This is a genomic window from Methylobacterium sp. WL64 (assembly GCF_008039945.1).
In the GTDB taxonomy this organism is placed as follows: Bacteria; Pseudomonadota; Alphaproteobacteria; order Rhizobiales; family Beijerinckiaceae; genus Methylobacterium.
Genome location: NZ_VRVA01000014.1, coordinates 56,505 through 102,244 on the forward strand (window position 1 = coordinate 56,505; position 45,740 = coordinate 102,244).

A 45,740-nucleotide genomic window follows, 5' to 3' on the forward strand; every position below is an offset into this window, starting at 1 on the left:
TTGCAGGCGTTCAGTTGGGGCGCGACTTCCGTCGAGGCCGCCATCTGCGATCACGGCTCATGCATCCGTCCCGGACGGAGGGTCTCCTGAGGCGGGCGACGCGTCATGCCCCGCTGGCGGCACCCGCGATGCCTGGACGACGCGTTCTACGAGCCGCCTTCGCCCGGCTCGACCTCGATCGGCCTCATCGGGGGCGGCATCCCGTCCCCCAATCGATCCCCATGCGGTCACAGACGCCACTCTTGACGTCGTCATCGAACACCGATTGCAATTGGATCGGTGTCGATACACGTTGTAATTGCGGGAATGGTACTGCCTCTTTAAGTCGTGCCGCCCGCCGGGATACGTTTGTCGTCGACAATCGATTTTCGAGACAGCCGCAGGTAGCAGGTGCCGAAGCTAAAGACCTCCGATGACCGAATCTGTGCGACGGCGCTTCAGTACGCGCTGGATACCTTAGAGATTGCCGGGCCCTGGGATTGGGATATTGGTTCGGACGTGGTTCGTTCCAACACGTTTGTCGCGTTGCTGTTCGGCGTCGACCCTGATGAGGCCGCTGCCGGACTTCCGTTGTCCGCTTACATTCGCGGCGTGCATCGAGACGACCAGGAACACGTCCACACCCTGATTCGCCGCAGCGTCGACGAGGATGTGCCTTTCGTCGCCGAATACCGGGTGCATTCGGCCGATGGCGTCACACGCTGGGTGCTCGACCGAGGGTACATCATGCGCGACTCGTTGGGACGCCCTGCGCGCGGACGCGGCATCATCGTCGACCTGACGCGCTCGCGCACGGGCAAGTTCACCGCCACAGTAGATGATCCTGCACCTGTGGTGTCACCTCTGGAGCAGGCGGCAGACCACGCGGTGGCCGCGCAGCGCATCATCGCCGAACTCCAAGACCCGGACCTGAAGGCACGCGCAGACGCCCTGCTATTCGAAGTGGGGCGGCGGCTGGCTCAGCACGAAGTTCGAGCGCGACGCAGGTACATGAACTAAACGCGCGCTGCACTTCGGCCTACAAGCCAATCGTGTTGATCCGGAAGCGCTCTGAATTTTTATCTTAGGGCGGTTTAATTTAGGGCTTGCATGCGCCGCCCTTAATTGAATGGCGTGGCGACGCTGTGGTGACATTGAATGTCCGCTACGGAGGAGCGTTCCAGTCTGTTACAATGACCGGGAAGGGCGCAGAGCCGAACGACCGCTTTGGCGCGGGTCGGCGATCCGGCATGGCGTAGTCTGGCCGATAGCAGCACGTCCGCTTTAGGCATCTGAACCTAAGGAACCGGACGTTCCATGTGTCTGAGTCCAAAGACTCGGCGCGGTGTGTGCCAAATACTGATAGCTACCTTCTTGAAGATACCTTAAATTCTTAAACTTGAAACACGCTAGGCGTTGACGCAAATTCTTGTCCGAAGCAATCGAAAATGTTCCAAAACAAGCTATCAATATTGTTCCACCGGCGATTTGATATTCAATTTCTGCAGGATATTATAAATTTGGAGCGTTGATTGTGTTTTAGCACCCAACGCTTTTCTGGAATGCGTAATAAAAATATCGGATGGCATGTTTCGGCGGGGCCGCCGCAGGGGTCGATCCCACCATATCAGCGGGGTGATCCCGTCAACATACTGGTCGTTTGCACGACGATGACGACAAGTATTGATAATGCCGCGACCACTACCGCATAGGTTACGGTCTTGGTGAACTTGGTCATGGTTGCATCTCCCTCAGCCGCGCTTCCCGTTCTGCACGGCATCGATGGCGTCCTCGCTCGGCAGCACGAAGACTTGGCCGGGATAGATCAGGTCCGGGTCGCGGATCTGATCCAGGTTCGCGTCGTAGATCGCCGTGTAACGGTCGCCTTCGCCATACGTCCGCCGGCTGATCGCCCAAAGGCTGTCGCCGCGCTCGATCCGGGCTGTCCTCACCTCCGGGACGAAGACGATGGCGGCCTCAGGCACGGATCCGAGTGGATCGCGCGCGGGCCCCGAGGATGTCAGCTCCTGGGGTGGGCCGGGGATGGCATTTCGCGGCCCGTCCGCGGCACCCGCGCCCTGGCTCTGGCTCAACGCCGTCGCCGGCGAGGGAGGTGTCGGATGCTGCGCGTTCGATGCCATCGTCCCGCCGTCCTCCTTGTCGGCGGCCGTCGCGGATGGTGCCACGCGCGAACCGTTCGTACCGGCGCTCCGAGCGACCTCCGGAACGGAGAAAGGCACCTCCACGCGGCTGCGGACCTTGCCCGACGCAGTATCGACCTGATCGAGACGGACCTTGTAGGCTCCCGGCTTGACGCCTCTGCCGATGGTGAAGGTCACGGTGCCGTCGCGGCCGACCCTGGCGGGGGCGATCAGGGTGTCGTTGAGGTAGAAGCGCACGGTCGCTCCGGCCCCGGCCTGACCGCTGACGTAAAGCCGTCCGCCTTCCTGCACATCGACGCTGACGATCTTGATCGCGGCATCCCCCGATCCTTCCGCGACCGCCTTCCCCGACGGCGGAGACACTGGTGTATCCGAGGAGGCGGGCTTGGCCCCGTCGGACGAGGCTTGCCCCGTGCCCCCCAAACCGGCATCGCCGCCGTCCCCCGTTCGGCTGGATCGGGAGGCATCCTTGGCGACGGCGGCGGTCGAAGCGCCAGCGGCCGAAGGGGCCTCGCGGGAGCCCAGGACGTGTGGGGACGCTGTGCCCGTCATCGTCCGTGGTGGGGACTTGGCGTCGGGAACCGCGCGGGTCGCCGCCTGCGACGAGCCTGGCTGCGACAGCACCACGGTCGGCTTGTCGGGCGATGTCAGGGCCACCAGCGGCTTGGCATCGTGCGACGGGGAAACCGCCACCGCGACGCTGTCCCGCGATTGGCGAACGAAGCCTCTTCCATCGGTCACCCGGAGACCAATTTCGCTGTTGCCGGCCGGGAGCGCCGGGGGGACGACGGCAAACCAACCGTTCGCATCGGCGACCACCTTCGCCGTGGCCTTGCCATCGACCAGCAGTTCTATGGTGGTGTTCGTTGGCGCCTGTCCGGCTACGACGAGTTCCCCGTTGGGCTCGACGCGCACGGTGTCGAAGGTTGGCTCGCCCTGACCCGACGTTCCGGGATCCGTCGCGAAGCCCTGGCCAACGGAACCAACCGGAGCGACCGCATCCGAAGTGTTTCCTCGGCCGATGCCGACATCCGTCGGCGAGAGGGCCGCCACCGGTCGCGGGCCCTCGCCGAGCGACGCCTGAAGCCGCGACACGATCCGCCTGAGGGCGCCGTCGCCATCGCTCACGGCCAGGACCAGCCCGATCCCGAGGACGAGGGCAAGGAGCGCGATCGCCGCTCCGCGACGTCGTACCGGCGGCATCGCCGGCTTCGTAGAAGCCGGAATGGGCGTCGTCGCGCTCGCTCGGGGCACGCCACGCCGACGGAACAGGGCGGCGAGCAGCCCCACGACGACCAAAACGAGGGCGGGGAATACCCGAAGGAAGGCGCGGCTCAGGCGGGTCAGCATACCGTTCTCGTTTTCCTATGCCGCTGCGCCGCCTGTCCCGTTTTTCCGGGCATCGGGCCTTCGTTCGGTCGGAGCGGGTGCCCGGGCACCAGGTTCAGGCGCGAGGAAAACAGGCCTCGGCAACGCCGAAGCGCCCGTTTTCCTCGTCCCGTCGGTCAGTCGTCGGCCTCACCCGACGCCCCGCTCCGGGAGTGCTCGTAGGCGGCGATGGCCTGCGAACAGCCCTTCGACAGGTTCTGGCGATTGCGCTTGAAGCAGGCCTTCACCTCGGGGCCGCCCGGCTTCATGCCGGCGCACAGGCGCAGGTAGTCGCCCCCACAACTGGCTCGCATTGCCTCCATCTCAGGTCCGACCTGCGCCACGGAGGGCCTGGAAACGAAGACGGGGCCCGCGAGGGCGAGTGCCGTCAAGGCAAGGATACGGATGTTCATGATGCGATCTTTACGTGCGATGGCCCCGGGATGGTCGATCCACGCGGGTGGTTGCCCGCGTGGATCGCCGTCGTCTCAGCGAGCCGGCTGGCTCGGCACCGCGGCCGGCGGGGTGGCGAGCTGCTGGCGGGTTTCTGCGAGCTTCGCCTGGGCGGCGGACAAGTCCTGCCGAGCCGCGGCCAGCCGCTCGTCGAGGGCCGCCGCCTCTTTGTTGCGGGTGGCCAGCGTCTCGCTCAGCGTGGCCAGCTCGGCCTGAGCGTCTGTCTGGCGCTTGCGCAGGGCGCCGAGGGCCGCCGTGTCGGCATCGCGGTCGGCGGAGAGCTTCTGTAGCGCCTGCTCTGCCTGGCCTCGCTCGGACACGACGCGGTCGCGTTGCGCCTGGGCCTCGGCGAGTTCCTTGCGGACGTTCGCCAGGGCGTCGCGGGCCTGCTGGGCATCGCGGTTCGCCTGCTCGACCTCGGCGGCGAGCTTGTCCTTGTTGGCGGTCAGAGCTGCGACGGCCTGCTCGGTGTCCGTGCGCTGCTTGGTGGCTTGTTCGGTCGCGGTCCGGGCATCGGCCAGTTCCTTCTGGGCGGCGGCGGCGGCCTCGCGGGCGTTCTGCTGGCGCTCCTCGGCCTTGGCGAGGTCGGCCGTCTTGGCCGTGGCCTCCTGGGTCATGGTCGCGAGATCGGCGCGCAGCTTGGCCTCCTGCACCCGGGCTTCCTCGAGGCGGCGTCCGACCTCGGCGAGATCTTGGGTCCGGTCGACGGCGGCCTTCTCGGCGGTGGCGATGGCCTCGCGCAACGGGGACAGCTTCCCCTCGGCTTGCGTGATCTGGGATTGTAGATCGGTAAGCTTCTGCGTCTCGGCCTCGGCCGCCTTCTTCGCCTCGCTCGCCTTGGCTTCGGCCGCCTGCTGCTCCTGGTTCAGGGTCGCGGCGCGGGACTTCGCCGCCTCGGCCGCCTTGCTCGCCTGTTGGTCCTGCTGTTGGGCGGTGGCGATCTTGGCCTGCAACGCGCTCAAAGTGCCGGCGGTCGAGATCTGCCGGTCCAAGTCGGTCCGGAGCGCCGTCTGTTGGCCCTGCAGGTCCTCGATGCGATGGTCGCGGGCGCTACGCTGGCGCGAGCCGGCGATGGACGCGACGATGAGCCAGATCAGCAGGACGGTGGCCACGACCGCGAGGCTGAACGGCAAGGGTCTGCGCAGTTCGGAGCGATAGTCGATGGCCATGGGGTTCTCGCAAGGTCGGGGAAAGGCGGTGGATCGAACCCCGGCGCGGCGTCGCCCGGCGTCTCGTGCGGCCGGCGCCCTGAGGCACCGGCCGCGTCGTGGCCTCAAGCCGGGCGGCGGCCGTCGGTGGCGTAGCGGTCGATGGCCGAGGGCAGCTCGCGCGAGAGGCGCGACAGGAGCGCGCTGCGGCTCAGGCCGGTCTGCTGGGTGAGGTGGTCGAGGGTGTCTGGGCCGATGGCGCGTTCGAGGTCGGCCTCGGGGATGTCGCGGTTGACACCCTGGTTGACCCACGAGTTCGCCGTCTCGCCGTGGCCACCCTTGGTGAAGTGGTCGACGAGTTCGCTCAAGCCGCTGGCGATCAGACCGCCGACGCCTGCCATGCCCAGACCACCAAACAGGTTGCCAAGATTGCCGATGCCACCCGTGGCGCTGGTGTGGGATGCGGTGTTCGGGATCGGCGGGACAGTGCCGTGGCCCGGGTTGAGCGAGGGGGACAATGGGGCGTCAGGGGCCCTCAGCAGCTCGGCGAGCTTGTCGCGGTTCTGGTAGCCGGCCACGGCCAACAGGCCCAGCAGCGCGGTCATCGAGGGATAGCCTTTGCTCATCGGTTTTCCTTGTCGGTTAAGAGGATCGAACGGAGGTCCGCCCGCGGGGACTCAGCCACCGTGCCGGCGACCGGGATCTGACCCGGCATGGGGCCAGGCTGGTTTGGGAGGGAGGGGCTAGAACTCGGTCGGCTTGATACCGGCCTTCTCCATCCGCTGTTCGGTCTCGCCTGCCAGCGCCTGCAGACCTTGCCGCTCGGGCATCTGGAGAACCGGATCGAGGGCGCGCATCGAGCCGTAGAGGCCGGCGGCTATGGTCGGCCGCGAGCACCGCGCTGCCGCAGCCGCAGAAGACAAGGACGAAGGTGCCGATGAACTCGGCAAGGTACGGGCGCATGGATGGCGAGCTTTCGGATCGAGGTCGGGGATGTCCGCGGGGTGTCGGCAACACGAGACATCCACGGATCCGCGCGGGCGTCCGGGAGCTATGCCGTCATGGACCCGGGCCCGCCGCGCTGGCGGACCCGGTGGTTCGGGTGATCACGGGCAGGGGTGACGGTCGCCATCGTTGCCAAGATAGGTGCCGCTGGCGGCATCGTAGGAGCGGAAGCGACGGGCGCAGGCGGCGACCGCTTCCGGATCGGGTCCGCCCTGCACCACCACCGGGGCGGCCTGAGCCTGCGAATTCGCGATGGCGCCACCGATAATGGCGCCGGCCGCCAGTCCGGCGACGCCGGCGCCGACGGCTGCGCCGACCCCGGGTCCGCGACGGTAGCCGTAGCCCCGACCATAGCCGTAGCCCCGCCCGTAGCCGCGCCCGCCATGCCAGCCGTGACGATGACCGATCCGCCTGTACTGGACGAAGTGGGTCGGCAGATCACCGCGAACCAGCGCTTCGACGGGCGCGGCGGAGGGCGGTGCCGCATAGGCCGGCAGGCCGACCAAGGTGGCGGCGACGGTGGCGGCGAGGGCGAGGGTCAGCTTCATCGTGGATGGTATCCTGGAGGGGGTTCGACAGCGACGGGAAGGTCAGTAGCCCCGACGATTCGTCGGCGGAGGACCAACGACCGAGCCGGCGGCTGACGTAGGCGATGACCTTCGGGAGCACGAAGGCGGTGATCAGCTTGCGGATCATGGGACGGGCTCCAGGATTGCGGGTTCAGCGCCGGCGACGGGACAGCCAACCGACCGCGAAGGCGACGGCGGCGAGGCCGAGCAGGGTGGAGGTGCGGTTGTCGTCGGCGTAGCGCACGGCCTGCCGGCCATAGGTGGTGCCGCGCTTACGGGCGTGGCGGGCGAGATCATGGCCGTCCGAGATGAGGTTGCCGGCCCGGTCGCGCGCGTCGTCGACGAGATGACGCCCGTCCTCGATCAGGTCACCGGCGCGATCCCGAACCTCATGCGCGATTGGCCTGCCCCCATTTGGTGACCCAGGTTCGAAGTTAGTGCATCGTAGGCCGGGTGACGATGGCAGGGCGAGCGGACGGCACTGAGCCGCTCGGTTCCGTTGGCCATATGACGACCTCTGGCGCGGGCGGGCAGTAGCCGAGTGACGAGTGCGGCCGGATGCTGTTGTAGTGCCTCCGCCATTGCTCGATCACGACGCTGGCTTCCTTGAGGGTGTAGAACACCTCGCCGTTGAGGAGTTCATCCCAAAGCTTCGCGTTGAAGCTCTCGCAGTACCCGTTCTCCCACGGACTGCCTGGCTCGATGTAGGCGGTCTCTGAGCCGACCGCGGCAATCCAGTCTCGGACAGATCGAGCGATGAACTCAGGTCCATTGTCCGAGCGGATATGGCCTGGCGCACCGCGCAGGCTGAATAGATCCGAGAGGACATCGATCACGTCGTGCGCCTTCAGCTCACGAGATACGCGGATGGCTAGGCACTCACGGGTAAACTCATCGAGGACATTCAGCATCCGGTACTTGCGACCGTTATGCGTCCGGTGCTCGACGAAGTCATAGGACCAGACATGGTCGGGCCGCTCTGGCCGCAGGCGCACGCACGAGCCGTCGTTGAGCCAGAGGCGGGCCCGCTTCGGCTGTCGGGCTGGGACCTTGAGACCCTCCCGCCGCCAGATCCGTTCGACCCGCTTCACGTTGATCGTCCAGCCGTCGCGCCGGAGCAGCGCGGTGATCCGACGGTACCCATAGCGCCCATACTGGAGAGCCAGCGCGACGATGGCGGCGGTCAGTGCGGCCTCGTCCTCGACCACCACGGCGCACTTGCGTTGTGTCGAGCGGTGCTGACCCAGAACGCGGCAAGCGAACCGTTCCGACACGCCATGCTCGGCCACGACGTAGTCGACGCAAGCCCGGCGGCGAGCCGGGCTCAGAAGTTTCCCGAAGCCGCCTCCTTCAGGATGAGCTTCTCCAGGGTCAGCTCCGAGATCGCCCGACGAAGACGCTGGTTCTCCGTCTCCAAAGATTTCAATCTCTTGACTTGATCACCTTTGAGGCCGCCGTACTCGGAGCGCCAGCGGTAATACGTGACCTCCGTCACCTCAATGGACCGGATTGCTTCGGCAACCTTGCGTCCCTGCGAGACCAGAACATCAACCTGCCGCAGCTTGGCGACGATCTCCTCAGCCGTATGCTTCTTCCGTCCCATGAAAACATCCTCCACATGGCGCAAAGCCATACCTCAGGGAGGACCACTTTGGCTCTTCGCCAAGTTTGGTGGATCAGGCTGCGAGGAGGAACCGTCGTTTTAGGAGGTCGAGGTTGGCGCGGCCGTACATGGCGCGCTTCAAGAGCTTGAGACGCGTGATCTGGCCTTCGGCTTGTCCACTGCTCCAAGGCAGTGTCAGTGCGGACCGAACAGCATCTCTATCCTGGCCGAGGCTAGCAGCGAAGCTCTCGACGATCCGGACACCGCAGGTTTGCGCTTCGCCCAGCCATTGATCGAACGCCGGGACATCTGATTTTCCTGACGGCTGCTGGCCACAGTGGCTCCGGACGATCCGGCAGAACCGGCGGCCGAGATCGACCACCTTGGCCGCCTCGGTATCCTGCAGGACACGCGAGACGACCGCAGCCGCCTCAGGGCCGAGGTCTTCGGGCTCCCGCAGGAGATACCAGGACAGCTGCTTGGATGAGGCGAGGGGTGATGCGGTGGAGATCGCAACACGGGTGTCGGTCGGTGCTGGCGACGACCGGATAGTCGTTCCGGCCAAGCCTGCGCGCCGCTCGGACAACCAGCGATGCACCTGCTTCGAGGTGCCGGCAAAGCCGATCCCCTGAAGTTCGCGCCAGAGCTGCTCCGCATTCTCGCAGCCCTCATTGAGGCGGCCATGCAGATGCCAGAGATAAGGATCGAGCATGCTCGGCTTCGGCTCGCGCATGCCGTTCCGGGGAAAGCTCGCGGCGAAGGCGTACTTGCGCACCGTCGCCCGGGCCAAGCCTGTCTCGCGATTGATGCGCCGAAGCGAGTGTCCTTCCGCATGGCGGCGACGCACGTCGTCATAGGCGGCTTCCCATCGACCGCGGGCCGCGGCCCGCGCGAGCATCTCGGACGGTGCGCGCGGGTAGGGCGTGACGCGCCGAATCGATGGCGATGACGGGGCCACGGCCGGCAACAGCTTCAGACGCGGATGGACGCGGGCGAGCCAGCGCTCGACCATCTGTCGGGTATTGAGCAGGAGATGCCACCGGTCTGCGACCTGAACGGCATCGGGCGCACCCATGGCGGTCCCACGCGCATATTCGGTCGAGCGGTCCCGTGCCACGACCTGGATCTGTGGGTCACGCCGGAGCCGGGCCGCCAGCGTCGAGGCCGAACGATCCGGCAGCAGGTCGACGGCATGGCGGCGTTCGAGGTCGACCAGGATGGTGCCGTAGGTTCGGCCCTTGCGCAGGGCCCAGTCGTCGACACCGACGATGATCGGTTTGGATCCGGTCGGCAGCGGACATTGGCGGATACCCCGCAGCAGCGTCGTGGCACTGGTGGGCATCGCCAGGTGCGGCAGCAGCCGGGCGGCGGGTGTGGCACCGAGCGCCAGCGCGGTCCGAACCTGAGCATCGACCAGCCGGCAGGTTCTCTGAGCGTAGCGGTCGAGGAGGCCCGGCAGACGCTCGGCAAAGGTTCGGCGGGCGCAAGCAGGGTCGTGGCAGTAAAAACGTCGGATCGTCAGGGTCAGACGCACTTCCTGACCGCTCGTCGGCAGGTCGGCGGGACGCCGGTGATAGCGACTATGCACCGACCGGCTGACCGTACGACAACCTGGGCAACGGGCATGATCGCGCTTCGCTTGAGCGGAAATGCGAAGGGTAGTGCTCTCCTCACGCGTGACGTGGAGAAAGCGACAACCGGGGATGTAACAGAGAAGGGTCATACCCTGATCTGAGAATCCCCGCCCGGTTCAGCCAGGAGCTACCTTCCGGCATCCCTTCCACCAACCCAATCCACCAAACTTGGCGAAGAGCCACTTTTCAGGGGGCAGGCCACCCCGGACGCAGCGCATGCGCCCCATCACATCGGGCGCTCGAAGCTGGAGTTGTGGGTGCGCTTCGAAGCACACGACCTCGTCGACGCGGGTCGCATGATCCGTTCCATCAAGATGCTCAATTTCCCGGTTCCGGAGGACGACGAGAACCGCGAGACCGTTACCTAGGCTGGCTTGATCAGGGAGGCGGATCTGATCACGCGGCTCGGCGATTCGCACTACCCCCGTAAACTGATCGTACTGTTCTGCGAACTTGCGGAGGTCGGCCTCGGTGGCCAGCTCGGTTATGCCCGTCCGGCTCACTTCGCGAAGCGGAGGCGAGCGTCTTTCTGGGGCAAGATCGAACCGGTAATCGGTGACGCGATTCGCTCTTTCGACCTCCCAGTTGAGGGGCAGAGCTGGGTTGCCGACCTCTGCAGTCATAAGTTCGCCATCGAGCATGACCGCCGCCGCATGGGGTCGCACCCTGGCTGAGCCGCAGACGTGGTTCTTGGGGCCTCAGTCCCAGTAGTGCCTTGTAGCGAGTTTCGCCCTCGCGCGCGTGAGGCCATTGTCCAACTACGTCCGGTAAAAGCCGTTATGAAATGTGGGGCATAAAGTGGGCTGGCTACCTCAGCCGTTCCATATTTGAGAGCTATAACAGTAACTTAAGCCACATGAGTGGCGGTGGACGCAGTCAGGCTCGAACCGGTCTCTGCTGAGCGCGTGCGAAATGCGAATTTGATGCAGCGCGAAATGGGAGTCGAAACGGAGTTCCGGCGACAGAGATGCGACTCCGACCACGTACCAATTCCAATCGCATCATTTTTTGATTGACCGCGGCAAGCGATCCGGCGAATTCTATCGTACGCAGAAGCACGACGCGTCGCGGATCATCCGCATCGGGTTCGAGCATTGGCTGCCTTCGGTTCTCTACGCCTCGCCGCACCAAGATCGTGCGTGGGGAAAGGTGACTGTTGGCCCATGCTGACTCGATTGGACCGGCGTCATGTCTCCAGCTACGCCTACCGAACCGCACCTCATCCCCTCGGTCGAACCGCCGCCGACCCGGATCCGCAGGCGAACGCCGGTTCAGCAGAGCTCGGCCCAGCGATCTCACGCCATCGTCAATATGCCGCCAGGCGAGCTCGTCGTCGCACGGGCGCAACTGCGCAAGTACCAGCCTCGCCACCGCGAGCACCTGCTCCAGAGCATGAAGCGCTGGGGCATCGTCCAGCCGATCCTGATCGACGCCGATCGCCGCGTCATCGCCGGTCATCAGATCCTCGCCGCAGCCCTAGAGCTCGGCCTCGCAACGGTCCCGACCATCGCGTTGGCCGACCTCTCGGACGCGCAAGCCCGCGCCCTGCGCATCGCCCTCAACAAGCTGCCGGAGCTGTCGAGCTGGGATCCGAGCGCGCTGAAGGACGAGCTCGCCTTCCTCGCCGACTTCGACATCGACCTCGTCAGCTTCACCGCGTTCAGCTCGGCCGAGCTCGATGTGATCCTCAACGCCCCCGAGGACAATCCTGACGATGCTTTGCCGGAGCCGCTGAAGCAGGCGATTTCTCAGCTCGGCGATATCTGGACCTTCGACGGCGGTCACCGGCTCGGCTGCCTCGACGTCCTGAGCGAGGTGAGCCTTCCCGCGCTCATGGCCGGCGTGCTCGCGAACCTAGTCCTGTGCGATCCGCCCTACAACGTCCCGGTCGCCGGACATGTCACCGGTCGCGTCGGCGCCCGCGAGTTCGCCATGGCCTCCGGCGAGATGAGTGTCCCAGAGTTCACGGCGTTCCTGCACGCCGTGTTCGAGCTGCTCTGGAAGCATGCCGAGGACGGCTCGCTCTCGCTCCAGTTCATGGACTGGCGGCACATGCAGGAGATGCTGGCGGCCGGTCATGCAATCTACCAGCAGCTCCTCAATCTCGCGGTCTGGGCCAAGACCAATCCCGGTATGGGCTCCCTCTGGCGCTCCGGCCACGAGTTGTGTTTCATCTGGAAGAAGGGCACGGCACCGCACATCAACAACGTCGAGCTCGGCCGTTACGGCCGCAATCGCTCGAATGTGTGGAGCTATCCCGGTGCGAACGGCTTCGCCCGGGCAGGCGACCCTGATGGCCTGGAGCATGTGACGCCGAAGAACGTGGCGATGATCCAGGACGCGATCTTGGACGTATCCCGGCGTGGCGACATCGTGCTCGACGCCTTTTCCGGTAGCGGCACCACCCTGGTCGCGGCGCATCGCGCGAAGCGGCGCGGCTACGGTCTCGACATCGATCCGTTCTACGTCGATCTCGCTGTGCGCAGGATGGAGCGCTGCACGCGCGTACCGGCGCGCCATGCTGAGACTGGTCTGACGTTTGCCGAGATGGCCGAGCAGCGGGGCATCGTGCTGCCGCCGCGCTCGCGGCGCACGTGAGGCTGTCCCATGCCCAGGGATCGCAAGCGCGGGGAGCCGCCCCCCGTTGAGGCCACACGTGTCGGCTACGGTTGTCCGCCGCAGCGGCATCGCTTCAAACCGAACCAAGTCGGCAATCCGTGGGGCCGCAAGGGCAAACCCAAGCCGAAGGGCGACTTTCTAGACGAGATCGTCGTCGTGCAGGTCGCTGGCAAGCGGCAGCGGCTGACCCGTGACGAGACCGTCGATCTCGCGCTGTACAAGGAGGTCCTGGCGGGCAACGTCTCCGCGGCCAAAGAACTGGACAGGCGCCGGCGGGAGCGGCGGGCGAGCCGACCTGACTCAGCGATAGACGATACGCTCAGTCTCGAGGATCAGGCGGCGTTAGATCGTCTGATCGCGCGGCGTGCGCATGGGCGCTCGTCTCCAGACGAGGCGGCGGATTTAGGGATCGCACCGGACGACGAAGCTGATGCCGATCTCTCGGACGAGGGCGCGGCATGACCCAGGTTCAGCGCCTCTATCGCCATGCCCTGCGCACCGACTTCATGGTGTTCTACGAGCGCTGCTTTGCCACGCTCGAGCCAGGCACCTCGTTCGTCGACAATTGGCACCTCCATGCCATCGCTCACGCCCTGCGCGGGATTGAGACCGGCGAACGCAAGCGGTTGATCATCAACGTGCCGCCGCGATCGGGCAAGTCGCTCATCGTCACGGTCGCGTTCACCGCCTGGCGGCTCGGCCGCGATCCGCGGCTGCGCATCATCTGCACCTCGTATTCCGCCGACCTCGCCCAGACACATGCGGCGGCCTTCCGGGCGATCGTCGCCAGCACATGGTTCCAGGAAGCGTTCCCAGCGTTCCGGATCAAGCGGGGCGGGGATCGTAAGCTCGAGACGATCACGACCGAGCGTGGCTACCGCTTCGGGGTGTCGATCTCGGGGCCGGTGCTCGGACGCGGCGCGGATCTCATCATCGGCGACGACGCGATGAGCCCGGATGCGACCTTCTCGGAAGCCGTCCGGCGCAGAGAGATGGGGCTTTGGAACACTGCGCATCGCACCCGCCTCAACGACAAACGCAAGGGTGCGATCGTCTTGATCTCGCAGCGGCTGCACGAAGACGACCTCATCGGTCAGGTGCAGCGGAGCGGTGACTGGGACCGGCTGGTCTTGCCGGCGATCGCGTCAGAAGCGGCGCGTTATCGGATCGGATCGCACGAGCACGACATCTATCATCGCCGGGCCGGCGAGGTGCTGGATGCCAAGCGTGAACCGCGTGAGGCGCTGGAGGAGATGCGGCGCGCCGTCGGCTCGATGACCTTCGCGGCGATGTACCTCCAGGACCCCGTGCCCCCGGACGGCAACGTCATCCGCCGCGAATGGCTGAAGTACTTCGATCGCGAGCCCGACGCTGCGGTTCTCAAGTACTTCGTTGCGAGCTGGGACACGGCCTCGACGCTGGACGCGACCAGCAGCTACTCGGTCGGCATGCTCTGGGGCTGGGACGGGGAGAACTACTATCTGCTGGAGTTGGTCCGAGGCCGGTGGGAAACGCCGGAGCTGCGCAGCAAGATCCTCGAGACCGTCCGCGCCTGGCGTCCTGATGAGACCCTGATCGAGGACACGGAACTGGGCCGCAGCCTGCAGCAGGACATCCGGCGCACGAGCAGCGTACGGGTTCACCTGCGGCGGCCCCGCTACGACAAACGTGCCCGGCTTCTTGCGCAGAGCGCACGGTTCGAGGCTGGGCAGGTGTGGATACCCGCGTCGGAGCCTTGGACCCACGACTACGTCAGCGAGCTGTTAGCGTTTCCGTTCGGTCGGAGCGACGATCAGGTCGACGCGACTTCCCAGGCCCTCGATTATCTGGTCACGAAAACCGCGAGCCTCCAGCCGATGCAGCGCCGCAACCCGACGCGGAGAACGATCGAACGCCGCGCCTTGGCGGAGGACGAAGCGGCGCCCGATCGGCATCTTGGCCGGTCTGGATCCAGGGCGTTCGATGGGCCGCCGCAGCTGGGCTGATCGCACCAGGATCGCTCAGCGGCCCGGAAGGGCAGTCCCGGGCGTATTCCTCGCGAGCAGGTGCGGGCGTATGCTCAGTCCCCCGCCGGGCTAGATCCGGCGCGGAGAGTGTCCACGAACCAGTCCATCGCCGCGAGGAACGCCGCGATCGCGTCGGTGGACAAACCGGCGAGCGGGATCGTCTTGCGCTTCGACACGGCGTCCGGCGGCAGCCGAATGCCCGGGATGGCGTTCAGCCTGTCGAGGAGCGCCTGACGCAAGGGGAGGGCGTCGAACACCGGCTTTCCCAGCATGTATTCGAAGTAAACCGCCATGGTCCCGTCGGTGAAGACCCGCAGCGCAGAGATCTCGACGCCGTTAACCTCGAACACCGCCCCGAGCGCGCCGAAGCTCGGGTTCGTGTTGAAGGCGATGCGGTCGGCGCGGCGATGGATCCAGGCCAGGATCGCGCGAGCGGCTTCCAGGACCGCATCGTCACCGAGGGCTGCGATCTCCCCCATGATAGTTACCTCGTCCCAGGTTCGCTTCGGCTGCGCGGCGCGGCTCGAGGAGCCCTTGCGATCCTTCGTGATCTCCGACCGACCGAGCACAATCGGCACAAGCGTCTTCAGCCCCTGTCCCTCGTACTGGCGAAGCTCGACCGCCAGCACCTCGGCCGGCTGCATCTGCCGGTTGAGGAACTCCACGACGCGCCGGAGCTCCGGTGGCACGCGGTCGGCGACGAATAGAAGCCGCACCCGACCGGCCTGAAGGTTGGTTCGCACGGCCTCCCAAAAAGCCTCCGGTTCGGCATCCGGTCCGATAAGGTCCCGCAGCACCTCGCCGGCATCTCGGCTCTCCGCCTCGCATCGCGCCCCGAATTGGGCTCTCAAGGTGTCCAGCGGCCAGTGCAGGACCGAGTTCGCGGCGTAATCGAGCATCTGGCCGACGACCTCGCGTCGGATTCGGGTGTCGGTGCCGCGTTTGACCTCCACGAGCGTCGGTATGCCGTCCTGGTCGAGGAACAGGTGGTCGAGCGACCAGCGGTCCGCCCCGCCTTCCTCGGCCGCGATGCCCTTCTCGCGCGCTACCAGCATGAAGCGGCGCGGCACCTCGGTGTCGATCTGGTCGCCCGCGAGAAGCTCCGGGAAGGACGCCAGCAGCCGCTGAAAGTCGTCCTCTGTCGCGAAGCTCGCCGCCTGCATGGCGACGAGCGTCTGTGCATCGCGCAGTACGAAGACGCCGGTTCCGGTGTTCATCGCTCGATCCTACTGCTGGCTACGCTCTCTTGCGGCCGGTGTCGCTCCAGTCGGCGGGGTAGTCCAGCGAAATATCCCGAACTGGGATTATCCGAAAATCGTCAGATGCCCGCAGCGCTCCGGACCGGGCGCATGCGCAAGACACTCCACACATCCGAGCACGCTCATATGGTTGCGTTGCTCAAGCAGGAACGCCATCGTGTCGGCCTGACCCAGCAGGAGGTGGCTCACCGCCTCGGCGCACCGCAATCCTTTGTGGCGAAGTACGAGGGCGGCGAGCGGCGGCTCGATCTTATCGAGTTCCTCGCGATCGCTCGGGCCGTCGAGGCCGATCCGATCGCGTTGTTCGCGCGGATGCTCGAAGGCTTCGACGCGCAGCCATAGTCCGCTGGCATCGCGCGATGTTCCGACTGCCGCTCACGTCCAGAGTTGGCCGAAAGCAGCCGGTCTGCATCGGAGCAGTGCGCGGGAGAAGCGGACGCTGCTGCTCCAGCCGCCCTCGATCCAGAGCGGACCTTACCTCATGCTCCCTAAGATGCAGCTTAGTCTTGCAGCTACGATGAGATAGCTACCAATTGACAGGACGCACATTACCGCGGACGTCCGAACGACATTGGAGGTGGTATCCTCCTCGGGACAGTAGAAATCGGCCAGCCCTTATTGCCGAGAGAATGCCTTCGTTGTCAATTTGTGCCAAAAAATCAAATACATAGATTATACGTCTGAGCCTCCTCAGCGAGCCAGCTTCGAAAACGGTTCAACCGCACGTCGTTAGCTTTGCTATCTGGGTAAACGAGGCAATAGTTCTGATCACTAACATATTCGGTCTCGAATGGAACAACGAGTTGACCGGCTTCGATATCGTCCGCTGCTATTACACGAGGAACTAGGCCAATCCCGAGGCCGGCGATGGCCGCCTGAATGATCATGTAGAAGTGTTCGAAGCGCGGACCGGCCCAAGCATTTACATGCTGCGCGGCGATCGCCTCCAGCAAGAGGCGCCAACTATCAGGCTTGCGAATGTGCTGAAGCAGGGTAGCGCGCGCTAGATCAGAAGGGTCATCAATTCCACCGATACTATACAGGTACCGTGGAGCCGCGATGAGGACAACTTGAGAGCCGACCAAAGGCTCGGATGTCACACCAGGCCAGTCATTGTGTCCGTAATGGATCGCCGCATCTAGCCTCTCTTGAGCGAAATCGAAGATGCTGCTCCGTGTCACGAGCGTGATGAGGATGTCGGAATTGGCACGGCGGAAGCGGTCGAGCCGCGGGATCAGCCATCTCATCCCGAAGGCTGGGGGCGTGGCGACATTCAGCATGCCGCCCATCGGCTCCGTCAGCAGCTTGAGCGTCGCCTCTTGGATGCGGTTTAGGGAACCGCGGATGTCCCTGAGGTAGGCTTCGCCGGCGAGCGTGAGCGCGATACCGCGCGCGGAACGCTCGAACAGATGCACGCCGAGGTGATCTTCGAGCGTGCGGATCTGCCGGCTCACCGCGCTTTGGGTGATGTGGAGCTCCATCGCGGCGCGCGTGAAACTCATGTGGCGTCCCGCGGCTTCGAACACGCGCAGCGCGGAGAGAGAGGGCAGTGTCCAGGTCATCCCCACCGTAGCCATGAGCAGAAGTCATGAGCACATAAGATAGTATCGTTTGCCCTCCGTCGGTAGCTGCTTCAGGCTGAAACGGACGACGCGGGAACCGCGCGGAGGGGGGCGCCACGTTGATGGACGAGGACATCGATCAGATCGAGACAGACGTCCTCGTCCTCGGTGGCGGAATGGCCGGCCATCGGGCCGCGCTGGCCGCGCACAAACAGGGTGCCGCGGTCACGATTGCCTACCCAGCCCGGGGCGCGTCCCCCTACGTGATCGGCTGCAACGTGCCGCTCGATTCCGACGCGGGCGATACGCCGGCCATCTACGCCGAGGACATGGTCAGGGGTGGGTGCGGACTGAACGATCGCCGCTTGGTGAGTCTCGTCGCCGAGGAGGCGACGAGCGGGTTTCGCGAGCTTTGCGAACTCGGTGTGTCCTTCGCGCGTGATGGGGATCGCGTGCAACTGCGGCACCTCTCGGGGAATCGAGTCGCCCGCTCGGTGTATGTCGCCGAGGGTACCGGCCGAGCGATCATCGACGCGCTGGCTCGTCAGGTACAGCGCGACGGAATCCGGACGCTCTCGGGATGGAAGGCGCTAACGCTGCTCCGGCACGGGGCGACCGTGACAGGCGCACTGCTGTGGCATCCACAGAAGCAGAATCTGACGGCCGTGCACGCGCGGGCCGTGGTCCTGGCCGCGGGCGGCATAGGTCGCCTATTCGACGACAGCACCTATCCAGCGGACGTTTCGGCGGGCGCCTACGGCCTGGCCTTGCAGGCGGGCGCACGGTTGATCGATATGGAGTTCGTCCAGTTCGAGCCGGTCGTCACGGTGCACCCCGTCGGGTGTGCGGGCATGGAGATGCCGACCGCGATGCTGGGGGCGGGCGCGCACCTGCTGAACGCGCAGGGCGAGCGCTTCATGTTCAGGTACAACCCCGAGCACGGCGAGCGCCACATCGAGAAGGCGCGCATGTCGCTGTGCATCCAGACCGAAATCGACGCCGGCCGCGGCTTCCCGGACGGCACGGTTCTGTTCGACACCCGCCCAGTGCCGCCGGCGCAGCTCGAGAGCTACGTCTCGCATTGCCGCCGCCTACGCGCCGCCGGCCTTGACCCGCGCGAGCAGGGTCCGCGGGTCCGCCCCGCGGCCCACAGCCAGATGGGTGGGATCTTCATCGACGAGACTGGGTCGTGCGGGGTGCCGGGCCTCTACGCGGGCGGCGAGGCGGTCGGCGGATTGCACGGGGCGAGCCGCATCGCCGGCAACGGCTGCTCCGACACCATCGTCCTCGGCGCCGTCGCCGGGCGCGGCGCGGCGGCGGGTCTCCTGCCCGCTGAGCGGTCGAGCCGCGCGCTGGCCCTGCGCGGGGCGATCGAACAGCTTCGCGCCTTGAGCGGACAGCGTGGCGACATTGATCCCGTCGAGGCGAAAGCCGCGGTGTGCCGGTCGGTCTCGTCCGCCGCCGCGATCTGGCGCCGGGAGGCGACCCTCGCGGCCGGCCTCACGGCCCTGCGCGGGTTCGCGCGCGATATCGAGGGGCCCCTCGCGATACCAGATCTCACCGCTGCCGTCCGGGCCATCGAGGCGCGCGACATGATCCAGACCGCCCAGACCATCGTCGAGGCCGCTCTGCTGCGCACCGAAAGCCGCGGGGCCCATCAGCGGACCGATCATCCCGAGCAGAACGACGCAGTCTGGCTGCGCCACATCGGCTTTCGCGCTGGGCCGCATCTTGTGCCGGAGGTCGAGTACATTCCGCTCCACTGAGAGAGGCGGTCCGTGTGACGAGGCCATGCAATCGTTTGAACTCTACTTTCTCTTAAGATCGCGACATCAGCATGTTCGACGTAAACTTCTGCAATCCCCGGTACGCGGGAGGTCAACCCGATGGATTTTGAGCTGAGTGAAGAGCAGCGTCTGGGCCTCGACGCGTGGCGGCGTTTCCTAGAGCGCGACCTAGCCCCCCTCGCGCGGCGCAATCACGATGCGGCGTACTCGAACGAGGTCGCGCGCGAGCTGCTCGCTCTGACCACGCGGTTCGGCGTCGGCAACGGATGGGTGTCCGAGGACGAGGGCGGGGCGGGCCTCGACTTCGTCTCGAGCGGCCTGCTCTTTGAGGAGTTGGCGCGTTGGTCCCCGGACGTGGCGGGGCTCGCGTGGGTCACCGAGGGCGCGTCACTGAAGTTGCAACAGGTCGGGTCACCCACGTTAAAGGCGCGCTACCTGCCAGGGCTGACGTCCGGAACGCTCATCGGCTGCTCGGCAATCAGTGAGCCGGGCTGCGGATCGAACGCGCGCGGCGTGCGGACCAAGGCGGTCCGCGACGGCCGCCACTTCCGGATCAGCGGCGAGAAGATCTGGACGTCGAACGCGACGGTCGCCGATCTCGTGCTCCTGCTCGCGCGGACCAGCGAGGACGAGCTGACCCTGTTTTTGCTCGACCGCAGGGAGCACGTCTTCACCACCCGCGAGATCCCCAAGCTCGGCCTCAACGGGTGGTCGATGGGCCAGGTCGTCCTCGAGGATACCGTCGTTAGCGAAGACTACGTGCTCGGTCGGATCGGGGGCGGGCTCGCCGAGACCATGAAGGGCTTCGAGCGCTCGCGCTGCTTCGTGTCCACGCTGGCGCTCGGCATCGCGCGGGCGGCGCTGGATGCGAGCCTCAGCTACGCGGGCGAGCGCGAGCAGTTCGGCCGGAAGATCGGTGGCTTCCAGCTCGTCCAGGACATGCTAGCGAAGATGGCGACGGACCTCGACGCGGCCCGCCTCCTCGTTTACCGCGCGCTGGCGCTGATGGCCGCAGGACGGCGGTGCGACACCGAGGCCGCGATGGCGAAGGTCTTCGCGACCGAGGCGGCGCAGCGGATCACCTCCGACGCCATCCAGGTTCATGGCGCCTTCGGCCTCACCAAGGAATTCCCACTAGAACGGCATTTCCGGAACGCGCGGATGCTGACCATCCCAGACGGCACCACGCAGATCAATCGGCTGATCATCGGACGGGCTTTGACCGGCTTGAATGCATTCGTTTGATCCGCCGGGTGTGTAGGCTCGGGCGATGAATGACCCGGGCCAGCACCTTAGACGAGCAGGGAGGATAGGTTCGATGCGCTTCAGCGTGCGGCGACCAGCCGCGTTCAATCCTGACAGGCGAGGTCTGCTTGCAGGGCTCGCGGCGGCCGGACTCGCGGCACCGTTCGTCGCGAGTGCGCCGGCAGAAGCGGCCGACGCCCCCCCCGATCTGGCTCAGGCCAGGAAGGAGGGCACACTCGTGGTGATGCACAGCGACCAGGAGAACGACGTCGTCAATTTCCTGCGCGCGTTCACTGAAAAGTCTGGCATTCAAGCGCTCCAGCAGCGCGCGCTCCCGGGCTCGGCGATGCCGAAGCTTCAGGCTGAACTGCGCACTGGTGCCAGCGAGGTCGACGCGTACATGTGCTCCGATCCCGGACTCATGGATGTGCTACGGCAGCGCAAGCAATTACTTGCCTACGTCTCGCCGGAGATGGACGCTTACGCACCCAATCTCAGGAGCGATCCGGTCGGTTACTGGACGACGTACTTCATCAACGTCGGATCGATTTTGTACGATCCCCGGTACGTCGATCCGGCCATCGCGCCGAAGACGTGGATGGACCTCCTCGATCCGCGTTGGTCGCAACAGGTCGGCTTTCAGAACTCGTCGGCTGGCACTCAGTACACGTGGTGGTATCTGCTTAAGGATGTCCTGCCGAAGGATTACTGGACAAAACTCGCTCAAATCAAACCCCGGGCGTACGCCTCTTCCACGCAGATCCTCTCGGATATCCAGAACGGCAATCTCAAAATCGGAGGTAAAGTCAGCAACTACCAGTACGTGAAGGCCAAGCGGCTAGGTCAAACCATCGAGATCGTCTATCCCCCGGAGGGTTCGCCGGCCCAGAGTGAGGTAGTCGGCATCATCGTTGCGACTCAGCGGCCGAACGCTTCGAAAGTCTTCATCGACTACTTTCTGTCCCGAGAGGGTCAGACGACCTGGAACCGCATCCAAGGCTCGTCCTCGACCCGCAGGGACGTCATGATCCCCGACGTGCCGACGCTCGAGGGAGTCAAGATCCTGCTGCCGACAGACTTCAAGGACTATGCGTCGCCTGCGCGGCACGCCGAGTTCGTGAAGCTCTGGAACAGCGTCACGGGGATGTGAATGCGCACTTCCGCTCTGGCTCAACCCGTCGTGACGGCGCCCGTCGCACGCCCCGGACTGTCCCTCGAGATCGCAGTCCCGCTTCTCGTGCTGGCTAGCCTACTCGGCGTGCCGAGCGCGCTGATCATAACGAACGCTTTCAACGTCGGCGATCCCGAGGCGCTGCCGGTTACGGAATACGGGTTCGGGCCCATCCTCGAGATCTTCGAGCACCTCGACTGGATCTGGCATTCGCTAGCGATGTCGGCCTGTGCCACGGTGCTGTGCGTGGCGATCGGCGTGACGCTCGCATGGATCGTGAACCGGACCCGGCTGCCGGCAGCCGGGCTCTTTCGAATCCTGATCACGATCCCCTACCCGCTCGGACCCCTCGTCGGTGCCTTGGCCTGGGTCGAGCTCGCCGCGCCGGACGGTGGCCTGATCAATAAAGCCTACGTGAGCCTCACGGGCATGTCGGGACCGCTCATCGATATCACGTCGCTCGGCGGGATCGTGTTCGTGCTGGCTCTCGTCGAGGCGCCCGTCGTCTTCCTGATGGTCGGCGCCGCGATGGACCGGATGAACCCAGCCCTGGAGGAATGCGCGTCTGTGATCGGGGCGAACCACTGGCGCACGGCACTCAGCATCAGCTTGCCCCTGATGATGCCAGCTATCCTGAGCGCTGCGGTCTTCGTGTTCTCTGCCACCATGGCGGCGTTCGCGATCCCCGCGATCCTAGGTGCCAAATCGCGCTTCTACGTGGTGACGACCGCGATCTACGTCCTGTTCCAGGGCTATCCGCCCAACCTGCCGTTGGCGAGCGCCCTGGGGCTGCTGCTCATCGCCTTCACGGCCCTCTCGGTCTGGCTCTACGCCCGAGTTCTGCGCGGCCGGTCATACGTCGTCGTCACGGGCAAGACCTACCGGCCGCAGCCGATCGACGTGCGGGGATGGACGCCTCTACTAACCGGCATCGTCTGCCTCTACGTGTTCCTGTCGCTGGTCCTCCCCCTCGGCACTCTGCTGATCGCCTCTTTGCAGACCACTTCCGACCTGCGCTTCGATTCGTCCAACTGGACGCTCGCCAACTACGCGTACGTTATCCTCGACCTACCGACGACACGTCAGGCGATCGTCAACAGCATCATTCTTGGTGTCGCCACTGGGACGATCGGCGTATTCCTATCCACGATGCTCGCCATCATCGTCCACCGCGCCAACAACCGCGCCGGGCGCATCCTCGAGCAGGTGATTATGCTGCCGCAGGCCTTTCCGCGGCTGATCTTCGCGTTCGGATTTCTATGGATGATCCTACTCCTGCCATTCAAGATCTACGGAACTCTATTCGCGCTGCTGCTCGGCTACCTCGTTATCTTCTTACCGCTCGGATATCGGGCGATGAGCGGCGTCGTCGTGCAAGTGGACAAGGCACTCGACGAGGCCGCCCAGGTCTTCGGCGCAGGCCGCGTTCGCGTACTGTGGTCGATCACGCTGCCGCTGCTGCGCCCGGGGATGATCAGCACGTGGGCGTTGCTGTTCATGGTCTCAATCGGCGAGGTCAGCGCATCGATCTTCCTCGTGTCGGGCGGCATCCAGGTGCTCGGACCGGCAGTCCTCAATTTCTGGGAATCCGGGGGGCTACCGCAAGTGAGCGCGCTGATCCTCGTCCAGAGTTGCATCGTGCTGCTGACGATGATGCTCGTCGGGCGCGGGACCGCCGCCCTCGCCCGGGGTTAGCCGATGAGAGGGGCCGAAGACATGGCATACGAAGACGTGGTGGCGGACGCTTCGACGCAATGGACAGCTGCGGAAGGGCGACGCGGCGCCGCGAGCTTCATCGAGGTCCGAAACCTCGTCGCCGGCTACGAGGGTCGGACCGTCGTGCACGACCTCTCTCTCGCCGTCCCCACAAGCTCACACCTGTCACTTCTCGGGCCGTCGGGATGCGGGAAGTCGACGGTGCTGCGCTGCATCGCCGGATTGGAGACTCCGCAGGCAGGCGAAATCGTCGTCGACGGGCGCACGGTCTTCTCGTCCACCCAGCGCATCAACGTCCCGCCCAACAAGCGACGGCTCTCAATGGTGTTCCAGTCCTACGCGATCTGGCCGCACATGAGCGTCATGGAGAACGTGGCGTTCGGTCTGAAGCTTAGGGGCGTGCGGGGCGAGGAGTTGCGCCGCCGCGTGCGCCACGCCCTCGCGATGGTCGGGATGGACGCCATGATCGATCGGCCGGCCACCGCGCTGAGCGGCGGCCAGCAGCAGCGCGTGGCGCTGGCCCGCGCCTACGCGTTCGAGCCAAAGGCCATCCTCCTGGACGAGCCGCTCTCGAACCTCGACGCCGTCCTGCGCGTCCAGATGCGCGATGAGATCAAGGAACTGCAGCGCAAGACATCAGTGACGACGACCTACGTGACGCACGACCAGGAGGAGGCCATGGCAATCTCCGATCGCATCATCGTGATGCGCGAGGGGCGCATTGAGCAGGAGGGAGCACCCCTCGACGTCTATGATCGGCCGCGCACGCGCTTCGTGGCCGACTTTATCGGCGCTGCCAACATCCTGCCAGTGCACGTGGTGGCGCATAACGAGGACGGCTCACTCCAGTGCCGGGCCGGCGAGGCGGATCTCACCTGCGAGAGGCCCCTAACCGACGCGGCGCTCTCCAACGAGCGGCTCGCGGCGGTGCACGCGGTGTATCCGCAACTCACGCGCGAGCATCGACCCGGACCGAACCGGTGGCCGGCCCGGGTGACGCGCCGCGCCCTTCTGGGCGACACGGTGGACTACACGCTTGCCTGGCCGGGCGGGGCGTTGCGCGTGCACGCGCTGCCCAATGAGTTGTTCGAGGAAGGCCAGGACGTCGGCATGCACATCCCGGCCGATCGCGTGCGGCTCCTCGAGACTTGACGCGTAGATGCCCCAGACGGGCCCGCGCGTCCGTCCGTCGTGGCCGCCGGGCACGTGAGATCGGATGGTCCGTCGGTGCGGGGAGCGGACACGATTGCAGAGGGTATCGTGGTATGCCGGACTGGACATGCCGAGGATCGACGGGAGGGGCGGTATGACGGTGCTCGACGCCGAGCGGCATGGCAGCGCCCTCGTCCTGACGATGAATCGGCCCGAGGTACGCAACGCCCTCTCCAACGAGCTCGTCGCCGCCCTGCGCGAGGCGGTGCGCACCGCCGAGAACATCCGCGACGTCCGCGGCATCGTCATCACAGGTGCGGGCGACCAAGCGTTCTCGGCTGGAACCGATCTGAAGGAGCGCACCAAGCTCTCGCAGACGGGTAAAGGGGCACAAAGCCAGGCTCTGCTTGCCCTCGGCGAGGAGATCTGGCGGTCCTCGAAACCAGTTGTTGCTGCGGTCTTCGGCTGGTGCCTCGGTGGGGGGCTCGAACTCGCGCTGGCCTGCGACCTGCGCATCGCCGCTGAGGATGCGCGCTTCGGGTTTCCGGAGATGCGACTCGGTGCCTATCCCGGCAGCGGCGGTCCCGTGACGCTCACGCGGCTCGTTGGGGCTGCACGCGCCAAGGACCTCCTCTTCACGGCGCGTAACTTCGATGCGCAGGAGGCGGAGCGGCTGGGTATCGTGCAGCGCGTCGTGCCGCGCGAGCGGCTGAGCGGCACCGCGCTCGCTTGGATCGCCGAGATGGAGGCGACGAGCCCCCTCGCGCTAGCGGCGCTCAAGCGGTCGATCAACGACGGCCTCTCCCTGTCGCTGCCCGACGCGGCCGCGCTCGATCAAACTCTGCGCCGTCCGCTCGATGCGACGCAGGACTACGCCGAGGGCATGCGAGCGCACTTCGAGAAGCGCCGGGCGGTCTTCACCGGACGCTGAAGACCGCGCCTACGGACCACCTGCCGATCCCGCTACGACGGACGGCCGCACGGATACGGATCGATCATGACGCAGCCCAGCACCAAGCCCCTCAGCGGCATCAGGATCGTCGATTTCACGCGCTTCTTCGCGGGACCGTACTGCGCGCAACTCCTCGGCGATCTGGGCGCGGACGTCGTCAAGGTGGAGTTGCCGGTGACCGGTGATCCACTGCGCACCCAGGGGCCACCCTTCTTCGCGGACAACGGCATCACGTGGTACGCGACGAACAGGAACAAGCGGTCGATCACGCTCGATCTGCAGGCGGAGTCCGGCCGCGCGGTCGCCCGCGACCTCTGCCTCAAAGCCGACGTCGTGCTCGAGAACTTCCGTCCGAGCGTGATGACACGCCTCGGCCTCGACTACGCCAGTCTCAGCGCGCAGGCCCCACGCCTCGTCTATGCCTCGATCTCGGGCTTCGGCCCCGACGGCCCCGACGCGGAGCAGGGTGCGTTCGATCTGACAATCCAGGCGCTCGGCGGATACATGAGCATAACGGGCGAGAGCACCGGTGCGCCGATCAAGCTCGGCACATCGGCTTTCGACATGTTGGCCGGGATGAACTGCCAGACTGCGATCATCGCCGCCCTGCTGCAGCGCGCGACCACCGGGCGCGGCCAGCACGTCACCACCAGCCTGCTCGAGAGCGAGGTGGCGTTCCTCGCCAACGCGGCGCTGGAATACCTGATCACCGGGACGGAGCCACTCAAGTGGGGTTCAGAGCACGCCCAACAGGTCCCGTACAAGGCGTTCCGAACGGCTGACGGCTGGGCGGTCATCGGTGCGGGCTTCCAGAAGTTCTATGCCGCGTTCTGCGCGATCCTGAGTCGAGACGATCTCGTCACCGACCCCCGGTACAGCACGATGGCCGTGCGCGTCACGAACCGGGATGAACTGTACGCGATCCTCGACGCCGAGGTGCTCAAGTTCACGACCATCGACATCATCGCTTCTCTCGAGCGTGCCCGCGTGCCCTGCGCGCGGGTCAACAACATGCGCGAAGTCTTCGATCTTGCGCAGGTCAAGCACCGCGGTCTGCGAATCGAGCTCGATCACCCGAGCTACGGGACCGTGCCGACGCTGGGCCCTGCCGCCCGCTACTCGCAGTTCGACATCACCGCCGGCTGGACCGCGCCGCCGCAGCTCGGCGAGCACACCACGGAGATCCTGAGTGAGTGGCTCGGCTATCCCTCCGAGCGGATCGAGGCACTCCGTTCCGCACAGATCGTGTAGCCCCGAGTCCAGTACGAAGCCGGAATCCGAAATCTCGGCGCGATGAAATACGGGGGAAAGTGCTGCGATGGAACAGGAATACTTTCAGTCGACGAGCGGTCGCATTGAGGACGTGGAGATCGGCGCCAGCGTCGTCTTCACCAAGACGGTGTCCGAGTCCGATGTGTATGCCTACGCGGGCATCACCGGCGATTTTTCGCCGAACCATATCGATCACGAGTACATGAAGGCTGGCCGGTACGGAGAGCGCATCGCGCACGGGACCCTGCTGATGGGTTTCATGTCGGCCGCGTCCGCCAAGGTGCGGATCGGTCGGACCGTCTCGCTCGGATACGATCGTATCCGGTTCGTCGGCCCTGTACGCTTCGGCGATACGATTAAGACGCGCTACACCATCTCTTCAATCGATCCAGCGCGGCGGCGCATCATGGCCGAGGTCGTGTGCCTCAATCAACGAGGCGAGACCGTCGCATCTGCCACGAACATACGTGTTTATGTAGACTGATGTGTTTTAAGATAGTAAATATCGAAGACGTAAAGAATAAAACTTTAATAATGGTTAGAAGTGGATACCTTCATGACTAATTATGGCATGACCCGCACGGGTGCCCGGGTCCTGGTCGACCAGTTGCTCATCCAGGGCGTCGACCGGCTGACCTGCGTGCCGGGGGAGAGCTACCTCGCCGTCCTAGACGCCCTGCACGACGCGACCGTCGACGTCCTCGTCTGCCGCCAGGAGGGCGGGGCCGCGATCATGGCGGAGGCTGCCGGCAAGCTCACCGGGCGGCCGGGCATCTGCTTCGTCACCCGCGGGCCCGGCGCCACCAACGCTTCGGCGGGCGTGCACATCGCGCGGCAGGACTCGACGCCAATGATCCTGTTCGTCGGGCAGATCGCCCGCCGCATGCGCGGGCGCGAGGCCTTCCAGGAGGTCGACTACCGCCAGACCTTCGGCGACCTCGCCAAGTGGGTGGTCGAGATCGACGACGCCGCACGCATCCCCGAGATCGTAGCCCGCGCCTTCCGCGTCGCGATGCAGGGCCGGCCTGGCCCGGTGGTCGTCGCGCTGCCCGAGGACATGCTGGACGACGTCGTGACGGTGGCCGACGCGCCCCGGATCGAGCCGAGCGAGCCCGCCCCCCCGCCGGCCGACATGGAGCGCCTCGCCGCGAGGCTGGCCCGCGCGGAATCACCCGTGGTGCTGGTGGGCGGCTCGCGCTGGCGCGAGGCCGACCGCGACCGGCTCGCCGCGGTCGCCCGCCGCTTCGACCTACCGGTGGCGAACTCGTTCCGGCGGGCTGGGCTGTTCTCCTCCGACCACCCGAACTACGCGGGCGAGCTCGGCATCGGCCCGAACCCGGCTTTGCTGGAGCGCGTGCGCGGCTCGGACCTGCTCATCCTGATCGGCGGGCGGCTGTCCGAGATGCCGTCGCAATCCTACGGGCTGCTCGGCATCCCGGAGCCCGGCGTGCCGCTGGTGCACGTCCACCCCGATGCGGACGAGTTGGGCCGGGTCTACCAGCCGGCGCTGGCGATCCACTCCGCGCCAGGACCGTTCTGCGCCGCCCTCGACGTGCTGGAGACCGCGGCCCCCACCGGGACGGCGCGCGCGGCCGAGGCGCACGCCTCCTACCGCGCGTGGTCCGAGAGGCCGGCCGTGCTGCCGGGCGCGTTCCAGTACGGCGATGCGATGGTCTGGCTGCGCGAGCGGCTGCCGGCGAACGCGGTGATCTGCAACGGGGCGGGCAACTTCGCCACGTGGGTGCACCGTTACTACCGCTTCCGCGGCTTCGGCACGCAGCTCGCCCCGACCTCGGGCTCGATGGGCTACGGCCTGCCCGCCGCGGTGCTGGCCAAGCGCGCGCAACCGGACCGGATCGTCGTCGCGCTGGCGGGGGACGGCGACGTGATGATGTGCGTGCAGGAGTTCGCCACCGCGGTTCAGTACGGGATCGCCATCGTCGTGGTCGTGCTCGACAATCGCATGTACGGCACGATCCGCATGCACCAAGAGCGCGAGTATCCGGGCCGGGTCTCGGCCACGTCCCTACGCAACCCGGATTTCGCGGCGCTGGCGCGCGCCTTCGGCGGCCATGGCGAGCGGGTCGATCGGACCGAAGAGTTCTCCTCCGCCTTCGAGCGGGCGCTGGCATCGGGCCTGCCGGCGATGCTGCACTGCTTGGTCGATCCGCAGGCGCTCACGCCCACCCGCACGCTGGACGCCATCCGAGACGACGCCCTTGCGCGGGCACGGGGCTAGTTTCTTAGCATCAACTCTCCCTCTCGCTCCGCACCGGTGATGGTAGAGTCGGAGGCGGCGTTATAAGGGCCTGCCTTCGACACCCTTGATCTCGTAAGCTGTGCTTCAGAGAGCAGGTGACGCCGACCTATGGCTTCTGACTTCGTAAGTGCGCCTTATACCAACGGCGTCGTCGTCGGACTCGTTTTTGGTGACGCGGTGGGTTTGGGGTGATTCCATGCGTCCTGCTGACGGGCGGGAGGCGGTTGATGACCCTTGGGATCACGCGGACGGATCTGACGGCCGCGGATCTTCGGCGCGCGGCGCGGTCGAGCCGGGATGTCGCCCAGGCCCGCCGCTGTCTGGCGATTGCCCTGGCTCTGGACGGTTGCACGCGCACGGTCGCGGCCGAGAGCGCGGGGATGCAGCGGCAGACGCTGCGCGACTGGGTCCACCGCTACAATGCGGACGGGATCGCGGGGCTGCTGGATCGGCCGCCCCCGGCGCGTCCCGGCCTGTTGAGCGCGGCGCAGCGGGCGGCGTTCGATCGGATCGTGGAGGCAGGTCCGGACGTGGCGGTGGACGGGGTGGTGCGCTGGCGCCGGGGCGATCTGAAGCGGGTGATCGAGGCCCGCTTTGGCGTGGTGATGGCCGAGCGCACGGTGGGGGACCTTCTGCGCGCCCGTGGCTTCCGCCACGTCTCGGTGCGGCCGCGTCACCCCAACTGCGATGAGGCCGCCCAGGAGGCTTTTAAAAAAGCTTCGCCGCGCAGGCCGCGCAGCTGATCACCGAGGAAGCCCGCGGCAAGCCGGTCGAGGTCTGGTTCCAGGACGAGGCCCGCATCGGCCAGAAGGGCACGCTGGCCTACGTCTGGGCGCGCCAGGGGACGCGCCCGCGCGCCGTGCAGGACACGCGTTATGTGTCGGCCTACCTGCCTCATCCTGAGCTTGTCGAAGGACGGGGCCGTCTGCCCGGCGCGTGGCGTGGGGGCGGGGCTGGTGATGCCGCGCGCCAACGCCGGGAGCCTGAACGCCCACTTGGCCGAGATCGACTGCACCGTGACGCCGGGGGCTCATGCCGTCCTGGTGCTGGACGGTGCTGGCTGGCACAAGAGCACCAATCTCGTCGTGCCCGGCAACATCTCGCTCCTGATGCTGCCGCCCTATGCGCCCGAACTCAATCCGGTCGAGAACATTTGGCAATACTTGCGCGGCAACAAGCTCGCTCACCGGCTCTACGACACCTACAACGACATCGTCGATGCCTGCTGCGAGGCCTGCAACTAGCTGATCGCCGCGCCAGACGTCATCACATCCATAACATCGCGCACTTGGACAAACGTGTCAGCGTAAGCCGCCGTTGGTATTATACGACGGGCCGACGGCGTTTTAGGCGTGTCCGCTTACAGGATGACGGTTTCACGCTTTGAACGACCAGGCTGGGCGCGAAGCGGCCGACCAAACTTGGCAGGAGGTCGATCTTCCGCTCCCCAACGGTTCGGCTGTCGAAGTGTACGTTTTGATGGCTGACGTCGACCAGGGGCGAGGACGACCGCTACGAGGTATCCTACTAACCTGCGGGGAGCCGCCGGACGGCTGGTGCCAGATGACGGTTTGACCAGGATGCCAAAGCGGATCGCCTTTCGTCACTTGGAAGCGTTCCTGATCCTGGCACGTGAAGGCAATGTCAGCCGCGCGGCAGAGTTGATGGGCATCGCGCAACCAGCTTTGAGTCAACAAATCCAGCTGATCGAAACCCGGATCGGTACGCCGCTTTTCGAGCGAAACACGCGGCCATTGCGGCTCACGGACGCCGGCCGATACCTGCACGCGGAGGCGGCCAGCTTGGTCGACCGCTTCGAGGCTGTGGTCGCAGAGGTGCGCCAGATCGGACAGGGCAAACGGGGTTGGCTCGGCATAGGGTTCACGCGCTCCGCCATGTACGAATTTCTGCCGCCCGTCGTGCGCGAGTTCAGTCTGAACCACCCGGATGTGGAACTTCGCTTGCACGAGATCCTGACGGAGGATCAGCCGGACGCGCTGCGTGCGGGGACGATCCATCTCGGATTGTCCCGTGATCCAGGTGAGACACCGGGTTTGCTGCAGGAGGCTCTGCTGCGTGAGGATCTGGTCGTAGCACTGCCGCGTCGGCACCCCTTCGCCTCACGACGAAGCCTAATCTTAGCGGAACTCGCCGAGGAGCCGTTCATCTTATTCCCGAAGAACCCGGTCGCGCGCTTTCCATCGCGCATTTTAGCCCTCTGTCGCGAGGCAGGCTTCACCCCGGTGGTGGCGCAGGAGGCATTCGAAATTCAGACGGCGCTCGGCCTCGTCGCGGCAGGCCTCGGTTTGACACTCGTCACCGCCGGCGTGGCGCGACACATCCGCTCCGACCTGACCTTCAAACGCCTGGAAGGCGAGCGCTCAGCCTTCGAAACTCTTCTGGTCGCACTCTATCGACCAGGACCACGAGACCTGCCGCTCGAAGCCATGCTTAATCTGATGCGGTCGACCAAAGGCAGCAATGCTCGGCCTAGTTCGATATGACTTCGATCGCAGACGCCCAAGCTTCAGTATAAGGTAAGCCTTATAGTAACAATCAAAATTGGTCTTGGACCGCATCGATGGACTCTGAGAAAACGGTGGTCAGAAGCAGGCACCACAAGGATGTCAATGCTGCAGGTGCCGGGTAGGCGAGCGACGCGCGGATCGCCGATTTTGCCACCGGGCTCCACCTCTGATCCGGACGAAGACCACAGCGCGATCAACTACAGCCGCCCTGTATCGTATCGCCCGGCCCGAACGCCACGGGTCCGAACAAGAAAATAGAAACCGTTCTGGGAGGGACGCATGAGCGACGACATTGAGACCCGTACGATGCGCCGCGTCTACTGGCGTCTGATCCCATTCCTGTTTCTGCTCCTGATCGTCAACTACCTCGACAGGGTCAATATTGGTTTCGCGGCCTTGCGCATGAACGCCGACCTCGGTCTCAGCGCCAGCGCCTTCGGGTTCGGTGCCAGCATCTTCTTCGTCGGGTATGCCCTATTCGAGGTGCCCTCGAACCTCATCCTGCACAAGGTCGGCGCGCCGGTCTGGATCGCTCGTATCCTCGTCAGCTGGGGACTGGTCTCGGGGTGCATGGCCTTCGTTCAGGGCGAGACGAGCTTCTACGTTCTCCGCTTCCTTCTGGGCGTCGCGGAGGGCGGCTTCCTGCCCGGCGTGGTATACTACCTCACGCAATGGTTCCCGATCGAGCACCGGTCGAAAGCCAATTCGGGCGTGGTCGCGGCCACGGCGCTGGCCTCGGTGGTTGGGTCACCGCTATCGGGTGCGATCCTGACCTACATGCCTGAGGCCCTCGGCCTGCGCAGTTGGCAATGGATGTTCCTATTTGAGGCTGTTCCGGCCGTGCTGCTGGGGATCGTTGTCCTATTTTGGCTCACGGAGCGACCGGAGGCGGCGGTATGGCTGCCGGCCGACGAGAAGGCGTGGCTGACACGGCGCTTGCGCGATGAGCAACGTGGCCCGGCAACCCACGGCGACCTTGCATTCTGGCAGGTCGTGCGACTGGGACGGGTCTGGGCGCTTGCCGCCCTGTTCACCTGCTTTCTGACGGCACTCTACGGCGTATTGCTATGGCTTCCGCAGATCATCAAAGGGTTCGGAGGCTTGTCCGATGTCGAGGTCGGCCTGATTTCGGCCCTTCCGTTCCTGTGTGGCGGCGTCGCGATGCTGCTCTGGGCACGCCACTCTGACCGCACACGGGAGCGGAAATGGCATCTCGCCGCCTCGCTGACCTTGGGGGGCGTTGCCCTCCTTGGCAGTGCCTACGCGCCGAACAACACGATCAGCTTCGTATGTCTGTGCTTCGCCGCTGTAGGCATCTGGGGTGGCCTCGGCATCTTCTGGAGCCTCACCGGCGACTTCCTCTCGGGCGGAGCGCGGGCCGCGGGCATCGCCCTCATCAACACGCTGGCTCAGCTTGGTGGCCTGATCGGACCTTGGATGACTGGCGTCATCCGCGACTGGGCCGGAAGCTTCTCGGTAGCACTTGCTGCCATGGCGGGCGCAGCGTTCATCGCCGCATTGATCGCGGCGCTCCTCAACGACCGCCTGGCTCGTTCTGCGCCAGCCGCGACGACCGTGGCCGTCTGACGTGGACGCCGTGACAAGTGCGCAGACAAGGCCATGCACGAAGGGTCGAACGTTCCGGAGCCCGATCCTCAGACGCTGCCAGGGCATGTGCATCGGAGCTGATGGCCGGTCCTGTCGGGTACGTGCTTGCCCCAGCACCATCGCCGGACGATGCAACCATGCTGCGTCAGGTATCCGGGTTTTCGTTGGTATCGATTCCCCGTGACAGCTTAGGCGCATCCGAAGAGATCCGGCTCCGAGATAACGTAAGGCGGCCAAGCCTCGCGTGATCGGCTGAAGAAGCTGAAGGGAAACTTAGATATGTCCAATATCGATCACAACCCGATACCACCTGCGGTAGATCCGGCGATAATCGAGGCGTTCCGGGCTGCCACGACGCCATCAATCAGCGACAACCTCGATCGACTGCCCGGCATAATCGGACTGCGACCCTTCCATCGCGGCGGCAAGCTCGTCGGCACTGCACTCACGGTGCGGGTTCGGGCGGGCGACAATTTAGCAATCCATCAGGCTCTGAACTTGGTCCGCCCCGGCGACGTGGTCGTGGTCGACGGTGGCGGCGATATCAGCCGAGCCCTCGTCGGCGACATCATGAAGGCCATCGCCGAGAGCCGTGGTGCGGCAGGCTTCGTCATCGACGGGGCCGTCCGCGACGCTGGCGCCTTCGCAACGTCGGACTTTCCTTGCTACGCGCGGGCCGCAATCCATCGAGGCCCTTACAAGACAGGTCCTGGTGCGATCAACATCCCGGTCTCGATCGGTGGCTGGACGGTCAATCCAGGCGATGTGGTGGTGGGCGATGAGGATGGCCTGGTGACCTTCTCGCCGGCCATCGCATTGAGCCTCATCAAGGCGGTGCGGGCCCAGGAGCAGCGCGAAGCTGACGTCCTGCAGATGATCCGCGAGGGCCGCTACGACGGCCGCTATGGCAAGGTGACTGCGGCCTGAAGTTCACGCCGGATTGTGGAAAGTCCGAATGCGGCAAAACTGACGAAAAGGTGCCAGTGAAGACCTGCAGCCTGAGCGGGTAGTCTGAGCCAATCGACCGGGGCGTGTCTCTTTCTGGAACCAGTAACCCCAATGTTACGTCGATCGGAGGCGGAACGCGTCATCTGCACTTGGCCAAACAGCCATCTTCAAGCTTTCACTCGCGCTATCTCTGCGTGACTTTCACTGAAAGGCAACGTTCATGCGCCAATCCGACGAATTCCATAACCTCGACAACCCAACGGACGGGCTGCTCCGTGAACTTGCGCCTGGTCTGACCACCCGCATCTTCGCGGGTGATCAGGCGATGCTGTCGATCGTATCACTCGAACCAAACTGTGTTGGCACGATGCACCATCACCCGGAGGAGCAGTGGGGTGTTCTACTCGAAGGCACGGCGGTCCGCGTCCAAGGTGATGAGGAGATCACCGTGAAAAAGGGTGACTTCTGGCGAACGCCGGGCGGCGTTCCGCACACGATGAGGGCGGGGCCGGAGGGTGCACGGGTCCTCGACATCTTCGCGCCACCGCGGCCTGAGTACAGGAAGTCTGGCAAGGGTTTTGAGGGCTAAAAAGCCGACACGCCGAACGTCAGAGGCTGACCGGAACTATGCGATTAGCGTGCTGCAACTGAATGTCTGCTAGCGGGCGCCGTGCAAGCTGATACTCATAGCGCGTTCCAGATCTGAAATCCCTGGTAACGCAGCGTCCGCTTCCGGGGTGCGGTCGGCGACGGCTGTATGGCGGTGATGGGCGCAAAGCGGCCGACCGGAGTTGGCCGAAAGCTACCCGTCCGGTTTCTGGCAAACCCTGGTTTGAAGAAGACATGCACGCCTGACCGAACGTTTTACCAGCGTTTGGAAGCCCGACATATTTTCTCGATAAAATATAAGCTGTTTTCGTGGGGCTCCTAACGGCCAAAATACGCCATGTCGGATCGCCGATAGGCGCAAAACCGGCCGTTCGGCTTTGCGCCCATCCCGGGCATTCAAGAAATGTTTCAGGCTTCCGGAAAGCAGACATCGGACCGTGAAAATTTTCATCTGTCTTTGGATGATCGCTGTCTAGTGTCACGCTTTCCAACGTGTGGATTTAGTAGTTCCAGAATGCAGCTATCTTGATTGCAGATGCGTGTTCATCGACAGCGCTCGCCCAGGCCCTCGTTGCGGCCACAGATCGTAAGGTCGAGGGGCTGCCATCGGCGGCGATCTGAAGGATTTAGCATTCACTTAGATCAGGATTGAGATAAACTGTCAGATGGCACACGTGCCGCCCGACACACTCAGATTGATGCCCCCGCATTCTCGCGTATCCTACGAATCGACAGGCTCCATCCAAGAAGGGGCTTCACGGAGGCGGCGGGCATGCATTCCAAATGGTCGCGCAGATCATTGTTGGCGTCCGGCTTTGGAGTCGGTGTGGCCAACGCGCTGACAGGTCGATCCGCCCTCGCGCAGACTTACCCCACGCGCCCAATTCGGTTCGTCGTCGGCTATGCCCCGGGGGGCGCGACCGACGTGCTCGGTCGGCTCATCGCCGAACCGCTGGGTCGGCGCCTTGGCCAGCAGGTTCTTGTTGAGAACCGCCCAGGGGCAGGCAACAATATCGGCACCGACGTGGTCGTCCGGGCCGAGCCGGACGGCCATACGATCCTGCTTGTCAATCCGGCCAACGGTATCAACGACAGTCTGTACAAAAAGCTGAGCTTCAACTTCCAGCGCGACATTGCCCCAGTGGCGGGAATCATGCTATCGCCTAATATTATGGAGATCAGCCCAAAACTACCTATCAAGACCGTGAAAGAGTTCACCGATTACTGCAAAGCTAACCCAGACAAGGTGAACATGGCCTCGAGCGGCATCGGCACGTCGCTACACATGTCCGGTGAGCTGTTCAAAGCGATGACCGGCGTCCCGATGGTACATGTGCCCTACCGCGGGGCGGGCCCGGCGATCATCGATATCATCGCGGGCCACGCCGACGTCATATTCGACAACCTGCCGTCTTCGATCGGCCACGTACGCGGGGGCACCCTGCGCGCCCTCGCCGTGACGACGGCCGAACGCTCGCCGGCTCTGCCCGATGTGCCGACTGTGTCCGAAACGGTGCCGGGTTACGAGGCAAGCGCGTGGTTCGGGATCGGTGCTCCGCACAAAACCCCGCCGGATCTGATCGCTCGCCTCAACAAGGAAGTTAATGACATCCTGGCCGATCCGGTCATGGAGAAGAAACTCACCGATCTAGGCGGGACGCCATTGCGTGTATCGCCGGAGGCGTTCGGCGCGTTGATCGCCGGGGAGATCAAGAAGTGGCGCAAGGTCGTCGAGTTTTCTGGCGCCACGGTAGACTGACAGGGCGCCCTCCGAGGCATACCATCAAGGCAGCCTACCCTCCGGACGTCTTGATCATCTCGGCGGGCGATGCATCCCGGTCCGCGCTTCCGTCCTGACCGGCGGGCGAGAAGCCACCCGAGCGCATCCGCACGACCGCGGAGGCGATCTGGACGAGGATCAATATGGCTATAGCGCCAAGCAGCGTCGCGCTGATCGGCTGCGTGACAAAGACCTTGAAGCTGCCCCGGCCGAGCAGCATGGCGCGGCGGAAGTTCTCCTCCAGCATTGGACCGAGGATGAAGCCTAGCATGAGCGGGGCCGGGTCGAGGCTCAGGCGCATCAGTATGTAGCCGAGCAAGCCAAAGGCCGCGGTGATGAACACGTCGTCGAGGTTGTTGTTCACGCTGTAGGTCCCGACACAGCAGAAGAACAGGATCGACGGGAACAGGACGCTGTAGGGAATCTTGAAGATCGACAGCCAGAACCGGACCAGGGGCACGTTCAGGACCAGCAGGAAGCAGTTCCCGATCCACATGCTGGCGACGAGACCCCAGAACAGGTCCGGGTGCTTGGCGATCATGTTGGGGCCGGGCTGGATACCCTTGATGATGAAAGCAGACATCATCAGCGCCATGACGGCGTTCTCAGGGATGCCGATGCTCATGAGCGGGATGAAGCTCGTGCGGGCGGCCGCCTCGTCGGCTGCCGCTTGGCCGGCGACGCCCTCGATCGACCCGGAGCCGATCTCGTGGCGGTACTTCGAGACCTTCTTGTCGATGGCGTAGGCGGCGAACTGCGCGATGGTGGGACCGCCCCCCGGCAGAATCCCGAGAAGCGAACCCACCACGCTGCCACGCAGCGCGCTCGGGATGATACGCTTGAATTCCGGCCAGCTCGGCATCAGCCGGATCTTGCCGTTGAACGGCGACCGCTCCTCGCGCGCGTCGAGGTTCCGGCAGATCTCGGCGATGCCGAAGCAGCCTAGTGCGACGCTCACGACGCTGACGCCGTCGACGAGCGGCGTCAGGCCGAGGGTGAAGCGCAGCGTGCCTGATTCCAAATCCGTCCCGATCTGGCCGAGCAGCACGCCGAGGAGGCACATAGCGAGGCCGTTCAGCAGGCTCCCGGTCGTCACGAGGCTCACACAGACGAACCCGAGCAGCATGAGCGCGAAGTAGTCGGCCGGTCCGAACAGAAAGGCGACCTGCCCGAGGAGCGGCGCTAGGAAGGCCAGGACCACGATGGCGACTGTGCCGCCGATGAAGCTCGACACCCCCGCGGTGAACAACGCGAGGCCGGTGCGCCCCTTCAGCGTCATCTGGTAGCCGTCGATGCAGGCCACGATGCTCGACGCGTGCGGGATCTTCATCGTGATCGCGCTGACGCTGTCGCCGTATTGGGCGCCGTAATAGATCCCCGCCAGCATGATCAGCGCGCCGTCGACTGGGATCGAATAGGTTAGCGGCAGCAGCAGGCTGATCGTGGCGAGCGGGCCGAGCCCGGGCAGCAGCCCGATCATGGTGCCGATGACGCAGCCGATCGCGCAGTACAGCAGGTTGCTCCAGGTGAGCGCGTGCTCGAACCCGAAGGCGAGGTTCGTGATCACATCCATCAGATCACCTGCAGGTTGAGGCCGAGCACCTTCTGGAACGCGAGCGCGACGGCGATGAGGGCGACCGAGACGGCCAGCACCCGCTTCCACGAGTACGACGTGGCCGCCAGAGACGAGACCATGACGAGGAGCACGATGCCGAGGACGATGCTGGCAACCTTGGCGGCCACCACGAAGACGAAGAGGCCGAGCAGGATGATGCCGATGTTTCGCCAAGCGAAGCTGAACGGCTTGGCGGGCTCGAACCGTGACTTGACCAGTGTGACGAGGCCGATGAGCAGCAGCAGGGTGCTGACCAACAGCGGGAACAGACCGGCGCCTGCATGGGCGAAGCTGCCGATCGGATAGCGGAGCGCCGTCAGCCCGAAACAAAGGGCGATGCCGCTGATGACCGCCCCCCGGACGGCATTCTGGTTGGCCATGTCGGTGCTCCGGGCTTGACGGCGGCGCTGGCGCCGCAGGGACGCGCAGGAGGGGTGCTGGGCCCGCCCGGCGGATGCGGGGTCCGATCAGCCGGGGGCCGGACCCCGTGCTGTCGCGGCGAGGCCTCCGTCGACCAAGAGCTCGGTGCCGGTCACGTAGGACGCCCGGTCCGAGGCCAGGAACAGGGCGGCCTCCGCGACGTCGAAGGCGGTGCCCATTCGGCCGAGGGGGCACTGTGACGCCCGGACAGCTTTCATGCGCTCGAGCCCACCAGCGTAGGAGCCTGCGACAGTCTTCTCGATGCGCGGTGTGTCGATGAGACCCGGGACGATGGTGTTGGCCCGAATGCCGTAGGGCGCGTTCTCGACGGCCAGCAGGCGCAGATATTGGATCAGCGCAGCCTTAGTCGCGCCGTAGGCGAGGTGCGGATAGCCGACGTCGCGCATGCCCGCGATCGAGGACGTTGCGAGGATCACGCCGCGTCGGCGGGCGCGCATGCCCGGGATGACGGTTGTGGCCGCCAAGTGGAGCGCGGTCAGGTTCGCGTCCGAGATCCGGCGCCAATCGGCTGCCGAGGTCTCCGTTGACGGGCCGGCCTTCCCGATGCCGACGTTGAAGTAGAGGACGTCGATCCCGCCTTGCGCCGCGCCTACCGCCGCGAGGCATGCAACGAGTCCGTCGTCGTCCGAGACGTCGACGGCCACGGCCTCGGCGCTGCCGCCTTCCTGCCGGATGAGCTCCCGGGTCTCCTGCGCGGCGGACGGCTCGCGGTCGACGGCGACGACATGCGCGCCGGCTCGTGCGTAGAGAAGGCTGATCGCCTTGCCGATGCCCCAGCCGGCGCCGATCGAACCTGCGCCGAGAACCACGGCGACGCGTCCTTCGAGGTCGCGATCGAGGCTCGTCGCCTTCGCGGCAGTCGTCATCGCATTGTCCCTTCCTCCGAGGGGTCGTCGGTCCTGCGCGGCATGGGTCCGGGCGAAACCCCGCCGTGGACTGGCGGAACCGCCCCTACGCCGCGCTACATCTTCGGCACGCCGGCCTGCTCGATCACGGTCTTCCACTTCTTCAGCTCGGTCTCCCCGAACCGGCCGAGATCCTCCGGCGTCCCGCCCTCGGGGACGCCTCCGTTGTCGACGATGAACTTCGCGAAGCCGGGCTCCTTCAGCATCGCGTTCACGGCCGCGTTGACGCGGTCCACGATTGGCCGCGGGGTGTTGGTTGGGGCGTACAACCCGAACCAGGCGCTGACGTCGTAGCGCGACAGGTCGGCGCTCTTGGTCGCCTCGGCGATGGTCGGGACGTCGGGGGCCTGGGGCGACCGCTTCAACGTCGTCACCGCCAGCGCCTTCAGGTTGCCCGCCGTAACGTAGGGATAGACCGACGGCATGTTGTCGAAGCTCATCTGCGTCTGGCCGCCCATGACCGAGACGAGCGCCTGGGCGCTGCCGTGGAACGGCACGTGGGTCATGCTGATGCCGGTCAACGCCTTGAACATCTCCCCCGACAGGTGCGTCGAGGCGCCTGTGCCCGACGAGGCGAAGTTCAGGGCGTCGGGATGGGCCTTCGCGTAGGCGATGAGCTCATCGACCGAGTTCACCGGAAGGTCCTTGTTCACGGCCAGGATGTTGGGGATCGTCTCGATGAAGACGATGGGCACGAAGCTTTTGACCGGGTCGTAGCGCAGCTGCGTGTAGAGGTTCGGCGCGATGCCGTGGGACGACACCTGACCCAGGAACAGGGTGTAACCGTCCGGTTTCGCGTTAGCGGCGAGGGCCGTGCCGAGCGTGCCGCCGGCCCCGGGCCGGTTGTCGACCACAACCGTCTTCCCGAGGGCGGCGGAGAGGCCTTCGGCGACCTTGCGGGCCAACACGTCGGTGGCGCCGCCCGCGGAGTAGGGGACGATGATCGACACGGTCCGGATGGGCCATGCCGGCTGCGCCTGTGCGGCGCCGGCCGCCAATGCGGCTCCGAATGTCAGGATACCCAGGCCTCGCCGAGTCAGAGATGCCACGTTGTCCTCCCGGTTGGCTCGCGGACTTCGTCCGCGTTTCTTGTGTCGCTTCGGTCGCGACGGGCGATCAGGCGGAGCCGATCGTCATCCCGCCGCACACGTAGAGAACCTGTCCGGTCACGAAGCCCGCCCGATCGGACAGGAAGAAGCTGACGGCGTCGGCGACGTCGTCGGGGGTGCCCAGGCGCGCCACCGGCACCGCACGGATGATCGCATCGGTGCGCGGGTCGCTCGGCGGATTGACCGCGTCGAACAGGCTCGTCCGGATCGGTCCGGGCCCGACGGCATTCACCGTGATGCCGTGCCTCCCGAGTTCCAGCGCCCAGGTCTTGGTCATCCCGTGCAGGCCGGCCTTCGTCGCCGCGTAGACAGTGCGCAGCTCCTTGCCGAGGGCGACGCGGCTGGAGATGTTGACGATGCGGCCCCGGCCCGCCGCCTTCATGCCCGGAAGGAGCGCCTGCGCGCAGAGGATCGGCGCCTTCAGGTTCACGGCCGAGACCGCGTCGAGACTCGCCGGATCGGTGTCCTCCAGGGAAGCGGGGGCGACGATGCCGGCGTTGTTGACGAGGCGGGTCACCGTCCGCCCCGCGATGGCGTCGGCGAGCGTCCGGGGCAGCGCCGCCGCGTCGGACAGGTCGACCTCGACGAAGTCGTCCAGGGCGTCGTGCTCCGGCTTCACCACGTCGAGGACGATGACCTTGAATCCGTCCGCGGTGAGGCGCTGCGCGATCGCCCCGCCGATGTTGCGGCTGCCGCCGGTGACGAGGGCATGATCGCGCATCGTCAGGCCTCGTACGGGATCGACTTGTCGACGAGATCCCAGATGAACCGGCCGCTCGGGCGCTGCCGCTCCTCGGCGATATGGGCCACGAGCCCGGCCGTGCGGCCGATCAGCGAGAAACCGCGCATCAGCTCGACCGGCACGCCCATCTCGCCCAGCAGGGCGGCGGTGGCGCCCGTGGCGTTGATGGTGATGTGTCGGCCCGCTCGCTGGTCGACCACCGTCGACAGGAGGCGCAGGGCGGCGACGTGGCCGCCCTTGAGACCGTTCTCCGCCCCGATCTCCAGCAGGCGGACCGCGCGCGGATCCTCTGGGCGGTGCAGGTGGTGGCCGAAGCCCGGCATGTGGACCTTGCGGGCCTTGTGGTCGTCCACGACGCGCTCCGCCAGTGAACGCTGCGCTTCCTCCTCCAGGGCGACGAGCTGGTTCAGGATCCGGGCGTTGTTCTCGACCGTGCCGACGAACTGGCTGCCGACCGCCAGCAGGCCGGCGGCCACCGCGCCTTGCATGTTCTCCGGCGCGCTCATGTAGATGGAGCGGGTCGCGATGGCGCTCGGGGTGAAGCCGTGCTCCATCATGGTGATCATGATGGCGTTGAGGACGCGCCGCTCGCCGTCGGAGACGTCCCGTCCAAGGATGTGGGCGGCGGCCTCCGCGACGAAGTCGGGCGCGGCGCCGGGCTTCAGGATGTCGGTGACGAGGTTCTTCTCGCGATAGAAAATCGCGTCCTTGGTGTGGTGGCTCAAGGCGGTGGTCGGCGTCTTGGCGTTGCTCATGGCTGCTGCCTCTCCCGGGCGGTGCGCTCGACATGGTCTTGGACCAGGACCTGCTTCTGCAGCTTCCCGTAATTGTTGCGCGGCAGAGCCTCGTAGAAGGCGATCGACTTCGGCGCCTTCACCGAGCCCAGCCGGTCCTTGACGAAGCGGATAATCTCCTCGGGATCCGCCGCCATGCCGGCCCGCAGCTCGATTGCGCCATGGACGGCTTCGCCCCACTTGTCGTCGGGGACGCCGAAGACCGCGCAGTCCGAGACCGCGGCGTGCTGGGCGAGCACTGGCTCGACGTCGGCCGGGTAGACGTTGAAGCCACCCGTGATGATCAGGTCCTTCGCCCGACCCTTGATCGACAGGAAGCCGTCCGCGTCGAAGCTTCCGAGATCACCGGTCAGAAGCCAGCCGTCGCGGATCGTCTCAGCGGTCTTGTCCAGCTGCTTCCAGTAACCCGTCATGACCAGGTCGCCGCGGATGGCGATCTCGCCGTAGGCGCCGGTCGGCAGGATGGTGCCCTCGGGATCGAGAATCGCGACCCGGGTCAGCATGGTCTCGCGGCCGACGGTGGCGCGCTTGTCCGGGATCATGAGCTCTTCGGCCGAGATCATGGTGGCGATCTGTGGCGCCTCCGTTTGGCCGTAGGTCGAAGCGATGCAGGGGCCGAACACGGACTGCGCCTGCGCGATCGCGTCGGGGCGCATCGCGGCCGAGCCGTAGACGAGGTTGCGCAGATGCGGGTAGGCGCCGCGCCGCGCCGCCGGCAGCTCCATCATCATGTAGATCACGGTCGGCGGCAGGAAGGTCGTGGCGATGCGCTCCTCGGCGAAGCAGCGCAGGATCTCCTCCGGCCGCGGCTGGTCGCGCAGGACGAGCGTCCCGCCGGTGCCCAGCGTCGGCAGGATGTAGGTCGAGGTGCCGTGGGTGATCGGCGCCGCCGCCAGCAGCCGCTCGCCCGGCTTCAGGCCCCAGGCGGCGATCTGGGTCGCGATGTTGGTGTTCCATGCCCGGTAGGGCTGCATCACACCCTTGGGCTTGCCCGTGGTCCCACCGGTGAACTTGATCGCCTGCGTCGCGTGGAGCGGCAGCGCATGGAAGCACGGCGCTGCTCCAGCATGTGCCCGGGCGAGGCCGCCCGTGGTTCCCGCGCCCCCGTTCGGGTCCGCCACCAGGATCGCGGCTCCGGTACCCTCGACCAGGGAGCGCGCCGCCTCATCGGCGATTACGATCGAAGCCTCGGTGAAGGTTATGCCCGACCCGATCTCGGCCGACTTGTTCTTTGGGTAGAGCGGGACCCAGACCTTTCCGGCGGCCAGCACGGCGAGCCACGCCACCACGTGCTCGACGTGGTTGAAGCAGCAGATGCCGACGCGCGACTGCGGCTCCTGGTCGAGGGCCTGCAGGCCGGCCGCGAGCGCCCCGGCGCGCGCGACGAGATCGGCGTAGGTGACCCGGTGGTCGCCGAACTCCAGGGCGATCGCCTCGGGGGTCCGGGCCGCCTGACGGAAGAAGAGGTCGATCGGATACATCGGTCAGGCGGCCTCGGCTTGGAAGCCCGCATCCACGACGGCGCGGCGCAGGGTCTCGGCGAGCCCGGCCCGGGCATCAGGGTGCAGGTACGAGATCGTGTTGGTGACCGAAACGGCGCAGACCAGGGCGCCGTCCTTGAAGACCGGAATCGCCAGAGCACCGATGTCGGGGATGATCAGCGCCTCGTTCACGACGTAGCCGTCGATCGGAAAACGCTCGCAGGCCTCCGTCGCGATCGCCGCCGTCAGCCGTCCGTACTTGAGGTACCTCTCGGCCTCGCGTCCGATGATCGCCGCCCGAGCCCCGGCGGGATGCGCCGCCAGAAGGGCGAGGCTCGCCGCGCCGACGCCGAGCGGGCGCCGGGCTCCCACCTTCAGCGTGCTGACGAGGATCTGGGCGCGTCCTTCGATGACCGCGATGCAGAGGGACTCCCCCTGGGACGGTACCGACAGATTGATGATGCCGCCGATTGACTGCTGCGCGATGTCGAGGAAGGGGCGAAGCGTCTTGCGGAGCTGAAGAAACTCCAGATCGGGACCTGCCCGGTTGACGATCTCGTAGGGCATCAGCCCGAGGAAGTACCGCTTCGTATAAGGATCGAAGTTCAGGAAGTTCTCGTCGACGAGAGCCGTAAGCAGGCGGTGGGCGGTCGCAACGTGAAGACCGGTGCGCGTGGCGGCGGAGCTCAGACTGACGCCCTTCTGGCTGCGCTCGGCGACGACGACCAGCAATGCTAGCGCCTTCGACAGAGACGAGCGCGGTTCCTCCACGCGGGGCGCGGCTGTCTCCAGCAGCATCCTTCCTCCCGGAAATCTTGTTCGTTGGCTCCAGTGTGCAGTCCCGAATCCAAGACTGTCCAGGCCAATATCTCGGATCCCGAAAAATTCTTCTCGCTAGGCGAGAAAGTTTATGATGATGACAGTTCTCGGCTGCTAGGCTGGCCGCTGGCCTGTTGAAGGGACAGCATCGATGCCTCCAGGCTCGTAAGCGTCTGCGTCTTCTGGGTACTAATGAACACGCGTTCCGTATCCCGATACATCGGCGTCGAGCCGAACAACGGCGTTGAACTGAGCCGCATCGTTCTCCTAGATAAGGATCGGTGCTGAAGCATGGCCCCTATCGAAAATCTGCTCAATTCGTTGCAATGTCGGATGCAATTAGTTCGAAGATGGGGCTACAATCGATGCCAATCGTGAGCCCATCCAAAGTTTAGATTTGCTTACGACATCAATAAGTGGGGAGCGCTTTTGCGAGACTCATGCTTCGACGCCGATCCACAGCGATTGCTGCGTCAGAGCGCCCAGATTGTAAATAAGCGTCGAAGGTTCGCCCCTCCCAAATACAGCTCAATACGTTGAAATTTAAGCTGAAATTTGCTTGGAAGTGGGGTCACGATCGGCGCCGATCGTGACCCCACCTCTGTGTCAATTTTTGTAGATCGATGAGAGCGTTAGCTTCGATCTTGCCGGGGTCATGCTTCGGGTTCATCCGCAATTTCGGTGCTGCGGGATGATTCGGGCGTTGGTTCACGTGGTGGCCCGAGGGCAGTGCGATGCCGATCTCGAACCCGTCGTTGCCGTTGGTCCCGGACGGCCTGCACGTCGATGGTCTGACGCTGGACACCTCCGGGTTGCTGATCACCGCCCGAACCACGGCAGCCCAAGCCTGCTGTCGGGTCTGCGGGCGGGCGTCAGTGCGGGTGCACAGCAGGTATTGGCGGACGTTCGACGACCTGCCCTGGCAGGACCGGTCGGTGACGTGGCGGGTGCAGGTTCGCCGCTTCCGCTGCGGCCATTGCCCGGGGCGGATCTTTGCCGAACGCGTGCCAGGGTTGGGTACGCGCAAGGCGCGCCGCAGCGACCGGTTGGCCGAGGCGCAGACCGACATCGGCATGGTGCTGGGTGGTGAGGCTGGCGCAAGGTTGTCGCGGCGGCTGGCCATGCCTGTCAGCGGCGACACCGTCCTGCGCCTGATCCGTCGTCGCGGGACCGTACCGTCTCCGCCGCCGCGGGTCATCGGCGTCGACGATTGGGCGTGGCGGCGCGGCCGGTCCTACGGCACCATCGTGTGCGACTTGGAGCGGCGGCGCGTCATCGATCTGTTGCCCGGCCGCTCGTCGGCACCGGTGCGGGACTGGCTCACCGCCCATCCGAGCGTGACCGTCGTCAGCCGTGACCGTTCGGGACCCTACGCCGAGGCCGCGCGCACGGGAGCACCGACGGCGACGCAGGTCGCGGATCGCTGGCACCTGCTCGTC

General features: G+C 65.5%; 41 protein-coding genes and 1 pseudogene (1 of these 42 only partly in view). 22 read left to right on the top strand and 20 right to left on the bottom strand.

Annotated features, from left to right (window positions below):
• Nucleotides 1-44 carry the 5' end (the start) of a hypothetical protein gene (locus tag FV242_RS09905; RefSeq protein WP_147938796.1) on the bottom strand. Its footprint begins 181 nt before the window's first position, so 44 of the gene's 225 nt are visible here — the first part of the coding sequence; its start codon is at nt 42-44; its stop codon lies beyond the left edge, outside the window.
• 346 nt (nt 45-390) lie between these two features.
• Between FV242_RS09905 and FV242_RS09910 the strand changes: the two genes are divergently transcribed.
• Entirely contained in the window at nt 391-999 is a 609-nt protein-coding gene (locus FV242_RS09910) for a PAS domain-containing protein (RefSeq protein WP_147938797.1), read from the top strand.
• Nucleotides 1,000-1,730: 731 nt separating this feature from the next.
• On the opposite strand, the gene FV242_RS09915 is transcribed toward FV242_RS09910, so the two are convergent.
• The 6 genes from FV242_RS09915 to FV242_RS35405 all read right to left on the bottom strand — a co-directional run bounded on the left by FV242_RS09915 (nt 1,731) and on the right by FV242_RS35405 (nt 6,928).
• Entirely contained in the window at nt 1,731-3,491 is a 1,761-nt protein-coding gene (locus FV242_RS09915; protein WP_246692656.1) for a LysM peptidoglycan-binding domain-containing protein, read from the bottom strand.
• 155 nt (nt 3,492-3,646) lie between these two features.
• Nucleotides 3,647-3,922 carry a hypothetical protein gene (locus tag FV242_RS09920; RefSeq protein WP_147938798.1) on the bottom strand — a complete coding sequence of 92 codons (276 nt, stop codon included), beginning with the start codon at nt 3,920-3,922 and terminating at the stop codon, nt 3,647-3,649.
• Between the two features lie 75 nt (nt 3,923-3,997).
• Entirely contained in the window at nt 3,998-5,131 is a 1,134-nt protein-coding gene (locus FV242_RS09925) for a chromosome partitioning protein ParA (RefSeq protein WP_147938799.1), read from the bottom strand.
• Nucleotides 5,132-5,235: 104 nt separating this feature from the next.
• Nucleotides 5,236-5,736 (bottom strand): YidB family protein, encoded by a 501-nt coding sequence (locus FV242_RS09930; RefSeq protein ID WP_147938800.1) that lies wholly within the window; start codon nt 5,734-5,736, stop codon nt 5,236-5,238.
• A gap of 480 nt (nt 5,737-6,216) precedes the next feature.
• Entirely contained in the window at nt 6,217-6,663 is a 447-nt protein-coding gene (locus tag FV242_RS09940) for a BA14K family protein (protein WP_147938801.1), read from the bottom strand.
• A 172-nt stretch (nt 6,664-6,835) separates the two neighbouring features.
• Nucleotides 6,836-6,928, bottom strand: coding sequence for an LPXTG cell wall anchor domain-containing protein (locus tag FV242_RS35405; protein ID WP_246692657.1), 93 nt, complete (start codon nt 6,926-6,928; stop codon nt 6,836-6,838).
• A gap of 36 nt (nt 6,929-6,964) precedes the next feature.
• Between FV242_RS35405 and FV242_RS35410 the strand changes: the two genes are divergently transcribed.
• On the top strand, nt 6,965-7,105 hold the full coding sequence (locus FV242_RS35410; protein WP_246692658.1) for a hypothetical protein: 141 nt from the start codon (nt 6,965-6,967) through the stop codon (nt 7,103-7,105).
• Nucleotides 7,106-7,118: 13 nt separating this feature from the next.
• On the opposite strand, the gene FV242_RS09955 is transcribed toward FV242_RS35410, so the two are convergent.
• From FV242_RS09955 to FV242_RS09965, 3 genes are all read right to left on the bottom strand, one after another.
• A protein-coding gene (locus FV242_RS09955) for an IS3 family transposase (RefSeq protein WP_147938803.1) occupies nt 7,119-8,287 on the bottom strand; the annotation gives its coding sequence in 2 pieces (ribosomal slippage) (nt 7,119-8,023 and nt 8,023-8,287; 1,170 coding nt in all).
• A gap of 73 nt (nt 8,288-8,360) precedes the next feature.
• On the bottom strand, nt 8,361-10,010 hold the full coding sequence (locus FV242_RS09960; RefSeq protein WP_147938804.1) for an ISL3 family transposase: 1,650 nt from the start codon (nt 10,008-10,010) through the stop codon (nt 8,361-8,363).
• 27 nt (nt 10,011-10,037) lie between these two features.
• Complete coding sequence (locus FV242_RS09965) at nt 10,038-10,562, bottom strand: hypothetical protein (protein ID WP_147938805.1); 525 nt, start codon at nt 10,560-10,562, stop codon at nt 10,038-10,040.
• A 670-nt stretch (nt 10,563-11,232) separates the two neighbouring features.
• On the opposite strand from FV242_RS09965, the gene FV242_RS09970 reads away from it, so the two are divergent.
• The 3 genes from FV242_RS09970 to terL are packed head-to-tail and all read left to right on the top strand — an operon-like array spanning nt 11,233 to nt 14,525.
• Nucleotides 11,233-12,519, top strand: coding sequence for a DNA modification methylase (locus FV242_RS09970; RefSeq protein WP_187278384.1), 1,287 nt, complete (start codon nt 11,233-11,235; stop codon nt 12,517-12,519).
• Nucleotides 12,520-12,528: 9 nt separating this feature from the next.
• Nucleotides 12,529-13,002: a DUF5681 domain-containing protein gene (locus FV242_RS09975; RefSeq protein ID WP_147938807.1), complete on the top strand. Its 474-nt coding sequence runs from the start codon at nt 12,529-12,531 to the stop codon at nt 13,000-13,002.
• On the top strand, nt 12,999-14,525 hold the full coding sequence (gene terL / locus FV242_RS09980; RefSeq protein WP_147938808.1) for a phage terminase large subunit: 1,527 nt from the start codon (nt 12,999-13,001) through the stop codon (nt 14,523-14,525). Before FV242_RS09975 ends, terL begins: the two co-directional genes overlap by 4 nt.
• A gap of 74 nt (nt 14,526-14,599) precedes the next feature.
• Here terL and FV242_RS09985 read toward each other — a convergent pair whose 3' ends face one another.
• On the bottom strand, nt 14,600-15,763 hold the full coding sequence (locus FV242_RS09985; protein ID WP_147938809.1) for a hypothetical protein: 1,164 nt from the start codon (nt 15,761-15,763) through the stop codon (nt 14,600-14,602).
• A gap of 132 nt (nt 15,764-15,895) precedes the next feature.
• On the opposite strand from FV242_RS09985, the gene FV242_RS09990 reads away from it, so the two are divergent.
• A complete protein-coding gene (locus FV242_RS09990) occupies nt 15,896-16,147 on the top strand; it encodes a helix-turn-helix domain-containing protein (RefSeq protein ID WP_147938810.1) in 252 nt (83 codons plus the stop codon).
• A 317-nt stretch (nt 16,148-16,464) separates the two neighbouring features.
• Here the strand turns inward: FV242_RS09990 and gcvA are convergent, their stop codons facing one another.
• Nucleotides 16,465-17,382 (bottom strand): transcriptional regulator GcvA, encoded by a 918-nt coding sequence (gene gcvA / locus FV242_RS09995; RefSeq protein WP_306440293.1) that lies wholly within the window; start codon nt 17,380-17,382, stop codon nt 16,465-16,467.
• A 107-nt stretch (nt 17,383-17,489) separates the two neighbouring features.
• Here gcvA and FV242_RS10000 point away from each other — a divergent pair, with 107 nt between their 5' ends.
• From FV242_RS10000 to FV242_RS10070, 15 genes and pseudogenes are all read left to right on the top strand, one after another.
• Nucleotides 17,490-19,133: an FAD-binding protein gene (locus FV242_RS10000; RefSeq protein ID WP_147938812.1), complete on the top strand. Its 1,644-nt coding sequence runs from the start codon at nt 17,490-17,492 to the stop codon at nt 19,131-19,133.
• Between the two features lie 120 nt (nt 19,134-19,253).
• A complete protein-coding gene (locus tag FV242_RS10005) occupies nt 19,254-20,399 on the top strand; it encodes an acyl-CoA dehydrogenase family protein (protein ID WP_147938813.1) in 1,146 nt (381 codons plus the stop codon).
• Nucleotides 20,400-20,472: 73 nt separating this feature from the next.
• Entirely contained in the window at nt 20,473-21,549 is a 1,077-nt protein-coding gene (locus FV242_RS10010) for an ABC transporter substrate-binding protein (protein WP_187278385.1), read from the top strand.
• Nucleotides 21,550-23,265, top strand: a complete 1,716-nt coding sequence (locus tag FV242_RS10015) for an iron ABC transporter permease (RefSeq protein WP_147938815.1) — start codon at nt 21,550-21,552, stop codon at nt 23,263-23,265.
• 21 nt (nt 23,266-23,286) lie between these two features.
• Complete coding sequence (locus FV242_RS10020; RefSeq protein ID WP_187278386.1) at nt 23,287-24,438, top strand: ABC transporter ATP-binding protein; 1,152 nt, start codon at nt 23,287-23,289, stop codon at nt 24,436-24,438.
• A 154-nt stretch (nt 24,439-24,592) separates the two neighbouring features.
• Entirely contained in the window at nt 24,593-25,369 is a 777-nt protein-coding gene (locus FV242_RS10025) for an enoyl-CoA hydratase/isomerase family protein (protein WP_187278387.1), read from the top strand.
• 66 nt (nt 25,370-25,435) lie between these two features.
• On the top strand, nt 25,436-26,641 hold the full coding sequence (locus FV242_RS10030) for a CaiB/BaiF CoA-transferase family protein (protein ID WP_147938817.1): 1,206 nt from the start codon (nt 25,436-25,438) through the stop codon (nt 26,639-26,641).
• Between the two features lie 67 nt (nt 26,642-26,708).
• Nucleotides 26,709-27,146, top strand: coding sequence for a MaoC/PaaZ C-terminal domain-containing protein (locus FV242_RS10035; protein WP_147938818.1), 438 nt, complete (start codon nt 26,709-26,711; stop codon nt 27,144-27,146).
• 87 nt (nt 27,147-27,233) lie between these two features.
• The gene (locus FV242_RS10040; RefSeq protein ID WP_147938834.1) at nt 27,234-28,901 is read left to right on the top strand and encodes a thiamine pyrophosphate-binding protein; all 1,668 of its coding nucleotides are present in this window, start codon (nt 27,234-27,236) and stop codon (nt 28,899-28,901) included.
• A gap of 245 nt (nt 28,902-29,146) precedes the next feature.
• A pseudogene (locus FV242_RS10045) lies at nt 29,147-30,232 on the top strand (IS630 family transposase).
• Between the two features lie 270 nt (nt 30,233-30,502).
• A complete protein-coding gene (locus FV242_RS10050; RefSeq protein ID WP_147938819.1) occupies nt 30,503-31,426 on the top strand; it encodes a LysR family transcriptional regulator in 924 nt (307 codons plus the stop codon).
• A gap of 330 nt (nt 31,427-31,756) precedes the next feature.
• Nucleotides 31,757-33,037 (top strand): MFS transporter, encoded by a 1,281-nt coding sequence (locus FV242_RS10055; protein ID WP_246692660.1) that lies wholly within the window; start codon nt 31,757-31,759, stop codon nt 33,035-33,037.
• A 300-nt stretch (nt 33,038-33,337) separates the two neighbouring features.
• Entirely contained in the window at nt 33,338-33,985 is a 648-nt protein-coding gene (locus FV242_RS10060; RefSeq protein WP_147938821.1) for an RraA family protein, read from the top strand.
• A 241-nt stretch (nt 33,986-34,226) separates the two neighbouring features.
• Nucleotides 34,227-34,595: a cupin domain-containing protein gene (locus tag FV242_RS10065; protein WP_147938822.1), complete on the top strand. Its 369-nt coding sequence runs from the start codon at nt 34,227-34,229 to the stop codon at nt 34,593-34,595.
• Nucleotides 34,596-35,387: 792 nt separating this feature from the next.
• Nucleotides 35,388-36,374, top strand: coding sequence for a tripartite tricarboxylate transporter substrate binding protein (locus FV242_RS10070; RefSeq protein ID WP_147938823.1), 987 nt, complete (start codon nt 35,388-35,390; stop codon nt 36,372-36,374).
• A 34-nt stretch (nt 36,375-36,408) separates the two neighbouring features.
• Here the strand turns inward: FV242_RS10070 and FV242_RS10075 are convergent, their stop codons facing one another.
• The 8 genes from FV242_RS10075 to FV242_RS10110 form a co-directional block, all read right to left on the bottom strand.
• Nucleotides 36,409-37,968: a tripartite tricarboxylate transporter permease gene (locus tag FV242_RS10075; protein WP_147938824.1), complete on the bottom strand. Its 1,560-nt coding sequence runs from the start codon at nt 37,966-37,968 to the stop codon at nt 36,409-36,411.
• Complete coding sequence (locus FV242_RS10080; protein WP_147938825.1) at nt 37,968-38,390, bottom strand: tripartite tricarboxylate transporter TctB family protein; 423 nt, start codon at nt 38,388-38,390, stop codon at nt 37,968-37,970. The genes FV242_RS10075 and FV242_RS10080 overlap by 1 nt, the downstream gene beginning before the upstream one ends.
• Nucleotides 38,391-38,477: 87 nt before the next feature.
• Nucleotides 38,478-39,317, bottom strand: a complete 840-nt coding sequence (locus FV242_RS10085; protein WP_147938826.1) for an SDR family NAD(P)-dependent oxidoreductase — start codon at nt 39,315-39,317, stop codon at nt 38,478-38,480.
• Nucleotides 39,318-39,412: 95 nt separating this feature from the next.
• Nucleotides 39,413-40,405 (bottom strand): tripartite tricarboxylate transporter substrate binding protein, encoded by a 993-nt coding sequence (locus FV242_RS10090; protein ID WP_187278388.1) that lies wholly within the window; start codon nt 40,403-40,405, stop codon nt 39,413-39,415.
• A 67-nt stretch (nt 40,406-40,472) separates the two neighbouring features.
• Complete coding sequence (locus FV242_RS10095) at nt 40,473-41,186, bottom strand: SDR family NAD(P)-dependent oxidoreductase (RefSeq protein WP_147938827.1); 714 nt, start codon at nt 41,184-41,186, stop codon at nt 40,473-40,475.
• Between the two features lie 2 nt (nt 41,187-41,188).
• Nucleotides 41,189-41,962, bottom strand: coding sequence for a citryl-CoA lyase (locus FV242_RS10100; protein ID WP_147938828.1), 774 nt, complete (start codon nt 41,960-41,962; stop codon nt 41,189-41,191).
• Nucleotides 41,959-43,482 (bottom strand): class I adenylate-forming enzyme family protein, encoded by a 1,524-nt coding sequence (locus FV242_RS10105; protein WP_147938829.1) that lies wholly within the window; start codon nt 43,480-43,482, stop codon nt 41,959-41,961. The genes FV242_RS10100 and FV242_RS10105 overlap by 4 nt, the downstream gene beginning before the upstream one ends.
• 3 nt (nt 43,483-43,485) lie before the next feature.
• Nucleotides 43,486-44,280 carry an IclR family transcriptional regulator gene (locus FV242_RS10110; RefSeq protein ID WP_147938830.1) on the bottom strand — a complete coding sequence of 265 codons (795 nt, stop codon included), beginning with the start codon at nt 44,278-44,280 and terminating at the stop codon, nt 43,486-43,488.
• 776 nt (nt 44,281-45,056) lie between these two features.
• Here FV242_RS10110 and FV242_RS10115 point away from each other — a divergent pair.
• A partial coding sequence (locus FV242_RS10115) for an ISL3 family transposase (protein ID WP_147938836.1) occupies nt 45,057-45,740 on the top strand: 684 nt, incomplete at its 3' end.

Coding starts and splice junctions, on each gene's coding strand:
- FV242_RS09915 (WP_246692656.1), bottom strand. CDS start 3,491: ATGCTGACCCGCCTGAGCCGCGCCTTCCTTCGGGTATTCCCCGCCCTC.
- FV242_RS09920 (WP_147938798.1), bottom strand. CDS start 3,922: ATGAACATCCGTATCCTTGCCTTGACGGCACTCGCCCTCGCGGGCCCC.
- FV242_RS09925 (WP_147938799.1), bottom strand. CDS start 5,131: ATGGCCATCGACTATCGCTCCGAACTGCGCAGACCCTTGCCGTTCAGC.
- FV242_RS09930 (WP_147938800.1), bottom strand. CDS start 5,736: ATGAGCAAAGGCTATCCCTCGATGACCGCGCTGCTGGGCCTGTTGGCC.
- FV242_RS09940 (WP_147938801.1), bottom strand. CDS start 6,663: ATGAAGCTGACCCTCGCCCTCGCCGCCACCGTCGCCGCCACCTTGGTC.
- FV242_RS09960 (WP_147938804.1), bottom strand. CDS start 10,010: ATGACCCTTCTCTGTTACATCCCCGGTTGTCGCTTTCTCCACGTCACG.
- FV242_RS09965 (WP_147938805.1), bottom strand. CDS start 10,562: ATGCTCGATGGCGAACTTATGACTGCAGAGGTCGGCAACCCAGCTCTG.
- FV242_RS09970 (WP_187278384.1), top strand. CDS start 11,233: ATGCCGCCAGGCGAGCTCGTCGTCGCACGGGCGCAACTGCGCAAGTAC.
- FV242_RS09975 (WP_147938807.1), top strand. CDS start 12,529: ATGCCCAGGGATCGCAAGCGCGGGGAGCCGCCCCCCGTTGAGGCCACA.
- terL (WP_147938808.1), top strand. CDS start 12,999: ATGACCCAGGTTCAGCGCCTCTATCGCCATGCCCTGCGCACCGACTTC.
- FV242_RS09985 (WP_147938809.1), bottom strand. CDS start 15,763: ATGAACACCGGAACCGGCGTCTTCGTACTGCGCGATGCACAGACGCTC.
- FV242_RS09990 (WP_147938810.1), top strand. CDS start 15,896: ATGCGCAAGACACTCCACACATCCGAGCACGCTCATATGGTTGCGTTG.
- gcvA (WP_306440293.1), bottom strand. CDS start 17,382: ATGGCTACGGTGGGGATGACCTGGACACTGCCCTCTCTCTCCGCGCTG.
- FV242_RS10000 (WP_147938812.1), top strand. CDS start 17,490: ATGGACGAGGACATCGATCAGATCGAGACAGACGTCCTCGTCCTCGGT.
- FV242_RS10005 (WP_147938813.1), top strand. CDS start 19,254: ATGGATTTTGAGCTGAGTGAAGAGCAGCGTCTGGGCCTCGACGCGTGG.
- FV242_RS10010 (WP_187278385.1), top strand. CDS start 20,473: ATGCGCTTCAGCGTGCGGCGACCAGCCGCGTTCAATCCTGACAGGCGA.
- FV242_RS10015 (WP_147938815.1), top strand. CDS start 21,550: ATGCGCACTTCCGCTCTGGCTCAACCCGTCGTGACGGCGCCCGTCGCA.
- FV242_RS10020 (WP_187278386.1), top strand. CDS start 23,287: ATGGCATACGAAGACGTGGTGGCGGACGCTTCGACGCAATGGACAGCT.
- FV242_RS10025 (WP_187278387.1), top strand. CDS start 24,593: ATGACGGTGCTCGACGCCGAGCGGCATGGCAGCGCCCTCGTCCTGACG.
- FV242_RS10030 (WP_147938817.1), top strand. CDS start 25,436: ATGACGCAGCCCAGCACCAAGCCCCTCAGCGGCATCAGGATCGTCGAT.
- FV242_RS10035 (WP_147938818.1), top strand. CDS start 26,709: ATGGAACAGGAATACTTTCAGTCGACGAGCGGTCGCATTGAGGACGTG.
- FV242_RS10040 (WP_147938834.1), top strand. CDS start 27,234: ATGACCCGCACGGGTGCCCGGGTCCTGGTCGACCAGTTGCTCATCCAG.
- FV242_RS10050 (WP_147938819.1), top strand. CDS start 30,503: ATGCCAAAGCGGATCGCCTTTCGTCACTTGGAAGCGTTCCTGATCCTG.
- FV242_RS10055 (WP_246692660.1), top strand. CDS start 31,757: ATGCGCCGCGTCTACTGGCGTCTGATCCCATTCCTGTTTCTGCTCCTG.
- FV242_RS10060 (WP_147938821.1), top strand. CDS start 33,338: ATGTCCAATATCGATCACAACCCGATACCACCTGCGGTAGATCCGGCG.
- FV242_RS10065 (WP_147938822.1), top strand. CDS start 34,227: ATGCGCCAATCCGACGAATTCCATAACCTCGACAACCCAACGGACGGG.
- FV242_RS10070 (WP_147938823.1), top strand. CDS start 35,388: ATGCATTCCAAATGGTCGCGCAGATCATTGTTGGCGTCCGGCTTTGGA.
- FV242_RS10075 (WP_147938824.1), bottom strand. CDS start 37,968: ATGGATGTGATCACGAACCTCGCCTTCGGGTTCGAGCACGCGCTCACC.
- FV242_RS10080 (WP_147938825.1), bottom strand. CDS start 38,390: ATGGCCAACCAGAATGCCGTCCGGGGGGCGGTCATCAGCGGCATCGCC.
- FV242_RS10085 (WP_147938826.1), bottom strand. CDS start 39,317: ATGACGACTGCCGCGAAGGCGACGAGCCTCGATCGCGACCTCGAAGGA.
- FV242_RS10095 (WP_147938827.1), bottom strand. CDS start 41,186: ATGCGCGATCATGCCCTCGTCACCGGCGGCAGCCGCAACATCGGCGGG.
- FV242_RS10100 (WP_147938828.1), bottom strand. CDS start 41,962: ATGAGCAACGCCAAGACGCCGACCACCGCCTTGAGCCACCACACCAAG.
- FV242_RS10105 (WP_147938829.1), bottom strand. CDS start 43,482: ATGTATCCGATCGACCTCTTCTTCCGTCAGGCGGCCCGGACCCCCGAG.
- FV242_RS10110 (WP_147938830.1), bottom strand. CDS start 44,280: ATGCTGCTGGAGACAGCCGCGCCCCGCGTGGAGGAACCGCGCTCGTCT.